This is a genomic window from Bacillus sp. HY001 (assembly GCF_007558965.1).
GTDB lineage: Bacteria > Bacillota > Bacilli > Bacillales > Bacillaceae_G > Bacillus_A > Bacillus_A mobilis.
Map to the genome: position 1 here is coordinate 1 of NZ_VLTE01000068.1, position 55,948 is coordinate 55,948.

Below are 55,948 nucleotides of genomic sequence, written 5' to 3' on the forward strand. Positions count from 1 at the left end.
CACCCGTTCCCATACCGAACACGGAAGTTAAGCTCTCTAGCGCCGATGGTAGTTGGGACCTTGTCCCTGTGAGAGTAGGACGTCGCCAAGCAACTAAACACGAGTCAAATGACTCGTGTTTTTTCGTGTTTTCTTTTATAATCCATAGTAATTAAAAAATGTGTTTAAATAATTATTATTTTGATTAAATACAGGGGAATGTGGCTAGGATAGTGAATAAGCAAAAGAGTTGCAAATTTTATTAATACGTATATAATTAAAGTCAAAGATAGTCAAAGTCAATAAAGGTGGCGGATAAATGAGAAATATATCTGATATCATTGAGCAATATCTAAAGCAAGTTATTGACTTAAGTAATAATAATGTGATTGAAATCAAAAGAAATGAGATTGCGGATCGATTCGAGTGCGTACCATCTCAAATCAATTATGTAATCAATACCCGTTTTACGATAGAAAGAGGATTTGTAGTAGAAAGTAAACGTGGTGGAGGAGGTTACATTCGCATTATAAAAGTCAAACTGCATGACGATATAGACATTATCGATCAAATGCTTCATATGATTGATCATAGCGTTGCGCAAGGGAATGCAGAGAGTATGATTATACGTTTAATAGAAGAGGGAATCATAACAAATCGTGAAGCTAAACTTATGTTAAGTGTACTAGATCGTTCTGTATTATCAATGGATGTTCCTTCTCGAGATGAACTTAGGGCTCGAATATTATGCGCAATGTTAAGAACACTGAAATATAAATAAATACAGCTTTTGTAAAAGAGTAATAACTAAGATATCAGGCAGTTAAATATTGTAGAGGTTTTGAAAAAAGAACACGCACTTTTATTTAAACGAATAAGGGAAAGCGAACAATCTAGTAATGTATGAAAAAGTATTATGAGATAGATCGTTCCTGTTGTAAAGGTGGGGATAGTGATGACTTGTCAAAACTGTAATATAAGACCAGCAACTTTACATTATACAAAAGTAATCAACGAACAGAAGACGGAAGTTCATCTTTGTGAGCAATGTGCAGAACAAAGTGGCTATACGTCTTTCTTTCAATCGCCACAGTCTAACTTTTCATTCCATAATTTATTTGCTGGGTTATTACATGGTGAATCAACAATGTTTGAAGAAGGACAAAACGGGCTTTCGAATACAAGTATATTAAGGTGTCCAGATTGTAAGATGACATATGAGCAATTTACAAAGGTGGGACGTTTTGGATGTGCTTCTTGTTACGATACATTTAAGGAACATTTAAAGCCATTATTAAAACGTCTTCACGGCGGACATACAGATCATTGTGGAAAAATTCCGGAACGTATAGAAGGAAATATTCACTTAAAGAAAGAATTAGATGAACTAAAACTCATTCTGAAACAATACGTACAGAAAGAGGAGTTTGAGAAAGCTGCTGAAGTAAGGGATAAAATTCGAGGTCTTGAAAATCAGCTTAGTGAGCATAGAGAGGGGGAATAGTTCTATGTCACTGGACAAAATCATGAATGAAGCGATTAGTCCATGGATGAAGGGGGATGGCCCTGATTCTGATATTGTTTTAAGTAGTCGAATACGTTTGGCTCGTAATTTTAAAAAATATCAATTCTCTACTATGCAAAACGAAGAAGAAGCTAAACAGATTCATGAATTATTTAAAAAGGAATTTATAAATAAAACGGTAGAACCCTTTGGAGAGTTTGAACTATTAAAAATGAATGAATTAACGCCTCTTCAAAGGAGAGTATTAGTTGAAAAGCATTTAATTAGTCCTAACCTTGCAGGAACAGAATATGGAGCATGTCTATTGTCAGGAAGCGAACATATTAGTGTTATGCTGAATGAAGAAGACCATATTAGGATTCAGTGCTTATTTTCAGGGTTGCAGTTATCAGAGGCCCTTCAAAGTGCCAATCAAATAGATAATTGGATAGAGGAAGAGGTTGAATATGCTTTTGATGAATCACTTGGATATATAACGAGCTGCCCTACTAACGTTGGTACAGGATTGAGGGCTTCCGTAATGATTCACTTACCGGGACTCGTTTTAACGAAAAGAATTAGCCGTATTATACAAGTAATTCAAAAATTAGGGTTAGTAGTAAGAGGAATATACGGTGAAGGTAGCGAAGCGTTAGGTAATATATTTCAAGTGTCAAATCAAATGACGCTAGGAAAATCTGAAGCAGATATTATTGCAGATTTAAAGAGTGTCATTCAACAAATCATACAGCAAGAGAAAATGGCTAGAGAATTAATTGTACAAAATTCAAGTATTGAGCTTGAAGATAAAGTTTATCGCTCTTATGGCATACTAGCAAACAGTCGGTTAATTCAATCTGCGGAAGCGGCCACTTGCTTATCAGATGTACGACTTGGTATTGATTTAGGATATATAAAAGGTGTATCGAGAAATATTTTGACTGAGCTAATGGTTCTTACACAACCAGGTATTTTACAACAATATGCAGGTGGACCTTTAGGACCAGAAGAAAGAGATTATCGAAGAGCAACCTTAATCCGTGAGCGATTACGTATTGAAAAAAACTAAGCGCAAGTAGGAGGCGATTTCTATGATGTTTGGAAGATTTACAGAAAGAGCACAGAAAGTATTAGCTTTATCTCAAGAGGAAGCAATTCGTATTGGGCATAATAATATTGGAACAGAACATATTTTACTTGGGCTTGTACGTGAAGGTGAAGGAATTGCAGCAAAAGCGTTAATTGCTCTTGGATTAAGTCCAGAGAAAGTTCAAAAAGAGGTAGAAGCATTAATTGGACGCGGAACAGAAGCTTCTCAAACTGTACATTATACACCGCGTGCTAAAAAAGTTATTGAGTTGTCAATGGATGAAGCTCGTAAATTAGGTCATTCTTACGTTGGAACAGAACATATCTTACTTGGTTTAATCCGTGAGGGTGAAGGCGTAGCAGCACGTGTTTTAAATAACTTAGGTGTTAGCCTAAATAAGGCAAGGCAACAAGTATTGCAACTTCTTGGAAGTAATGAAGCAAGTTCAGGTCACCAAGGTGGTTCTTCAACAAATGCAAATACACCGACACTGGATAGCTTAGCACGTGATTTAACAGTTGTTGCACGTGAAAATCGTCTAGATCCTGTTATCGGGCGTGGTAAAGAAATTCAACGTGTAATTGAAGTTTTAAGCCGTAGAACAAAAAATAATCCTGTATTAATTGGAGAGCCTGGTGTAGGTAAAACGGCAATTGCAGAAGGATTAGCACAACAAATTGTAAATAATGAAGTTCCTGAAACATTAAGAGATAAGCGTGTTATGACACTAGATATGGGTACAGTTGTAGCTGGAACGAAATATCGTGGTGAATTTGAAGATCGTTTAAAGAAAGTTATGGATGAAATCCGTCAAGCTGGCAACATTATTCTATTTATTGATGAACTTCATACATTAATTGGTGCAGGTGGAGCAGAAGGTGCTATTGATGCATCGAACATCTTAAAACCATCTTTAGCACGCGGAGAGTTACAATGTATTGGGGCGACAACTTTAGATGAATATCGTAAATATATTGAAAAAGACGCGGCTTTAGAGAGACGATTCCAACCGATTCACGTTGATGAGCCAAGTTTAGATGAATCAACTCAAATCTTGAAAGGTTTACGTGATCGTTACGAGGCACATCACCGTGTATCTATTACAGATGATGCAATTGATGCAGCTGTAAAGCTTTCAGACCGTTATATTACAGATCGTTTCTTACCAGATAAGGCAATTGACTTAATTGATGAAGCTGCTTCAAAGGTTCGCTTACGTTCTTATACAACACCACCAAATCTAAAAGAGCTTGAAGTGAAGCTTGAGGAAATTAGAAAAGAAAAAGATGCAGCTGTGCAAAGTCAAGAATTTGAAAAAGCTGCTTCCTTACGTGATATGGAACAACGCTTACGTGAGAAGTTAGAAGATACGAAGCGTCAATGGAAAGAACAACAAGGAAAAGAAAATTCAGAAGTGACAGTAGAAGATATTGCAAATGTCGTTTCTACGTGGACTCGTATCCCGGTTTCTAAACTTGCACAAACAGAGACTGATAAATTATTAAACTTAGAATCCATCCTTCACGATCGTGTTATTGGTCAAGATGAAGCGGTAGTAGCTGTAGCGAAAGCTGTTCGTCGTGCTAGAGCGGGATTGAAAGATCCAAAACGTCCGATTGGTTCATTTATTTTCTTAGGACCAACAGGTGTAGGTAAAACAGAGCTAGCAAGAGCGTTAGCGGAATCTATGTTCGGTGATGAGGATGCAATGATTCGCATCGATATGTCTGAGTACATGGAGAAGCATTCTACTTCTCGTTTAGTTGGATCTCCTCCAGGATATGTTGGATATGAAGAAGGTGGACAATTAACAGAAAAGGTTCGCCGTAAGCCATATTCAGTTGTCCTATTAGATGAAGTAGAGAAAGCTCACCCTGATGTGTTTAACATTTTACTACAAGTATTAGAAGATGGTCGTTTAACGGATTCTAAAGGGCGTACAGTTGATTTCCGTAATACAATTGTTATTATGACATCTAACGTTGGTGCAGACGCGTTAAAACGTAATAAACATCTTGGATTTAACGTACAAGATGAGAGCCGCGATTATTCAGATATGAAAGGTAAAGTAATGGATGAACTGAAAAAGGCATTTCGTCCAGAATTCTTAAACCGTATTGATGAAATTATCGTGTTCCATATGCTTGAGAAAAAACATATTCAAGAGATTGTAACACTTATGGTAAATCAGTTAGTGAATCGCTTAAAAGAGCAAGAAATTGAATTGCATTTAACAGAAGGAGCAATTTCAGCCATTGCTGATAAAGGATTTGACCGAGAATACGGTGCTCGTCCGCTTCGTAGAGCAATTCAGAAACATGTAGAAGATAGACTATCGGAAGAACTTTTAAAAGGTGCTATTGAGAAAGGACAAAAAGTTATCTTTGATGTTGAAGGGGAAACATTTGTCATTCATAGTGCTGAAAAGGTAAAATAAGTATAGACAAACTAAGAGGGCTACGAGATAGCCCTCTTTCTTGTACGAGAAGGATAAACTGTGTATAGATGAAAGTGAAGTGAAATATAAAACGATATGGCTAAAAAGAAAACAAAATTTACATGTCAAGAGTGTGGTTATCAGTCACCAAAATATATGGGTAAATGCCCTGGTTGTGGTCAATGGAATACACTTGTTGAAGAGATGGAACCGGTTGTATCATCAAGACGCCTTAATTATGCCAATGCAATTCAATCGGAAGTAACAAAACCAAGACGCCTAACAGAAGTAGAAACAAAATCTGAGGCACGTATTGAAACGAAATTCCAAGAGTTTAACCGTGTACTTGGTGGTGGGATTGTAGATGGATCATTAGTACTTATTGGTGGAGACCCTGGGATTGGAAAATCAACATTACTATTACAGATTTCATCGCAATTAGCAGATTCTTCATATGATGTACTATATATATCCGGTGAAGAATCGGCAAAACAGATTAAACTTCGTGCAGATCGTTTGCATGTAAATGGTAGTAATCTATTTGTTGTATCAGAGACAGACTTGCAGCGAATTGCAGCACACATTGAAGAGATGAATCCAGCTTTTGTTGTTATTGACTCCATTCAAACGATACATTTACCTGAGGTAACGTCAGCGCCGGGAAGTGTGGCACAAGTACGTGAATGTACAGCAGAATTAATGAAACTTGCAAAAACGAAAGGAATCCCTATTTTTATCGTCGGACATGTAACAAAAGAGGGGGCAATTGCAGGGCCACGTATGTTAGAACATATGGTCGATGCAGTTCTTTACTTTGAAGGAGATCGTCATCATACATACCGTATTTTGCGAGCTGTGAAGAATCGTTTTGGTTCCACGAATGAAATGGGTATTTTTGAAATGAAAGAGCTTGGTCTTGCGGAAGTCTTAAACCCTTCTGAAATCTTTCTTGAGGAAAGACCCGTTGGAGTCGCAGGATCAACAGTAGTTGCCTCAATGGAAGGAACAAGACCGGTTTTAGTAGAAATACAAGCATTAATCTCCCCTACTAGTTTTGGAAACCCTCGAAGAATGGCGACGGGAATTGATCATAACCGTGTATCGCTTATTATGGCAGTGTTAGAAAAAAGAACAGGTTTATTATTGCAAAACCAAGATGCATATTTAAAAGTAGCAGGTGGTTTGAAATTAGATGAACCAGCAATTGATTTAGCTGTGGCTTTAAGTATCGCTTCAAGTTTTAGAGATAAATCTACGGCACCAACCGATGCAGTAATAGGAGAAGTAGGATTAACTGGAGAAATAAGAAGAGTATCGAGAATTGAACAACGTGTACAAGAAGCAGCTAAATTAGGATTTCAACGTGCTATTATTCCTAGAAAAAATTTGGGAGGATGGACAATTCCGGATGGGATTGAGGTAGTAGGTGTATCTAATTTAGGGGAAGCGCTTCGTTTGACATTAGGAGGCTAGGCTATGGAAGAAAACAAGCAACGTGTCAAAAGTATGATTAATATTTTACAACTCGTGGCCCCAGGAACACCACTGCGCGAAGGGATAGATAATGTGCTTCGCGCACAAACAGGGGGACTAATTGTTCTTGGATATAACGAACAAATTAAAAGTATTGTAGATGGAGGATTTCATATTAATTGCGCATTCTCTCCTGCTAGTTTATACGAATTAGCAAAAATGGATGGGGCACTTATTTTAAATGAAACTGGAAGTAAAATTTTAATTGCAAATGCACAGTTAGTTCCAGAGGCATCTATTGATTCTATTGAAACAGGTATGCGCCACCGGACAGCAGAGCGTGTAGCAAAGCAGACAGGTAGTCTCGTTGTGGCTATTTCACAAAGACGTAACGTAATTACACTATATCAAGGGAATTTACGTTATACACTAAAGGATATAGGTGTTATTTTAACAAAGGCAAACCAAGCTATTCAGACGTTAGAAAAATATAAGGCTGTATGGAATGATGGTATTACCAATTTGGGCATTCTAGAATTTGAAGAAGTCGTTACAATGTCCGAGGTGGTTCATGTGCTACATAGTGTTGAAATGGTACTGCGTATTAAAAATGAAATATTGAGCTATATTCATGAGCTAGGAACAGAAGGTAGGTTAATTCGTTTACAACTTACAGAACTACTAGCTGATTTAGAGGCAGAGGCAGCGTTATTAATTAAAGATTATTACCAAGAAAAAACACAAGACCATCATCAAATTTTGAAAAAGTTACAAGATCTTGCGAACACACAACTTTTAGAGGATAGCGATTTAGTTAAATTGCTTGGCTACCCAGGACAAACGAGTTTAGAAGAAAGTGTGACGCCGAGAGGATACCGAATCACAAGCAAAATTTCGCGCGTTCCGCCACTTATCATTGAAAATTTAATTAATCGGTTTAAGACTTTGCAAGGTGTTTGTCGAGCAACTATTAATGAATTGGATGATGTGGAAGGAATTGGAGAAGTCAGGGCGAAGAAAATACGAGAAGGCCTAAAAAGAATCCAAGAGCATCTCTATATGAGTAGACACAATTAAGAATATTACATTGATTCCATAATATAACGACACTAGAACACTTTTGGTATATGATATGATATATTGGTAAATAAAACTATTTATAAAAAAACACGTCCGCTTTTGCATTCGGCGTTTTGATTAGCGAAACAATGGTTAATAATGAGTAGGAGGTGGTTGGATGTTAAAACGGATTGTACAGCTCTTCTTTCTAGTAATTGGGGGAGCGTTAGGGATTTACTTAATCCCAAAAGTTATTAATGTATTAGACATCGGTGCCGTTCCTTTATTGGAAGGATCGTATGCTCGTGCAATTATTGGTGCAATTATTTTATTTTTAACAACATTTTGGCTTGTAGATTATATTGTTCAACTTATTAAGCATATTGAAGAGGCTCTTGTAAAGGCGCCTGTAGCGGATGTTTTATTTGGTACATTAGGTTTAATCTCTGGGCTTATTGTTGCGTATTTAATTTTAATACCAATTCGTGAATTTACAATTCCAGTTATTAGTACAGTGTTGCAAGTGTTCTTTACTCTTTTACTTGGATACTTAGGATTCCAAGTAGGGTTTAAAAAGAGGAATGAATTGCTAGGATTATTTACACTACCACAACGTGGGAAGAAGAAAAATAATAATAGTGATAATGAAGAAACTGAAGCAGAGGTAGAAGAATCTACAACTCATTGGAAAATTCTCGATACGAGTGTAATTATCGACGGACGTATTGCTGATATTTGCCAAACAAAGTTTTTAGAAGGAACAATTGTGATTCCACAATTCGTGTTAGAAGAACTTCAGCACATTGCCGATTCTTCGGATGCTTTAAAACGTAATCGTGGTCGCAGAGGATTAGATATTTTAAATCGTATTCAAAAAGAGATGCCGATTCCGGTAGAAATTTATGAAGGCGATTTCGATGATATTCAAGAAGTGGATAGCAAGCTTGTAAAGTTGGCGAAGATCACTGGTGGAACGGTAGTAACGAATGATTTCAACTTAAATAAAGTTTCTGAACTACAAGGGGTAACGGTGTTAAACATTAACGATTTAGCTAATGCAATTAAACCTGTTGTACTCCCAGGGGAAGAACTAAGTGTTTATGTTGTAAAAGATGGAAAAGAACAAAATCAAGGTGTTGCATATTTAGATGACGGCACGATGATTGTAGTAGAAGATGGTAGAGAATATGTAGGTTCACAACTCGATGTGCTTGTTACGAGTGTGTTACAAACATCGGCTGGTCGTATGATTTTCGCCAAACGTAAATTATTAGAAAAAGCATTATAAGTAGAGGATTATTAATATGTATACATTAATTATTCCAGCAGCTGGTCAAGGTAAGCGGATGGGTGCTGGCAAAAATAAGTTGTTCTTACTTATTAATGAAGTACCGATTATTGTGCATACGTTACGTGCTTTTGAAACAGATAAAGCGTGCAAAAGTATTATTATGGCAATTAATGAAGAAGAACGTCCGTATTTTGAAGAATTAATGCAGGAGTATCCGATTGAAAAGCCAGTACAATTTATTCAGGGTGGAGCTGAAAGACAAGATAGTGTGTACAATGCGATTCAGCATACTAGTGATGTTGAGTATGTTCTTGTACATGACGGTGCGCGTCCATTCGTAACGAATAAAGTGATTCAAGATGTATTAACTGCAGCAGAAAAATATGGGGCTTCTATTTGTGCGGTGCCAGTGAAAGATACCGTTAAGAAGGTAGAGCAGGGTGTTGTTATCGAAACGGTAGAAAGATCTCAGCTTAAAGCTGTACAAACACCGCAAGGGTTCGCTGTTTCTCTTTTGTTAGAAGCTCATAGAAGTGCGAAACAGAGTTGTTTCCTTGGTACAGATGATGCAAGTCTCGTAGAACGTATTGGGAAGCAAGTAGGTGTAGTAGAAGGAAGTTACTATAATATTAAAGTGACGACTCCAGAAGATTTACTAATTGCTGAAAGCTTTCTTCACGTTCAAACGAAATGATAGCAATGAGCATAGCGAAGAAAAGCTCGGCAACAGCCGGGCTTTTCTTTATAAGGATAGCGATATAATATAGAATCATAAAACTCTGTAGTTTAGCTTGAGGAGGATATAAAAAATGTTTCGAATTGGACAAGGTTTTGATGTGCATGAATTCGCGGAAGGTAGACCGTTAATTATTGGTGGAATTACAATTCCCCATGAGAAAGGATTAATTGGTCATTCAGACGCAGACGTATTGTTACATACGATTGCGGACGCATGTTTAGGTGCAATTGCAGCAGGAGATATTGGAAAGCATTTCCCTGATACAGATCCTGCCTTTAAAGATGCTGATTCAGCTGTATTGCTGCAAAAGGTTTGGGGATTTGTACGTGAACAAGGTTACGAGTTAGGAAATCTAGATTGTACAATTATTGCTCAAAAGCCGAAGATGGCACCACATATTGAAAGTATGCGTAAACGCATTAGTGAGCTATTAGAAACGTCTATTGATAATATCAATGTAAAGGCAACAACAACAGAAAAATTAGGATTTACAGGTAGAGAAGAAGGAATTGCTTCTCAAGCAGTTGTTTTATTACAGAAAAAATAAGGGTTTTTAATTCGTAAGATGGATAATCACATTTGTTTGGTGTACAATTATAGAATGTGTTGACATTAAGAATGGAAGGTGTACCAATTATGGAAAAGCAAGTGAGAGTGCGCTATGCGCCAAGTCCAACAGGACACTTACATATCGGAAATGCGCGTACGGCATTATTTAATTATTTATTTGCTCGTCATCAAGATGGTAAGTTTATTATTCGTATTGAAGATACTGATGTAAAACGTAATGTTGCTGGTGGAGAAGAAAGCCAATTAAAATACTTGAAATGGCTCGGTATGGACTGGGATGAAGGTGTTGATGTTGGTGGTGAATTTGGACCATATCGTCAAACAGAGCGTTTAGATATTTATAAAAAATTATATGAAGATTTACTAGAGCGTGGTTTAGCTTACAAATGTTATATGACAGAAGAAGAGCTAGAAGCAGAACGTGAAGGACAAATCTCTCGTGGTGAAACACCTCGTTACGCAGGTAACCACCGTGATTTAACTGAAGCACAAGAGAAAGAATTTGAAGCTGAGGGACGTATTCCAAGTATTCGTTTCCGTGTACCAGCTGACCGTGATTACACATTTAAAGATATCGTAAAAGATGAAGTTGCATTCCATTCAAATGATTTCGGTGATTTCGTTATCGTGAAAAAAGATGGAATTCCAACTTATAACTTTGCGGTAGCAGTAGATGATCACTTAATGGAAATTACACACGTACTTCGTGGTGATGATCATATTTCAAATACGCCAAAACAAATGATGATTTATGAAGCTTTCGGTTGGGATATCCCGCAATTTGGTCATATGACTTTAATTGTAAATGAAAGCCGTAAAAAATTAAGTAAGCGTGATGAATCTATTATTCAATTTATTGAGCAATATAAAGAGCTTGGATATCTTCCAGAAGCAATCTTTAACTTTATTGCACTACTAGGCTGGTCGCCAGTAGGAGAAGAAGAAATCTTCTCTCAAGAAGAGTTTATCAAAATGTTCGATGCAGCTCGTTTATCAAAATCACCTGCATTGTTTGATTCTCAAAAATTAAAATGGATGAACAACCAATATATGAAAAAGCAAGATTTAGATACGGTGGTAGAATTAAGCTTACCGCATTTAGTGAAAGCTGGACGTATAGGTGAGACTTTAAGTGAACAAGAACAAGCTTGGATTCGTGATGTAATTGCGTTATATCATGAACAAATGAGTTTTGGAGCTGAAATTGTAGAGCTTTCTGAAATGTTCTTCAAAGATCATGTTGATCATGAAGAAGAAGGACAAGAAGTATTAAAAGGTGAACAAGTACCAGAAGTACTTCGCGCATTTGCTGGTCAAGTAGAAGCACTAGAAGCGATGGAACCAGCAGCAATTAAGGCTGCTATTAAAGCAGTTCAAAAGGAAACAGGTCATAAAGGTAAAAACTTATTTATGCCAATCCGTGTTGCAACTACTGGTCAAACACATGGTCCAGAGCTTCCTAATGCTATTGCACTTCTTGGAAAAGAAAAAGTTTTAAATCGTCTTCAAAAAGTAATTGGTTAACATTTTCTAGGTTTAGAAATATAATAAGTATACTTAAAACCTAATAAGGAAAAGCGACGAGAAGGAGAAGTAGAAAATCAGGCTTTTTACAGAGAGAACCACCTTTAGGCTGGAAGTGGTTTATAAGCGGATTTTTGAAATGCCCCTTCGAGTCTTCTGCTGAACAGCAAATTGTTTTGCGAAACGTCTTAGGGCGTAAAGTAAGCAGAAGCGGTGTACACCGTTATCAGAGATGAGTTTGAGGCTTTTTTTAGCCTAAACAGAGTGGAACCGCGCTTATAAGGCGTCTCTGTCAATATGACAGAGGCGTCTTTTTTTATACCGTAAAACAGGATATGAGTATAAGTTTTATCTACGTGTATAAAGGTTTAGGGAGATAAGTAGGGAGTTAGTTCGCTCGAAAAAGCAGCCCATAAAGGGGAGGGAACATCGATGTTTAAGAGGCTTCGGGAAGATATTGAAGTCGTTTTTGAACAGGATCCAGCGGCAAGAAGTTATTTCGAAGTCATTTTGACTTACTCTGGATTACATGCAGTTTGGGCACATCGAATTGCACATGCTTTTTATAAAAAGAATTTCTTCTTTATTGCACGTTGGATCTCACAAGTTAGTCGTTTCTTTACTGGCATTGAAATTCATCCAGGAGCAACAATTGGTCGTCGTTTTTTCATAGACCATGGAATGGGGGTTGTAATTGGAGAAACGTGCGAAATTGGTGATAATGTAACGATATATCAAGGGGTTACATTAGGTGGTACGGGTAAAGAAAAGGGAAAGAGGCACCCTACAATTCAGGATAATGTATTAATTGCAACAGGTGCTAAAGTACTAGGTTCTATTACAGTTGGAGAGAATTCTAAAATTGGAGCGGGGTCTGTCGTATTAAAAGAAGTCCCTGCACATTCTACAGTTGTAGGTATACCTGGCCGAGTCGTTATTCAAAATGGAGTAAAGATCGGTCAAGAATTAAATCATTCTGACCTTCCAGACCCAATTTTTGATAAGTTAAAGGTCATGGAAGTAGAACTTGATAAATTGAAAAAACAACTTGAAGTAAAGGTAGAAAGGAAGGATAAAAATGACTATTCACATTTATAATACGTTAACGCGTCAAAAGGAAGAGTTTACTCCATTAGAAGAAAATAAGGTAAAGATGTATGTGTGCGGACCTACAGTGTATAACTATATTCACATTGGGAATGCAAGACCACCTATGGTATTTGATACGGTACGCCGTTATTTAGAATATAAAGGGTATGATGTGCAGTATGTATCTAACTTTACTGACGTAGATGATAAACTAATTAAAGCAGCAAATGAATTAGGTGAAGATGTGCCGACAATTGCTGACCGTTTCGTTGAGGCGTACTTTGAGGATGTAACAGCACTAGGTTGCAAACATGCAACGGTTCATCCGCGTGTAACGGAAAATATGGATATCATTATTGAATTTATTCAAGAACTTGTGAATAAAGGATATGCATATGAATCAGAAGGTGATGTGTACTTTAGAACGAAGGAATTCGAAGGGTACGGTAAATTATCGCATCAACCAATTGCAGACTTACGTCACGGCGCGCGTATTGAAGTAGGAGAAAAGAAACAAGACCCTCTTGATTTTGCTCTATGGAAAGCTGCGAAAGAAGGAGAAATCTTCTGGGAAAGCCCTTGGGGGAAAGGTCGTCCAGGCTGGCATATTGAATGCTCGGCAATGGCGCGTAAATACTTAGGAGATACAATCGATATTCATGCTGGTGGTCAAGACTTAGCATTTCCTCATCATGAGAATGAAATTGCACAGTCTGAGGCGTTAACTGGAAAAACATTTGCACGTTATTGGATGCACAATGGATATATTAATATTAATAATGAGAAGATGTCTAAGTCGCTGGGGAACTTCATTTTAGTTCACGATATCATTAAGCAATATGATCCACAGTTAATCAGATTCTTTATGCTATCGGTGCATTACCGTCACCCAATTAATTTCAGTGAAGAGTTATTACAAAGTACAAATAACGGACTGGAAAGAATTAAAACGGCTTACGGTAACTTAAAACACCGTATGGAAAGTAGTACCGATTTAACAGACCATAATGAGAATTGGTTAGCGGAACTGGAAAAATTCCAGACTGCATTTGAAGAAGCAATGAATGATGACTTCAACACTGCTAATGCAATCACTGAGTTATATAATGTAGCAAATCATGCGAATCAATATTTACTGGAAGAACATACGTCTAAAGTGGTAATTGAGGCATACGTAAAACAACTTGAAACATTATTTGATATTTTGGGGTTAGAATTAGCGCAAGACGAGTTGCTTGATGAAGAAATCGAGGCACTTATTCAAAAACGTATTGAAGCTCGTAAAAATCGTGATTTTGCATTGTCAGATCAAATTCGCGATGATTTAAAAGACCGTAATATTATTTTAGAAGATACCGCTCAAGGTACAAGATGGAAAAGAGGATAAGAATGATTGATGCAAAGCAATTAAACAGCTTAGCGTTAGCATACATGGGTGATGCGGTATATGAACAATATATCCGCTATCACCTACTCCAAAAAGGGAAAGTTCGTCCTAACCAATTACATCGATTAGGGACAAACTTTGTTTCGGCAAAAGCACAGGCGAAAGTTGTTTATCATTTATTAGAGACAGCATTTTTAACTGAGGAAGAAGAAGCAGTACTAAGAAGAGGGCGTAATGCAAATTCAGGTACTGTTCCGAAAAACACGGATGTACAAACATATCGACATAGTACAGCTTTTGAAGCGCTAATTGGCTATCATCACTTATTAAATAATCGCGAAAGATTAGACGAAATTGTATATAAAGCAATTGCTGTTTTAGAAGAAAAGGAAGGGGGCACATCATCATGAGTAGTGAATATATTATCGGACGTAACCCTGTAATTGAAGCGTTACGATCAGGAAGAGATATTAATAAAATTTGGATCGCAGAAGGTGCTGCCAAAGGACAAGTACAAATTGTACTAGCACTAGCGAAAGAAAATAAGGTTATTTTACAACATGCACCAAAGAAGAAGTTAGATCAATTAGTTGAGGGGAACCATCAAGGTGTAATTGCTCAAGTGGCTGCGTATCAATATGCTGAGCTAGAAGATCTATTTAAAGTAGCAGAGAAGCGTAATGAAGATCCGTTCTTCTTAATTTTAGATGAAATTGAAGACCCACATAACCTAGGTTCTATTATGCGTACTGCGGATGCAACAGGAGCTCATGGAATTATTATTCCGAAGAGAAGAGCTGTGGGACTTACAGCATCAGTTGCGAAAGCATCGACTGGAGCAATTGAATATATTCCTGTTGCACGTGTAACGAATTTATCTCGTACAATTGATGAGTTAAAAGAACGTGGACTTTGGATTGCTGGTACAGATGCAAAAGGGAAAACGGATTACCGTAATTTAGATGGTAAAATGCCAATTGGATTAGTAATTGGAAGTGAAGGAAAAGGTATGAGTCGTATTATTGGTGAAAAATGTGATTTCCTAATTACTTTACCGATGGTGGGTAAAGTTACATCCTTAAATGCTTCAGTAGCCGCAAGTTTGTTAATGTATGAGGTATATCGTAAGCGTCACGAAATTGGTAAATAAAAAATGAACGATATTTTAATCGTTGACGGTTACAACATTATCGGAGCTTGGGGAGACTTGAAGAAACTACGGGATGTAGATTTGCAATCATCAAGGGATGCACTGATTGATAAGATGGCGGATTACCAAGGATACACTGGTACAAAGGTAATGATAGTCTTTGATGCTTATACAGTACAAGGCATTGAAAAAAAGATGAAACAATCGCGTGTGGAAGTCATATTCACGAGAAAGAATCAAACTGCAGATGAAAAGATAGAGCAACTAGCGATTGAGCTTAGGAATATAAATACGCAAATATATGTTGCGACTTCTGATTATACGGAACAATGGGTTATATTTGCGCAAGGTGCTCTTCGGAAATCTGCACGTGAATTAGAGCTGGAAGTACAAGCGATGGAGCAACAAGTAAGAAGGCGTACGCAAGACACAAAAGAAAAGCAACCCGCCATGCGAAAGATATTTAGTAAAGATATTACAGAAAAATTAGAAAAATTAAGAAGAGGAGAGCGTTGAAGCATTGACGCTCTTTATCTTTTTACTGTATAATATTGCTAAATAAATAGCGGTCGGAGGGATCAAGGTGGAAGCAGGCTTCGTAAGTGTAGGCGACGTTACATTTCGTGATTTAGAGGATGAGGCAATCGTTGAGTTAGTTCGAAAAGGTAATACTGACGCTCTAGAATATTTGATTCACAAATATAAGAACTTTGTTCGCGCGAAATCAAGATCTTATTTCTTAGTGGGTGCCGATCGAGAAGATATTGTTCAAGAAGGTATGATTGGATTGTTTAAAGCGATTCGTGATTATAAAGAGGACAAGCTGTCTTCATTCAAAGCATTTGCTGAACTGTGTATCACTCGACAAATTATTACCGCTATTAAAACAGCAACAAGGCAAAAACATATCCCGTTAAATTCATATGTTTCTTTAGATAAGCCGATTTATGATGAAGAATCTGATCGGACATTATTAGATGTTATTTCGGAAGCGAAGGTAACGGATCCTGAAGAAATGATTATAAGTCAGGAAGAATATACAGACATAGAATCTAAAATATCTGAATTATTAAGCGATTTAGAAAGAAAAGTTCTTTCTTTATATCTAGATGGTCGTTCTTATCAAGAGATTTCGGAACAGTTAAATAGACATGTGAAATCTATTGATAACGCTTTACAGAGGGTAAAGCGGAAATTGGAACGATATATGGAAATGAGAGAGAGTACTACGTTAAATTCATAATAAATACTACAGGTGTAAAAAATCACCTGTTTTCTTTTTGTAGAGAGTACAAAAGGCATGTCATTGACATTGTCTTTTGTTGTATGATACATTTTTAGGGACATAATGTTACAAGGTTGGTGTAACTAATGAGGAAAAAAGTTGTACTCTCATGTGAAGAGTGTAAAAATCGAAACTACTCTACGATGAAAGATACGAGCTCAGTAGAGCGACTTGAAATAAAGAAGTTTTGTAAAACATGCAATCAGCATACAGTTCACAAGGAAACAAAATAAATAATTGAAATAATACACTGGAGGTCCCGTAGATGCGTTTAACGAACTTTTTCGGCGATGTAGGTCGCGAAATGAAAAAAGTAAGTTGGCCTAAAAAAGATGAATTACTCCGTTCAACAGCGACTGTTATCGCTACAGTTGTCTTCTTTGCGATTTTCTTCGCAGTAGTTGATATGGGCATTTCTTCTTTAATTCGGTTAATTCTTGGTTAATTCTTGAATAAGAAGCACTTATCCATGATATAATGTTATTTATAAGAACTGTGTAAAAGCCCGGTGAACGGGTTTTTTCATTTGCGCAAAAAAATGTACGTCAGGGAGGGAAGGACGCTCGTCCTAAATGAATGGAAAAAAGTTGGTATGTTGTCCATACTTATTCTGGATATGAAAATAAAGTAAAAGCAAACCTGGAGAAACGTGTAGAATCAATGGGTATGCAAGATAAAATTTTCCGTGTTGTTGTCCCGGAAGAAGTAGAAGTAGAAATGAAAAACGGTAAAGAAAAATTAATGAAAAGAAAAGTGTTCCCAGGTTATGTATTAGTAGAATTAATCATGACTGATGACTCTTGGTATGTTGTACGTAATACACCAGGTGTAACTGGGTTCGTTGGTTCTTCTGGTTCTGGATCTAAACCATCACCTCTATTAGAAGAGGAAGTTGTTACCATTATGAAGCATATGGGAATGGACAACGAAGTGGTTGATTTCGACTTTGAACTTCATGAAACAGTGCGTGTAAATGAAGGACCATTCGCAGATTATACAGGTGCTATTGAAGAAATTGATGTGGAGAAGAAAAAGGTTAGCGTGCTTGTGGACATGTTCGGTCGCGAGACTCCAGTTGAACTTGACTTCCATCAAATTGAAAAATTATAAAATGAAACTTGAAATGAATTGTAAAAAGTGATAATATCTTTTAAGTCAGTACGTCTTCGTTATCGGAGACGTTTTTTGAAAGATTTTATCCTTACAGATAAAATATGACGTGGGAGGGCAAATCACTGTCCAATTGACCACATCACGGACTTAAGGAGGTGTGTCTCGTGGCTAAAAAGGTAATTAAAATGGTAAAGCTTCAAATTCCTGCAGGTAAAGCTAACCCAGCTCCACCAGTTGGTCCAGCATTAGGACAAGCAGGTGTTAACATCATGGGCTTCTGTAAAGAGTTTAACGCTCGTACAGCTGATCAAGCTGGTCTTATCATCCCTGTTGAAATTACGGTATTTGAGGACCGTTCATTCACTTTCATTACTAAAACTCCTCCTGCTGCTGTTCTTCTTAAGAAAGTAGCTGGTATTGAGTCTGGTTCTGGTGAACCAAACCGTAATAAAGTGGCAACTGTTAAGCGTGATAAAGTACGCGAAATCGCTGAAACTAAAATGCCTGACCTAAACGCTGCTAGCGTAGAAGCTGCAATGCGTATGGTTGAAGGTACTGCACGCAGTATGGGCATCGTTATCGAAGACTAATTCGATTTGTTTTTTTAAAAAGGTTGCGGGTCTGGAATTCCAATTCGCAACCTTTATTATCGTAAATGATTATCGTTTTTAAATAAATGGATGGCGCGCGTCCTCAGGTTATACCTGAAAATAAGCGTAAACGTGGGAGGTTATTCCGCTAAAACCACATTCGAGGAGGAAATAAAAATGGCTAAAAGAGGTAAAAAGTACGTAGAAGCTGCAAAGCTTGTTGATCGTGCAACTGCTTACTCTGCAACAGAAGCAGTAGAATTAGTAAAGAAAACAAACACAGCTAAATTTGATGCGACTGTAGAAGTTGCATTCCGTTTAGGTGTTGACCCTAAGAAAGCTGACCAACAAATCCGTGGTGCAGTTGTTCTTCCACACGGTACTGGTAAAGTACAACGTGTATTAGTATTCGCTAAAGGCGAAAAAGCTAAAGAAGCTGAAGCTGCTGGAGCTGACTTCGTAGGCGATGCTGATTACATCGGTAAAATCCAACAAGGTTGGTTCGATTTCGATGTAGTAGTAGCAACTCCTGACATGATGGGTGAAGTTGGTAAACTTGGTCGCGTATTAGGACCTAAAGGTTTAATGCCAAACCCTAAAACTGGAACAGTTACTTTCGATGTAACTAAAGCTGTTAACGAAATCAAAGCTGGTAAAGTTGAATACCGCGTTGATAAAGCTGGTAACATCCACGTTCCAATCGGTAAAGTATCTTTCGAAGATGCTAAATTAGTAGAAAACTTCAGCACAATCGCTGACACTTTACAAAAAGTTAAGCCAGCTGCTGCAAAAGGTACTTACATGAAGAACGTAACAGTTGCTTCTACAATGGGACCTGGCGTACGTGTAGACGTTTCTACATTAGCGTAAATTTTGGAAGTTGACTTCATAAAGAAGTTTTTATATAATCATTTATGTTGTGAATTTAATTAGTGTACCGTAGACAGTAGGTGTCAATAGACTTAATTTCCTACCTAGGTGTTAATATACGAAACGGAATTTTTTTCTGTGACTATATGCCTCCATGTCTACAAGTTGGGCATGGAGGTTTTTAGTGCACTTTCGGTACATCTTCTATATAATCTACAGGAGGTGTAATAACATGAGCAAAGTAATCGAAACTAAACAACAAGTTGTAACTGAAATCGCTGAAAAACTTCGCGAAAGTAAATCTACGATCGTTGTTGACTACCGTGGTTTAACAGTTTCTGAAGTAACAGAATTACGTAAAAACTTACGTGAGGCTGGCGTTGAGTTCAAAGTTTACAAAAACTCTTTAACTCGTCGTGCTGCAGAGTCTGCTGAAATGGCTGAGTTAAACGAATTCTTAACAGGACCAAACGCAATCGCGTTCAGTAACGAGGATGTAGTTGCTCCTGCGAAAGTATTAAACGACTTCGCTACAAAACACGAAGCTTTAGAAATTAAAGCTGGTGTAATCGAAGGTAAACTTGTAACACTTGATGAGGTTAAAGCTATCGCTACTCTTCCATCACGTGAAGGCTTACTTTCTATGCTTCTTAGCGTTCTTCAAGCTCCAATCCGTAACCTTGCACTTGCTACTAAAGCAGTTGCAGAACAAAAGGAAGAGCAAGGCGCTTAATTTTTTAAAAGATAATTACTTGTTATCTATAAAACAATACAAACCTATTTAAGGGAGGATATTTACAATGACTAAAGAACAAATCATTGAAGCAGTTAAATCTATGACTGTATTAGAACTTAACGACTTAGTAAAAGCTATCGAGGAAGAATTCGGCGTAACTGCTGCTGCTCCTGTAGCTGTAGCTGGTGGCGCTGGTGAAGCTGCTGCTGAAAAAACTGAATTTGACGTAGTACTTGCAAGTGCTGGCGCTCAAAAAATCAAAGTTATCAAAGCTGTACGTGAAATCACTGGTCTTGGCTTAAAAGAAGCTAAAGAATTAGTTGACAACACTCCAAAAGCAATCAAAGAAGGCGTTTCTAAAGAGGAAGCTGAAGAAATGAAAGCTAAACTTGAAGAAGTTGGCGCTGCTGTAGAAGTTAAGTAATTAACTTTTGATGCTTTAAAAAAAGCTCGCTCTCATGCGAGCTTTTTTTTTAACTGTAAAGAAAAGAGGTGGCCATATGGCAGACCATTATTTTTCTAACGACCCTTCTAGTAAAAGTGATCGTAAGCGATGGGAATTTGCACTTCGTGGATCTCAATTTACTTTCTTATCTGACCGTGGGGTGTTCTCGAAAAACGAAGTGGACTTTGGTTCTCGTCTTTTAATTGAAGCGTTTCAAGTGCCAGATATTAAAGGTGATATATTAGACGTAGGTTGTGGATATGGACCAATTGGTTTATCGTTGGCGAAAGAGTTTCAAGACCGTAAAGTTCACATGGTGGATGTGAATGAAAGGGCGCTTGAGCTTGCAAAAGAAAATGCCGCTAACAATAGAGTTGGAAATGTACACATTTTTCAAAGTAGCGTCTATGAAAATGTAGATGGTATGTATGCTGCTATTCTATCTAATCCTCCAATTCGTGCAGGTAAAGATATCGTGCATGAGATTTTAGAAAAGGCTGTAGATCATTTAGTTTCAGGTGGAGAGTTGTGGATTGTTATTCAAAAGAAGCAAGGTGCACCATCTGCACTGAAGAAACTAGAGGAAGTATTTTCTGAAGTCGAAGTTGTAGAAAAGAAAAAGGGATATTATATCATAAAATCAAAAAAACGTTGACGGTTATTTTTGGCTATGTTAACATTATACAATGCCAATATATGATTTTCTGCGTTGAGAAAGATGTATATTTTTGTTTCTCTTGGAAAAGATAGTAAAATCAGCAGATTATGAAACAGAATGATGGTTTTCTTATAGAAGCCATTTTTCTTTTTTGAGCAGGTAGAAAGACTCAACGTATTTATCTTTAAGAGAAAAAGACTACGCTAATAGCAGTAGTTGTATTTATTTGTGATTTTGCGCAAATTTTTTTGTGCATTTATAATACTCATGATTTGAGGGGTGAAGCAGTTGACAGGTCAACTAGTTCAATACGGACGCCACCGCCAACGAAGAAGTTATGCCCGTATTAGTGAAGTATTAGAGTTACCAAATCTTATCGAAATTCAAACCTCTTCTTATCAGTGGTTTCTTGATGAGGGTTTGCGAGAAATGTTCCAAGACATTTCTCCGATTGAAGACTTTACGGGAAATCTATCGCTTGAATTTATCGACTACAGCTTAGGTGAACCTAAATACTCTGTAGACGAATGCAAAGAGCGTGATGTGACGTATGCAGCACCACTTCGTGTAAAAGTGCGTCTAATCAACAAGGAAACTGGTGAAGTAAAAGAACAAGATGTGTTCATGGGAGATTTCCCACTCATGACAGAGACTGGAACATTCGTAATTAACGGTGCAGAACGTGTTATCGTTTCCCAGTTAGTTCGCTCTCCAAGCGTATACTATAGTGGCAAAGTGGATAAAAACGGAAAACGTGGTTTTACTGCTACTGTAATTCCAAACCGCGGAGCTTGGTTAGAGTATGAGACAGATGCTAAGGATGTTGTATATGTGCGTATTGACCGTACGCGTAAACTTCCTGTAACTGTTTTGTTACGCGCATTAGGGTTTGGCTCTGATCAAGAAATCACCGAGCTTTTAGGTGATAACGAATACTTAAGCAACACATTAGAAAAAGACAACACAGATAGCACAGAAAAAGCATTGCTTGAAATTTATGAGCGTCTACGTCCTGGTGAACCACCAACGGTAGAAAATGCTAAGAGCTTACTTGTGTCTCGTTTCTTCGATCCAAAGCGCTACGATTTAGCAAATGTAGGTCGCTATAAGATCAACAAGAAGTTACACATTAAAAACAGATTGTTTAACCAACGCTTAGCTGAAACATTAGTGGATCCAGAAACTGGTGAAATTTTAGCGGCAGAAGGAACAATCTTAGATCGTCGTACACTTGATCGCATTTTACCTTACTTAGAGAAAAACATTGGATTCAAAACAGCGAAACCAATGGGTGGAGTGGTAGAAGGCGATGTTGAGCTGCAATCTATTAAGATTTATGCTCCTGAGTCAGAAGGCGAACGCGTAATTAATGTAATTGGTAATGCGAATATTACTCGTGATGTAAAACACATTACACCAGGTGATATCCTTGCTTCTATCAGTTACTTCTTCAACCTACTATACAAAGTAGGGGATACAGATGATATCGACCATTTAGGAAACCGTCGTCTGCGTTCAGTTGGAGAACTATTACAAAATCAATTCCGTATCGGTCTTTCTCGTATGGAACGTGTTGTTCGTGAGAGAATGTCGATTCAGGATACAAATGCAATTACACCACAGGCGCTAATTAATATTCGTCCTGTTATTGCATCTATTAAAGAGTTCTTCGGAAGTTCTCAGTTATCTCAGTTCATGGACCAAACAAACCCATTAGCAGAGTTAACTCACAAACGAAGACTATCTGCATTAGGACCCGGTGGTTTAACGCGTGAGCGCGCAGGCTTTGAAGTGCGTGACGTTCACTACTCTCACTATGGTCGTATGTGCCCGATTGAAACACCAGAGGGACCAAACATCGGTTTGATTAACTCATTATCATCGTTCGCGAAAGTAAATGAGTTTGGTTTCATTGAAACACCATACCGTCGTGTTGATCCAGAAACTGGTCTTGTAACAGGGCAGGTTGATTACTTAACTGCAGATGAAGAAGATAATTATGTTGTAGCCCAAGCGAATATGAAATTATCTGAAGAAGGAGAATTCCTTAGTGAAGATATCGTAGCTCGTTTCCGTGGTGAAAACATTGTCACAAATAAAGAACGCATCGACTACATGGATGTATCTCCAAAACAAGTAGTGTCGGCAGCGACAGCTTGTATTCCGTTCTTAGAAAACGATGACTCTAACCGCGCACTTATGGGAGCGAACATGCAACGTCAGGCGGTTCCGTTAATGAATCCGGAATCTCCGATTGTAGGTACAGGTATGGAGTACGTATCAGCAAAAGACTCAGGTGCTGCAGTAATCTGTAAACACCCTGGTGTTGTTGAACGCGTAGAAGCACGTGAAGTTTGGGTACGTCGCTTTGTAGAAGTTGACGGTCAAACAGTAAAAGGCGACTTAGATCGCTACAAAATGCAAAAATTCATTCGTTCTAACCAAGGAACTTGCTACAACCAACGCCCAATCGTAAGTGTTGGAAATGAAGTTGTAAAAGGTGAAATCCTTGCGGATGGTCCTTCTATGGAATTAGGTGAACTAGCACTTGGACGTAACGTGCTTGTTGGCTTCATGACTTGGGACGGTTATAACTACGAGGATGCGATCATTATGAGTGAGCGCCTTGTAAAAGATGATGTGTACACTTCTATTCATATTGAAGAATATGAGTCAGAAGCTCGTGATACGAAGCTTGGACCAGAAGAAATTACACGTGACATTCCAAACGTTGGGGAAGATGCATTACGCAACCTTGACGAGCGCGGTATCATTCGCGTTGGTGCGGAAGTAAAAGATGGAGATTTACTTGTTGGTAAAGTAACACCTAAAGGTGTAACAGAATTAACAGCTGAAGAACGTCTATTACATGCTATCTTTGGAGAAAAAGCACGTGAAGTACGTGATACATCACTACGTGTACCACACGGTGGTGGCGGTATTATCTTAGACGTAAAAGTATTCAACCGTGAAGATGGCGATGAGTTGCCACCAGGCGTGAATCAACTTGTACGTGCATATATCGTTCAAAAACGTAAAATTTCTGAAGGTGACAAGATGGCCGGACGTCACGGTAACAAAGGTGTTATCTCTCGTATTTTACCAGAAGAAGATATGCCTTACTTACCAGACGGTACGCCAATCGATATCATGTTAAACCCATTAGGGGTACCATCTCGTATGAATATCGGTCAGGTATTAGAGCTTCATCTTGGTATGGCAGCAAGATACCTTGGCATTCACATTGCAACACCAGTATTCGATGGTGCTCGTGAGGAAGATGTTTGGGGCACGATTGAAGAAGCTGGTATGGCAAATGACGCGAAAACAATCCTGTATGACGGACGTACTGGTGAACCATTCGATAACCGCGTATCTGTTGGTGTCATGTATATGATCAAACTTGCGCACATGGTTGACGATAAACTTCATGCTCGTTCTACTGGACCATACTCACTTGTAACGCAGCAGCCTCTTGGAGGTAAAGCTCAGTTCGGTGGACAGCGTTTCGGTGAGATGGAGGTTTGGGCACTTGAAGCTTATGGTGCTGCTTATACTCTTCAAGAAATCTTAACAGTGAAGTCTGATGATGTTGTTGGACGTGTTAAGACGTATGAAGCAATTGTTAAAGGCGAAAATGTTCCAGAACCAGGCGTTCCTGAATCATTCAAAGTATTGATTAAAGAGCTGCAAAGTTTAGGTATGGACGTTAAAATGATGTCTAGCGACGATAAAGAAATTGAAATGCGTGATACAGAAGATGACGATGATCATCAATCAGCAGATAAATTGAATGTCGAAGTTGAGACAACTAAGGAATAATTGGGATAACCTGTAGACTAAAAGGGAGGTAGGCCCCTTGATAGATGTAAATAACTTTGAATATATGAAGATTGGACTTGCTTCACCTGACAAGATTCGTTCTTGGTCATACGGTGAAGTTAAGAAACCAGAAACAATTAACTATCGTACGTTAAAGCCTGAAAAAGATGGCTTGTTCTGTGAGCGTATTTTCGGACCACAAAAGGACTGGGAATGTCATTGCGGAAAATACAAACGTGTACGTTATAAAGGTGTAGTTTGTGATCGATGTGGCGTTGAAGTAACGCGTGCAAAAGTTCGTCGTGAACGTATGGGTCATATCGAATTAGCTGCTCCTGTATCTCATATTTGGTATTTCAAAGGTATCCCGAGCCGCATGGGACTTGTCTTAGACATGTCCCCTCGCGCGCTTGAAGAAGTAATTTATTTCGCTTCTTATGTTGTAACAGAAAGTGGAGATACACCACTTGATAAGAAGCAATTACTTTCTGAAAAAGAATACCGTGCATATCGTGATCGATATGGTAGCACATTCCAAGCTGCTATGGGTGCAGAAGCGATTAAAAAGCTACTACAAGACATCGATTTAGATAAAGAAGTAGACTTCTTAAAAGAAGAATTAAAAACAGCACAAGGACAACGCCGTACTCGTGCTATTAAACGTCTAGAAGTATTAGAAGCATTCCGTAACTCTGGAAATCACCCATCTTGGATGATCCTAGATGTTCTTCCAGTTATCCCACCAGAACTACGCCCAATGGTACAGTTGGATGGTGGACGTTTTGCTACTTCTGACTTAAACGACTTATACCGTCGTGTAATTAACCGTAACAATCGTTTAAAACGTCTATTGGACTTAGGTGCACCAAGCATCATCGTTCAAAACGAAAAACGTATGTTACAAGAAGCTGTAGACGCATTAATCGATAATGGTCGCCGTGGCCGTCCAGTTACTGGACCGGGTAACCGTCCATTAAAATCACTATCTCACATGCTTAAAGGTAAACAAGGACGTTTCCGTCAAAACTTATTAGGTAAACGTGTTGACTACTCTGGCCGTTCTGTAATCGTTGTAGGACCGAACTTAAAGATGTACCAATGTGGATTACCGAAAGAAATGGCGCTTGAATTGTTTAAGCCTTTCGTTATGAAAGAGTTAGTTGGAAAAGGTTTAGCACACAACATTAAGAGTGCTAAACGTAAAATCGAGCGTGTACAACCTGAAGTTTGGGACGTTTTAGAATCTGTGATCAAAGAGCATCCAGTACTTCTAAACCGCGCACCAACACTTCACCGTCTTGGTATCCAGGCGTTTGAACCTACATTAGTAGAAGGTCGTGCAATTCGTCTTCACCCACTTGTATGTACTGCATACAACGCGGACTTTGACGGTGACCAAATGGCGGTTCACGTTCCGTTATCATCAGAGGCACAAGCAGAAGCTCGTATTCTTATGTTAGCGGCGCAAAACATCTTGAATCCAAAAGACGGAAAACCAGTTGTTACTCCATCTCAGGATATGGTATTAGGTAACTACTACTTAACTCTTGAGCGTGAAGGCGCAATCGGTGAAGGTATGGTCTTCAAAGATGCAAACGAAGCAATACTTGCATACCAAAATGGATATGTACATCTGCACACACGTGTTGCAGTTGCTGCAAGTTCAGTAAATAACGTAACATTTACTGAAGAGCAAAAAGGTAAGCTTCTATTAACAACAGTTGGTAAATTAATATTTAACGAAATCTTACCAGAGTCGTTCCCTTATATTAATGAACCGACAAACTCAAACCTTGAAAAAGAAACACCAGCGGAGTATTTCGTTGAAAAAGGTGCGAACATTAAAGAAATTATTGCTAGTCGCGAAGAAGTGGCGCCATTTAGCAAGAAGATCCTTGGTAACATCATTGCGGAAGTATTCAAACGTTTCCAAATTACGGAAACATCTCGTATGCTTGACCGCATGAAAAACTTAGGATTTAAGTACTCTACAAAAGCTGGTATTACAGTTGGGGTATCTGACATTCTTGTATTAGGCGAAAAAGATGAAATTCTCCATGAAGCACAAGCAAAAGTAGATAATGTAATTAAACAATTCCGTCGCGGTTTGATCACAGAAGAAGAACGTTACGATCGCGTTATCTCTATTTGGAGTAATGCAAAAGATGTTATCCAAGGAAAACTGATGAAATCCTTGAATAAACGCAATCCAATCTTCATGATGAGTGATTCCGGTGCCCGTGGTAACGCATCGAACTTTACTCAGCTTGCTGGTATGCGTGGTCTGATGGCCAATCCATCTGGTCGTATTATCGAACTTCCAATTAAATCAAGTTTCCGTGAAGGTTTAACAGTACTTGAGTACTTCATCTCTACGCATGGTGCGCGTAAAGGTCTTGCCGATACAGCACTTAAAACTGCCGATTCTGGTTACTTAACACGTCGTCTTGTAGACGTTGCGCAAGATGTAATTGTCCGTGAAGATGATTGTGGAACAGATCGTGGTCTATTAATTGGTGCGATTAAAGAGGGTAATGAAGTAATTGAGTCATTATATGATCGTCTTGTTGGACGTTTTGCAAGAAAAACTGTAAAACATCCTGAAACAGGTGAAGTATTAGTTAGTGAAAACCAACTAATCACTGAAGATATCGCTCATATCGTTGAAAATTCGGGTGTTGAAACTGTAAACATTCGTTCAGCGTTCACGTGTAACACTCGCCACGGTGTATGTAAGAAGTGTTACGGTCGTAACTTAGCAACTGGTACAGACGTAGAAGTAGGAGAAGCGGTAGGTATTATCGCAGCTCAATCTATCGGTGAGCCAGGTACACAGTTAACGATGCGTACGTTCCATACAGGTGGGGTTGCCGGAGATGATATCACTCAAGGTTTACCTCGTATCCAAGAGATCTTCGAAGCTCGTAATCCGAAAGGTCAGGCAGTTATCAGTGAAATCGATGGTGTTATCGCAGCGATCAACGATGTTAAAGATCGCCAAGAAGTAGTTGTACAGGGTGAAGTTGAAGCTCGTACGTATGCTATTCCTTACGGTGCGCGTCTGAAAGTAACTCCAGGACAGCCAATTAGCCACGGTAAAGAGTTAACAGAAGGTTCTATTGATCCGAAAGAATTACTAAAAGTAACGGACATTACGGCGGTTCAAGAATACTTATTACGTGAAGTTCAAAAAGTATACCGTATGCAAGGGGTAGAAATTGGCGACAAACACGTAGAAGTAATGGTACGTCAAATGTTACGTAAAGTTCGTGTAAGTGATGCGGGTGAAACAGATGTATTACCAGGAACATTACTAGATATCCATCAGTTTACTGATGCGAATGCGAAGGTGTTACTGAAAGGTAAACAACCAGCAACAGCTAGACCTGTTCTACTTGGTATTACAAAAGCTTCGCTTGAAACTGATTCATTCTTATCTGCAGCATCGTTCCAAGAAACGACACGTGTCTTAACTGATGCAGCAATTAAGGGTAAACGCGATGAACTTCTAGGATTGAAAGAAAATGTTATTATCGGTAAACTTGTTCCTGCTGGAACAGGTATGAATCGTTATCGCAAAGTGGACCTTGTAAAAACAACTCAAGGTGACATGAATGTAGAAAACGATGAAGTTTATGTGGAACAGTAAAATTTTCCGTCGTAAATTTTGTATAAAAACAGCTAATCCTAGTTGACATTGTATGAAGCAAAATGTTACTATAATCAAGGTTGCTCCTGAACGATGCTTTGGAGGATATTTATATGTCTTATCAAAAAGTGTCAAATGCTGAAAATGTAGTCGTTGGTCATAAACGCACATTGGAGGCAATCAAAAATGGTATAGTTAAAGAAGTTGTTATTGCGGAAGATGCTGATATGCGGTTAACCCATATGATCATTCGTACTGCCTTGCAACATAACATACCCATAAACAAAGTTGAATCAGTTCGTAAGCTTGGAAAAGTTTCGGGGATTCAAGTGGGAGCTTCAGCAATAGGAATAATAAGTTAAAACTGTTTTTGTGAGGAGAGAGCATTTGCTCTCCCTTGCAAAAACTTTGTTTTCAACTAATAATGAACCACCTGGATATGTGGTCATACAAACATGCGAAGGGAGGATAATCAAATGCCTACTATTAACCAATTAGTGAGAAATGGTCGTACTGATAAAGTATGGAAGTCTAAATCACCTGCGTTAAACAAAGGTTTTAACTCTTTAAAGAAAAAATCAACTGATATCTCTGCACCTCAAAAACGTGGTGTATGTACTCGTGTTGGTACAATGACTCCGAAGAAACCGAACTCAGCGTTACGTAAATACGCTCGTGTACGTTTAACAAATGGTATTGAAGTTACAGCTTACATCCCAGGTATCGGTCATAACCTACAAGAGCATAGCGTAGTATTAATTCGCGGTGGTCGAGTAAAGGATTTACCAGGGGTACGTTACCACATCGTTCGTGGTGCGCTTGATACTGCTGGTGTTGACAAACGTATGCAAGGACGTTCTAAATATGGTACTAAGCGACCAAAACCTGCTAAAAAATAATAACTTTAAAATGAAAGGAGGAACTCAATATGCCTCGTAAAGGACCTGTTGCGAAACGTGACGTGTTACCAGATCCAATGTACAAATCTAAGCTAGTAACACGCCTTATCAACAAAATGATGGTTGACGGTAAAAAAGGTAAATCTCAAACAATTCTTTATAACGCTTTCGATATCGTTCGTGAACGTTCAGAGAAAGACCCTATGGAAGTATTCGAGCAAGCTCTTAAGAACATCATGCCTGTTCTTGAAGTACGTGCTCGTCGTGTTGGTGGTGCTAACTACCAAGTTCCAGTTGAGGTTCGTCCAGAACGCCGTACAACTTTAGGTCTTCGCTGGTTAGTAAACTATGCTCGTCTTCGTGGTGAAAAAACTATGGAAGAGCGTCTAGCTTACGAAATCTTAGATGCAGCTAACAACGCTGGTGCATCTGTTAAGAAACGTGAAGACACTCATAAAATGGCAGAAGCTAACAAAGCATTTGCTCATTACCGTTGGTAGGATTCAACGTAAAATAAATGTAAGCATAAACCGCTTTATTTGTCGCTTATGGAAGTGTGGAGAGGGAGAATGCCTCTCCCTTTCGTTGGGCGCTCGTTTTACATAATGAGGGTACTGGACATACTGACATGTGTAACAATATAAAGTGGCTTTTTTGCTACTTAAAATAAAAAAATCCAATCCATATATGGAAGGAGCAAGACACCAAATGACAAGAGAGTTCTCTTTAGAAAACACTCGTAATATTGGTATCATGGCTCACATCGATGCTGGTAAAACAACAGCAACTGAGCGTATTCTGTATTACACAGGACGTATTCATAAAATCGGTGAAACTCATGAAGGTGCATCTCAGATGGACTGGATGGAGCAAGAGCAAGAGCGTGGTATCACAATTACTTCTGCTGCAACTACAGCTCAATGGAAAGGTCACCGTGTAAACATCATTGACACTCCAGGACACGTAGACTTCACAGTAGAAGTAGAACGTTCTTTACGCGTACTTGATGGTGCGGTAGCAGTACTTGATGCACAATCTGGTGTAGAACCACAAACAGAAACTGTTTGGCGTCAGGCTACTACTTACGGCGTACCTCGTATCGTATTCGTTAACAAAATGGATAAAATCGGTGCGGATTTCTTATACTCTGTAGGAACAATCCACGATCGTTTACAAGCAAACGCACACCCAATTCAGTTACCAATCGGTGCTGAAGATGAGTTCAATGGTATCATTGACCTTGTTGAAGAATGTGCTTACATGTACGGTAACGATTTAGGAACAGACATTCAACGTGTTGAAATTCCTGAAGAGCACAAAGAATTAGCTGAAGAATACCGTGGAAAACTTATTGAAGCGGTAGCTGAGCTTGATGAAGAAATGATGATGAAGTACCTAGAAGGTGAAGAAATCACTGTAGAAGAGCTTAAAGCTGGTATCCGTAAGGCTACAACTTCTGTAGAATTCTTCCCAGTAATCTGTGGTTCTGCATTCAAAAACAAAGGTGTTCAAATTCTGTTAGACGCAGTTATCGACTACCTACCATCTCCATTAGATGTACCTGCTATTAAAGGTACTCTTCCGGATACAGATGAAGAAATCGAACGTAAGTCTAGCGATGAAGAACCATTCGCAGCTTTAGCATTCAAAATCATGACTGACCCTTATGTTGGTAAGTTAACGTTCTTCCGTGTGTACTCTGGTGTGTTAAACTCTGGATCATACGTGAAAAACTCAACTAAAGGTAAGCGTGAGCGTGTAGGTCGTATCCTACAAATGCACGCTAACAGCCGTGAAGAGATTTCAACAGTTTACGCTGGTGATATCGCTGCTGCTGTAGGTTTAAAAGATACTACTACTGGTGATACTCTTTGTGACGAGAAGAGCCTTGTTATCCTTGAGTCTATGGAATTCCCAGAGCCAGTTATCTCTGTAGCTATCGAACCAAAATCTAAAGCTGACCAAGATAAAATGGGTACAGCATTATCTAAGCTTTCTGAAGAAGATCCAACATTCCGTGCTCACACTGACCAAGAAACTGGCCAAACTATCATCGCTGGTATGGGTGAACTTCACCTTGATATCATCGTTGACCGTATGCGTCGTGAATTCAAAGTCGAAGCAAACGTTGGTGCTCCTCAGGTAGCATACCGTGAAACTTTCCGCGCTGCTGCGAAAGTTGAAGGTAAGTTCGCTCGTCAATCTGGTGGACGTGGACAATTCGGTCACGTTTGGATTGAGTTTGCGCCTAACGAAGAAGGTAAAGGATTTGAATTCGAAAACAAAATCGTCGGCGGTGTAGTTCCACGTGAATACATCCCAGCTGTTGGAGCGGGTCTTGAAGACTCACTTAAAAATGGTGTACTAGCTGGTTACCCACTAGTTGACATTAAAGCAGCATTAGTTGACGGTTCTTACCATGATGTCGATTCATCTGAGATGGCGTTCAAAATCGCTGCATCTATGGCACTTAAAGCTGCGGTTTCTAAATGTAACCCAGTAATTCTTGAGCCAATGATGAAAGTTGAAGTTGTAATTCCTGAAGAATACATGGGAGACATCATGGGTGACGTAACGTCTCGTCGTGGACGTGTAGAAGGTATGGAAGCTCGCGGTAACGCACAAGTTGTTCGCGCTATGGTTCCACTTTCTGAAATGTTCGGTTATGCGACAGCATTACGTTCTAACACTCAAGGACGCGGAACATTCTCAATGACATTTGATCATTATGAAGAAGTACCGAAGTCTGTTTCTGAAGAAATTATCAAAAAAAATAAAGGTGAATAATTGATTTTTATCGATTCTTCACGTATAACTACTTATGTAAGCTTAGAAAGTGGGACGCAAGTTTCACTTTCTAGCCTAAATATAAAATAACCTATATAAACTAAGGAGGAATTTAGAATGGCTAAAGCTAAATTCGAACGTTCTAAACCCCATGTTAACATCGGTACAATCGGCCACGTTGACCATGGTAAAACTACATTAACTGCTGCGATCACTACAGTTCTTGCAAAAGCTGGTGGTGCTGAAGCACGCGGATACGATCAAATCGACGCTGCTCCAGAAGAAAGAGAGCGCGGAATCACAATCTCAACTGCACACGTTGAGTACGAAACTGAAACTCGTCACTATGCACACGTTGACTGCCCAGGTCACGCTGACTATGTTAAAAACATGATCACTGGTGCTGCTCAAATGGACGGCGGTATCTTAGTAGTATCTGCTGCTGATGGCCCAATGCCTCAAACACGTGAGCACATCCTTCTTTCTCGTCAAGTAGGTGTTCCTTACATCGTTGTATTCTTAAACAAATGCGACATGGTAGACGACGAAGAATTATTAGAATTAGTAGAAATGGAAGTTCGCGACCTATTATCTGAATACGGATTCCCAGGCGACGACATTCCTGTAATCAAAGGTTCTGCTCTTAAAGCTCTTCAAGGAGAAGCTGATTGGGAAGCAAAAATCATTGAATTAATGACTGAAGTTGATGCTTACATCCCAACTCCAGAACGTGAAACTGACAAACCATTCTTAATGCCTATCGAGGATGTATTCTCTATCACAGGTCGTGGTACAGTTGCAACTGGTCGTGTAGAGCGCGGAATCGTTAAAGTTGGTGACGTAGTAGAAATCATCGGTCTTGCTGAAGAAAATGCTTCTACAACTGTAACTGGTGTAGAGATGTTCCGTAAACTTCTTGACCAAGCTCAAGCTGGAGACAACATCGGTGCTTTACTTCGTGGGGTTGCTCGTGAAGATATCCAACGTGGACAAGTTCTTGCTAAAACTGGCTCTGTAAAAGCTCACGCTAAATTCAAAGCTGAAGTTTTCGTATTATCTAAAGAAGAAGGTGGACGTCACACTCCATTCTTCGCTAACTACCGTCCTCAGTTCTACTTCCGTACAACTGACGTAACTGGTATCATCCAATTACCAGAAGGTACTGAAATGGTAATGCCTGGTGACAACATCGAAATGACTATCGAACTTATCGCTCCAATCGCTATCGAAGAGGGAACTAAATTCTCTATTCGTGAAGGTGGACGTACAGTAGGTTACGGTGTAGTTGCAACTATCGTTGAGTAATCTTAACTGATATAAAAAAACCCAAGGGATCTTCCCTTGGGTTTTTTGTTTGTAGTTATATAATGAATGAAATTTTATTTTTATGTTTTGACGAGTTTCTTCTATAGTAATATGAAATCAATAAAACTAAAATCCAGAAACTGTAAAATGAATTCTGTTAGATGAAAACTTGAAATTCTTTAAAGTGCCATGTATAATAGCAAAAGTAGAGAAAAGCAGATGCAAACAAAAAGATGCTTGCATCTAGACGAATAACATTGTATAATAGACAATGTTGGTCTTTGACTGCGATGAAGTGGAAGGTTGCTGACACACCCGGCCGCTTTGCCATGGCATGGTGTGGGGAAATTTCCATGGAGAAGGTCTATTTTAGAAATAGGCGAACGAAGGAGGGAAAATAATGGCAAAAGAAAAAATTCGTATCCGTTTAAAAGCTTATGATCACCGTATTCTTGATCAATCAGCTGAGAAAATTGTAGAAACAGCTAAGCGTTCTGGGGCAACAGTTTCTGGTCCGATCCCATTACCAACTGAGAAGACTATTTACACAATTCTTCGTGCTGTTCATAAGTACAAAGATTCTCGTGAGCAATTCGAAATGCGCACACACAAACGTTTAATCGATATCGTGAGTCCTACTCCACAAACAGTAGATTCATTAATGCGTTTAGACTTACCGTCTGGTGTAGATATCGAAATCAAACTATAATTCATATAACTTAAAAATGTAGGAGGTGTAACTCATGACCAAAGGAATCTTAGGAAGAAAGATCGGTATGACTCAAGTATTTGCTGAGAACGGTGAGTTAATCCCAGTAACAGTTATCGCTGCTAATCCAAACGTTGTTCTTCAAAAGAAAACAACTGAAACTGATGGCTACAATGCAATCCAGTTAGGATTTGAAGATAAACGTGAAAAGTTAACTAACAAACCTGAACAAGGCCACACTGCTAAAGCATCTACAACTCCTAAGCGCTTCATTCGCGAAATCCGCGATGCAGACGTGGACGGATTAGAGGTTGGTCAAGAGGTAAAAGTTGAAGTTTTCGCTGCAGGTGAAATCGTTGACGTAACAGGAATTTCTAAAGGTAAAGGTTTCCAAGGTGTTATCAAACGCCACGGACAATCTCGCGGACCTATGTCTCATGGTTCTCGCTATCACCGTCGTCCAGGTTCAATGGGCCCAGTTGCTCCGAACCGTGTATTCAAAGGTAAAAAACTTGCTGGACGTATGGGTGGAGACCAAGTTACTATCCAAAACTTAGAAATCGTTCAAGTTGACACTGAGCGCAACTTATTACTAGTAAAAGGTAACGTTCCAGGTGCTAAGAAATCTCTTGTAGTTGTTCAAGGCGCTGTGAAGGTTAGCAAATAATTCACATAGGAAGGAGGAATTCCAATGCCAAAAGTTACTGTATATAACCAAACTGGTTCACAGGTTGGTGAAATCGAATTAGCTGAAGCTATTTTCGGTATCGAACCAAATGAAGCTGTACTTTTCGAAGCTGTAATGATGCAACGTGCATCTTTACGTCAAGGTACACACAAAGTAAAAACTCGTTCTGAAGTTCGTGGTGGTGGTCGTAAACCATGGCGTCAAAAAGGAACTGGACGTGCTCGTCAAGGGTCTATCCGCTCTCCTCAATGGCGTGGTGGTGGTACGGTATTCGGACCTACACCAAGAAGCTATGCGTACAAACTTCCTAAGAAGGTTCGTCGTTTAGCAATCAAATCTGCATTAGCTACTAAAGTAGTTGAGAACAACATTGTAGTTCTTGAAGACCTAGTGTTAAATGCACCAAAAACAAAAGACATGCTAGCAGTACTTAAAGGATTAACTGTTGAGAAGAAAGCTCTTATCGTAACTGCTGATGCAAACGAATCTGTAGAGTTATCTGCTCGCAATATCCCTGGAGTAACAGTAATCACTGCTGATGGCGTAAACGTTTTAGACGTGCTTCATCATGATAAGCTAATCATGACAAAAGCGGCAGTGGAAAAAGTAGAGGAGGTGCTTGCATAATGAGAGATCCTCGTGATATCATTAAGCGCCCAGTTATCACTGAACGTTCTATGGAAATGATGGCTGAAAAAAAATACACGTTCGATGTGGACGTTAAATCTAATAAAACAGAAGTTAAAGATGCTCTTGAAGCGATCTTTGGTGTTAAAGTAGAAAAAGTGAACATCATGAACTACAAGCCGAAAGCAAAACGCGTTGGTCGTCACGCTGGTTTTACTAGCCGTCGTCGTAAAGCAATCGTTAAGCTAACTGCTGACAGCAAAGAAATCGAAATCTTCCAAGGCGTTTAATTCTTACTAAAGAAGGAGGGAAATTGAGATGGGAATTAAAAAGTATAATCCAACTACTAACGGTCGTCGTAATATGACTACGAATGATTTCGCTGAAATCACGACTGACAGACCAGAAAAGTCATTACTTGCTCCTTTAAGCAAGAAGGCTGGTCGTAATAACCAAGGTAAAATTACTGTACGTCATCAAGGTGGCGGACATAAGCGTCAATACCGTATCATCGACTTTAAGCGTAACAAAGATGGAATTCCAGGACGCGTTGCTACGATCGAATACGATCCAAACCGCTCTGCGAATATCGCATTAATTAACTACGTTGACGGTGAAAAACGTTACATTCTTGCTCCTAAGAACTTAGAAGTAGGTATGGAAGTTATGTCTGGCCCAGAAGCTGACATCAAAATCGGTAACGCATTACCATTAATCAACATTCCAGTAGGTACTGTTGTTCATAACATCGAGCTTAAGCCTGGTCGTGGCGGACAATTAGTTCGTTCTGCTGGTACATCTGCTCAAGTACTTGGTAAAGAAGGTAAATACGTACTTGTACGTTTAACTTCTGGTGAAGTACGTCTTGTATTATCTGCTTGTCGCGCTTCAATCGGTCAAGTAGGTAACGAACAACACGAACTTATCAAGATCGGTAAAGCAGGTCGCTCTCGCTGGTTAGGTAAACGCCCAACAGTTCGTGGTTCTGTAATGAACCCAGTTGATCACCCACACGGTGGTGGTGAAGGACGTTCTCCAATCGGACGTAAGTCTCCAATGTCTCCATGGGGTAAACCAACTCTTGGATTCAAGACTCGTAAGAAAAACAAAGCGTCTGACAAATTCATCGTTCGTCGTCGTAAAAAATAATGGGATTGTAGTACGGTTCATTTCTAGAACCGTACGCCAATCACGAAGGGAGGCACCAAAATGGCTCGTAGCTTAAAAAAAGGACCATTTGTCGATGATCACTTAATGAGCAAAATGGAAAAATTAGTTGCATCTGAGCAAAAACAAGTTGTTAAAACTTGGTCTCGCCGTTCAACAATCTTCCCTCAGTTCATCGGACACACAATCGCTGTATATGATGGTCGTAAACACGTACCTGTGTACATCACTGAGGATATGGTTGGCCATAAGTTAGGTGAATTCGCACCAACTCGTACGTATAAAGGTCACCTTGCTGACGATAAGAAAACTAGAAGATAATGAGAGGAGGCACTTCAATGCAAGCTAAAGCAGTAGCGAGAACAGTTCGTATTGCTCCTCGTAAAGTTCGTTTAGTAGTAGACTTAATCCGAGGTAAGCAAGTGGGTGAAGCGATTGCTATCCTTAACCACACACCAAAAACTGCTTCTCCAGTTGTAGAGAAAGTTTTAAAATCTGCAATCGCAAATGCAGAGCACAATTATGAGATGGATATTAACAACCTAGTTGTTGAAAAAGTTTTCGTTGACGAAGGTCCAACGTTGAAACGTTTCCGTCCACGTGCAATGGGTCGTGCAAGCCAAATTAACAAACGCACAAGCCACATCACAGTTGTGGTATCAGAAAAGAAGGAGGGATAATCGATGGGTCAAAAGGTTAATCCAATTGGTCTTCGTGTCGGCGTTATCCGTGACTGGGAATCTCGTTGGTTCGCAGAGAAAGATTATGCTACATTATTACATGAAGACATCAAAATCCGTGAGTACATTACTGTACGCTTAAAAGATTCTGCTGTTGCTAAAGTAGAAATCGAACGTGCAGCAAATCGTGTAAATGTTACAATTCACACTGCAAAACCTGGTATGGTAATTGGTAAAGGTGGTACTGAAGTTGAAGCACTTCGTAAAGCTCTTAACCAATTAACAGGCAAGCGTGTACACATCAACATTTTAGAAGTTAAGAGAGCTGATCTTAACGCTAAATTAGTAGGCGAAAACATTGCTCGTCAATTAGAAAACCGTGTATCATTCCGTCGTGCACAAAAGCAAGTTATTCAACGTGCTATGCGTGCAGGTGCTAAAGGTATTAAAACACAGGTTTCTGGTCGTCTTGGCGGAGCTGATATCGCTCGTGCAGAATCTTACAGTGAAGGAACTGTTCCACTTCATACACTTCGCGCTGATATTGACTATGCAGCAGTTGAAGCTGATACAACATACGGTAAATTAGGCGTAAAAGTATGGATCTACCGTGGAGAAGTCCTTCCTACAAAAAAGAAAGCTTCTGAGGAAGGAGGAAAATAATATGTTAATGCCAAAACGCGTAAAATATCGTAGAGAGCATCGTGGTAAAATGCGTGGTCGTGCAAAAGGTGGAACTGAAATTGCTTTCGGTGAATTCGGTCTACAAGCACAAGCTGCTTCATGGATTACAAACCGTCAAATCGAAGCTGCTCGTCGTGCAATGACTCGTTACATGAAACGTGGCGGTAAAGTATGGATTAAAATTTTCCCTTCTAAACCTTACACTGCAAAACCTCTAGAAGTACGTATGGGTTCCGGTAAAGGGGCACCAGAAGGCTGGGTAGCAGTAGTAAAACCTGGGAAAATTATGTTCGAAATCGCGGGTGTATCTGAAGAGGTAGCACGCGAAGCATTACGTCTTGCAGCTCACAAGTTACCTGTGAAATGTAAATTCGTAAAACGTGAAGAAAATGGTGGTGAATCTAATGAAAACTAATGATATTCGTGAATTAACCACTGCCGAAATCGAAACAAAAGTTAAAGCTTTAAAGGAAGAATTGTTCAATCTTCGCTTCCAACTTGCTACAGGACAATTAGAGAATCCAACTCGCATTCGTGAAGTGCGTAAAGCAATTGCTCGTATGAAAACTGTAGTTCGTGAAAGAGAGATCGGAATTAATCGATAAATTGAGGGGAGGTTTGCATAGTGAGCGAACGTAACCAACGCAAAGTTTATACTGGTCGTGTTGTGTCTGACAAAATGGACAAAACGATTACAGTTTTAGTTGAAACTTACAAAACTCATTCCTTGTACGGAAAGCGTGTTAAGTATTCTAAGAAGTACAAAGCCCATGATGAGCAAAACCAAGCGAAACTTGGCGATATCGTTAAAATCATGGAAACTCGCCCGCTTTCTGCTACTAAGCGTTTCCGTTTAGTTGAAATCGTTGAAGAAGCGGTTATTATCTAAATAGATGAATCGGAATTTTTAGTCCGAAGGGAGGTTTCATAAGATGATCCAACAAGAATCTCGTTTGAAAGTTGCTGACAACTCTGGTGCACGTGAACTTTTAACAATTAAAGTATTAGGCGGCTCTGGTCGTAAATATGCTAACATCGGTGATATTATCGTTGCTACGGTAAAACAAGCAACACCAGGTGGCGTTGTTAAAAAAGGTGACGTTGTTAAAGCAGTAGTAGTACGTACGAAGAGCGGAGCTCGTCGTCCGGACGGTTCTTACATCAAATTTGATGAAAACGCAGCGGTTATCATTAAAGACGATAAGAGCCCACGTGGTACTCGTATCTTCGGACCAGTAGCTCGTGAATTACGTGATAGCAACTTCATGAAGATCGTTTCTTTAGCTCCAGAAGTTCTATAATTTAAGGTATTGCCTTGCTAAGGAGGTGCAGAATTAAGATGCATGTAAAAAAAGGTGATAAAGTACAGGTAATCACTGGTAAAGACAAAGGAAAACAAGGCGTTATCCTTGTGGCTTTCCCAAAGCAAAACCGTGTTATCGTTGAGGGTGTTAACATCGTTAAAAAACACTCTAAGCCATCTCAATTAAATCCACAAGGTGGAATTATTACTAAAGAAGCACCTATTCACGTTTCTAACGTTATGGTTTTAGATCCTAAAACAGGTGAACCTACTCGCGTAGGCTTCAAAGTAGAAGATGGTAAAAAAGTTCGTATTGCAAAAAAATCTGGTGAATTATTAGATAAATAATTTTCTTAAGAAAGGAGGTCACTTCATTGAATCGCCTTAAAGAGAAGTTCCAAAAGGAAATTACTCCTGCTCTAGTGAGCAAGTTTAACTATAAATCTGTGATGGAAGTACCGAAAATCGAAAAGATCGTAATCAACACTGGTGTTGGTGACGCGGTATCTAACTCAAAAGCTTTAGACAATGCAGTAGAAGAATTAACACAAATCGCAGGTCAAAAGCCTGTTGTAACTCGTGCTAAAAAATCAATCGCTGGTTTCCGTCTTCGTGAAGGTATGCCAATCGGTGCGAAAGTAACTTTACGCGGCGAGCAAATGTATGAGTTCTTCGATAAATTAGTATCAGTTTCTTTACCACGTGTACGTGATTTCCGTGGTGTTTCTAAGAAATCATTCGATGGTCGTGGGAACTACACATTAGGTGTTAAAGAGCAACTTATCTTCCCTGAGATCGATTATGATAAAGTAAGCAAAGTCCGCGGTATGGACATCGTAATCGTTACTACAGCGAAAACTGATGAAGAAGCTCGTGAACTTTTAACACAATTCGGTATGCCATTCCAAAAATAATGGAAGCCAACGCTAAGTAGAGGAGGCGAAAACGTGGCTAAAAAATCTATGATAGCGAAACAAAAGCGTACTCCTAAGTTTAAAGTACAAGAGTATACACGTTGCGAACGCTGCGGTCGTCCGCATTCTGTATACCGCAAATTTAAGCTTTGCCGTATTTGTTTCCGTGAACTTGCATATAAAGGTCAAATTCCTGGTGTTAAAAAAGCTAGTTGGTAAAACCCACAAATGGGAAGGAGGTAAAACACATGGTGATGACAGATCCAATTGCAGACATGCTTACTCGCATCCGTAATGCGAACATGGTACGTCATGAGAAATTAGAGGTTCCTGCTTCTAAAATCAAAAAAGAGATCGCTGAACTTTTAAAACGTGAAGGTTTCATTCGTGATGTAGAATACATCGAGGATAACAAACAAGGTATCCTTCGTATTTTCCTGAAATATGGTGCAAACAATGAACGTGTAATCACTGGATTAAAACGTATCAGTAAACCTGGCTTACGCGTTTACGCTAAAGCTGATGAAGTACCACGTGTACTTAACGGATTAGGTATCGCTCTTGTTTCTACATCTAAGGGAGTAATGACAGACAAAGACGCTCGTCAATTACAAACTGGTGGAGAAGTAGTAGCATACGTTTGGTAATATATATTTAAAACGAACGGAGGTGTGACCACATGTCTCGTATTGGTAAAAAGATTCTTGAAATCCCTGCAGGTGTTACTATCACAGTTGCAGAAGACAATACTGTAACAGTAAAAGGCCCTAAAGGTGAATTAACTCGTACTTTCAATGCTGATATGCTTATCAAAATTGAAGAGAATACATTAACAGTTGAACGTCCATCTGAACAGAAGGACCACCGTGCATTACACGGTACAACTCGTGCTTTAATCGGAAACATGGTTGAAGGTGTAACTGCAGGTTTCGCACGCGGACTTGAATTAGTCGGTGTAGGTTACCGTGCTCAAAAACAAGGTGATAAACTTGTATTAAGCGTAGGTTATTCTCATCCAGTAGAAATGACTCCGGAAGCAGGTATTGAAGTTGAAGTACCTGCACCAACTAAAATCGTAATCAAAGGTATCGACAAGCAACGTGTTGGCGAATTTGCTGCTAACATCCGTGCTGTACGTGCTCCTGAGCCATATAAAGGTAAAGGTATTCGTTACGAAGGCGAAGTTGTTCGTCGTAAAGAAGGTAAAACTGCTAAGTAAACCCGTTAGGTGAGAGAAAGGAGTGACAAGAAAATGATCACTAAAGCTGATAAAAATGCGACTCGTAAGAAAAGACATGCACGTGTACGTGCTAAACTTACTGGTACTGCAGAGCGTCCACGTTTAAACGTGTTCCGTTCTAACCAACATATTTACGCTCAAGTTATTGATGATGTGAATGGTGTAACGTTAGTAAGTGCATCTACTCTTGATAAAGACCTTGCTCTTAACGGTACTAGCAATACTGAAGCTGCTACGAAAGTAGGAGAATCAGTTGCTAAGCGTGCTGTAGAGAAAGGCGTTAAAGAAGTAGTATTCGATCGCGGTGGTTACTTATACCATGGCCGTGTTAAAGCTCTAGCTGAAGCTGCTCGTGAGGCTGGATTACAATTTTAATGGTCAAAGGAGGGAAAATTGATGCATCGCATTGACCCAAGTAAATTAGAACTTGAAGAACGTGTAGTTACGATAAATCGTGTCGCGAAAGTTGTTAAGGGTGGTCGTCGTTTCCGCTTTGCTGCACTAGTTGTAGTTGGCGATAAAAACGGTCATGTTGGATTCGGTACTGGTAAAGCACAAGAGGTACCAGACGCAATCCGCAAAGCTATCGAAGACGCTAAGAAAAACTTAATCGCTGTACCATTAGTTGGTACAACAATTCCACACACAATCAACGGTCACTTTGGAGCTGGTGAAGTATTCTTAAAACCTGCTGCTGAAGGTACTGGTGTTATTGCTGGTGGACCTGTTCGTGCGGTACTTGAATTAGCTGGTGTACAAGATATTCTTTCGAAATCTCTTGGTTCTAACACACCAATCAACATGATTCGCGCTACTGTGAACGGATTAAGCGAACTTAAGCGCGCTGAAGATGTTGCAAAATTACGCGGTAAATCTGTAGAAGAGCTACTAGGTTAAGGAGGGAAAACAAATGGCGAAAAAGTTAGAAATTACCCTCACTCGTAGTGTAATTGGTCGTCCACAAGATCAACGTGCGACGGTAGAAGCTTTAGGTCTTAAAAAGTTGAATTCAACTGTAGTTAAGGAAGAAACTCCTGCTATTCTTGGTATGATCAACAAAGTTTCTCACCTTATAACTGTAAAAGAAGCTTAAGGATAACTCATTAATATAAGGAGGTGCCTGGGAATGAAACTTCATGAATTAAAACCTGCAGAAGGTTCTCGTAAAGTACGTAACCGTGTCGGTCGTGGTATCGGTTCTGGTAACGGTAAAACTGCTGGTAAAGGTCATAAAGGACAAAACGCACGTTCTGGTGGCGGTGTTCGTCTTGGCTTCGAAGGTGGTCAAACTCCATTATTCCGTCGTTTACCAAAACGCGGCTTCACAAACATTAACCGTAAAGAGTTTGCTATTGTAAACTTAACAACGTTAAATCGTTTTGAAGATGGTACAGAAGTAACACCTGAATTATTGCTGGAAACTGGCGTTATCAGCAAGTTAAACGACGGTGTTAAAATTCTTGCAAGCGGCGCAGTAGAGAAAAAACTAACTGTTAAAGCGCACAAGTTCTCTTCAAGTGCTAAAGAAGCAATTGAAGCAGCTGGCGGATCAGTTGAGGTGATCTAATGTTTCGTACAATCTCCAACTTTATGCGCGTTGCTGAGATAAGACGTAAAATATTATTCACTTTAGCGATGTTAATCGTATTCAGGATTGGCACGTTTATCCCAGTGCCATTTACAAATGGAGACGTACTGAAAGCACAAGATCAATTAAATGCCTTAGGTATTCTAAATACATTTGGCGGTGGCGCCTTGAAAAACTTCTCCATCTTCGCGATGGGAATCATGCCGTATATTACAGCATCCATCATCGTGCAATTATTGCAGATGGATGTTGTTCCTAAATTTTCGGAATGGTCGAAGCAAGGTGAAATGGGCCGTCGTAAACTAACGCAATTTACGCGTTACTTTACAATTGTTCTTGCGTTTATTCAGGGGTTTGGTATGTCAATCGGTTTTAACGGTATGGTAGGTGGGCAATTAATTTTGAATCCTGGTTGGAGCACTTATTTATACATTGCTACGGTACTGACTGCTGGTACTGCATTTTTAATGTGGTTAGGCGAACAGATTACATCTAAAGGTGTAGGTAATGGTATTTCCATCCTTATCTTTGGAGGTATTGCCGCAGCGATCCCAAGTGTTATATCTCAAGTGTATCAACAACAGTTTCAAAATATCGGAGATCAATTGTTCATGAGTATCGTTAAAGTTGCATTGATCTTACTAGCTGTGCTAGCGGTTATTGTTGGTGTTATTTTCATTCAACAGGCTGTTAGAAAGATCCCAATTCAATATGCGAAGCGTGTAACAGGAGGGAATGGGAATCATGCTGGAGCACAAAACACACATTTACCGCTTAAGGTAAATAGTGCGGGTGTTATTCCAGTCATTTTTGCTGTTTCATTCTTAATTACGCCTCCAACTATTGCACAGTTCTTCCCGAATCATGATGTATCGCAGTGGATCATTGCAAACTTTAACTATTCTCACCCAGTGGGAATGATCATATATGTTGCGCTCATTGTAGCCTTCACATATTTCTATGCGTTTGTTCAGGTTAATCCAGAGCAAATGTCAGAGAATCTAAACAAACAAGGTGGATATGTTCCAGGTATTCGTCCGGGTAAGAATACGGAACAATATCTAACAAAAATCTTGTATCGTTTGACCTTTGTAGGATCAATTTTCCTAGCAGCGATTGCAATCTTACCAGTTATCTTTACGAAACTGGGAAATCTTCCTCCATCTGCACAGATTGGTGGAACGAGTATGTTAATCGTTGTCGGCGTTGCTTTAGAAACAATGAAGCAGCTAGAAAGCCAACTGGTAAAACGCCATTACAAAGGGTTTATCAAGCAGTGAGTAAGTGGGAAGAATTGTCTTCCCTACATGCTCATGTACTCTGAGGGGGAACAAGGATGAACTTAATTTTAATGGGGCTTCCTGGTGCTGGTAAAGGTACACAAGCCGAACAGATTGTTGCCAAGTATAACATCCCTCACATTTCAACAGGAGATATGTTCCGTGCAGCTATGAAGGCTGAAACTGAAATGGGTTTACAAGCAAAATCTTTTATTGATAAAGGTGCACTTGTTCCAGATGAAGTTACAATCGGAATCGTTCGTGAACGTTTAAGTCAAGAAGACTGCGTAAGAGGTTTCTTACTAGACGGTTTCCCACGAACTGTTGCACAAGCATCAGCTCTTGAAGAGATTATGAAAGATCTTGGCAAAAAAATCGACTATGTTTTAAACATTAATGTGGATTCAGGGTTGTTATTAAAACGCCTTACAGGCCGTCGCATTTGTAAAGAGTGCGGTGCGACTTACCACTTAGAATTCAATGCGCCAGCAAAAGCTGACGTGTGTGATAAATGTGGTGGCGAATTATATCAACGCTCTGATGACAATGAAGAAACTGTAGCAAATCGTTTAGATGTAAATATTAAGCAAACAAAACCTTTGCTTGATTTCTACGAGGAGCTTGGTTACCTACAAAGCATTAATGGTGAGCAAGATATCAATAAAGTATTTGCTGATATCGATGTTCTCATCGGAGGCTTAGCGTAATGATAATCTGCAAAACTCCTCGCGAGATAGAAATCATGCGAGAAGCTGGCAGGATCGTTGCTTTAACTCATCAAGAGTTAAAACAGCACATTACTCCAGGAATTACAACGAAAGAGCTCGATCAAATAGCGGAAAAGACGATTCAAAAATATGGTGCTACGCCATCTTTTAAAGGATACAACGGATTTCCGGGGAGCATTTGTGCTTCTGTAAATGAAGAGCTTGTACACGGAATTCCAGGGAAGCGCAAGCTCAAAGAGGGCGATATCATCAGTATCGATATTGGTGCGAAATACAATGGGTACCATGGCGATTCTGCATGGACGTATCCAGTTGGAAGCATTTCTGAATCTGTTCAAAAGCTACTTGATGTCACAGAAAAATCGTTGTATCTTGGTCTAGAACAAGTAAAACCAGGCGAAAGATTATCAAATATCTCACATGCGGTTCAAACCCATGCTGAAGAGAATGGGTTCTCGATCGTTAGGGAGTATGTTGGTCACGGAATCGGGCAAGACTTACATGAGGACCCTCAAATCCCGCACTATGGTCCACCAAATAGAGGCCCTAGATTAAAGCCGGGAATGGTCATCTGTGTTGAGCCGATGGTGAATCAAGGAAGACGATATGTAAAAACACTATCTGATGACTGGACAGTGGTAACGGTAGATGGTAAATGGTGTGCCCATTTTGAGCACACGATTGCTCTTACAGAAGCAGGATACGAAATCCTTACCACTTTATAAGTAGCTGGCTCTCCGGGATTTCAGAGCAGTGTAAAATGTTACTGATTTGAAGAAGGGAGAACTATTGAATGGCTAAAGATGATGTAATTGAAGTCGAAGGTACCGTTCTTGAAACGTTGCCAAATGCTATGTTCAAAGTAGAATTAGAGAATGGGCATGTCGTATTGGCTCACGTTTCTGGTAAAATCCGTATGAATTTCATTCGTATTTTACCAGGAGACAAAGTTACGGTAGAATTATCTCCGTACGATTTAAATCGTGGTCGTATTACGTACCGTTTTAAATAATATAGCACTCCGTAATCTTTAAGGAGGTTCGAGACATGAAAGTAAGACCGTCAGTTAAACCAATCTGCGAAAAATGTAAAGTTATTCGTAGACGTGGAAAAGTAATGGTTATTTGTGAAAACCCTAAACATAAACAAAAACAAGGTTAATCAGAAGGAGGTGCATTCAGAATGGCACGTATCGCAGGTGTAGATATTCCTCGAGACAAACGCGTTGTTATTTCTTTAACTTACGTATTCGGCATTGGTCGCACAACTGCTGAAAAAATTCTTACTGAAGCTGGTATTTCTTCAGAAACACGAGTTCGTGATTTAACGGAAGACGAACTAGGACGTATCCGTGATATCATCGATCGTATTAAAGTTGAGGGAGACCTTCGTCGTGAAGTATCTCTTAACATTAAACGTCTAATGGAGATCGGTTCTTACCGTGGTCTTCGTCACCGTCGTGGTTTACCAGTTCGTGGTCAAAACTCTAAAAACAATGCTCGTACACGTAAAGGTCCACGTCGTACAGTAGCAAATAAAAAGAAATAATAAGTAAAGGAGGTTGAACTAACAATGGCACGTAAAACAAACACTCGTAAAAAACGTGTGAAAAAGAATATTGAAGCTGGTATAGCTCATATTCGTTCTACTTTCAACAACACAATCGTAACACTTACAGATACTCATGGTAACGCACTTTCTTGGTCTAGTGCTGGTGCACTTGGTTTCCGTGGATCTCGTAAGTCTACTCCATTCGCTGCGCAAATGGCTGCTGAAGCTGCTGCTAAAGTTGCAATGGAACACGGTTTAAAAACTTTAGAGGTTACTGTTAAAGGTCCTGGTGCTGGTCGTGAAGCTGCAATTCGTGCTCTTCAAGCTGCAGGTCTAGAAGTAACAGCAATTAGAGATGTTACTCCAGTTCCTCATAATGGATGTCGTCCACCAAAACGTCGTCGTGTGTAATTTTTCTGTATAGAATTTTCCCTTTTGTCTATAATGGATATGATGCATTATCGAGAAATTTCGTACAGAAACATCGCTTGTTGTGCACAATCGGGAACTGCCTAAGGGGGACTTTCGGTTAGACAGGGGGTATCCCTTTGTTTAACCGGGGTTTCGACGTTTTGAAGGAGGGTTTAGTTAATGATTGAAATCGAAAAGCCGAAAATCGAAACGGTTGAACTTAACGAAGATGCTAAATATGGTAAATTCGTAATTGAACCGCTTGAGCGTGGATATGGTACTACTTTGGGTAACTCCTTACGTCGTATTCTTTTATCCTCACTCCCTGGTGCCGCTGTTACTGCTATCCAAATCGATGGCGTATTACATGAATTTTCAACAGTTGAGGGCGTAGTAGAAGACGTTACGACGATCATCTTAAACTTGAAAAAGTTAGCTCTTAAAATCTACTCTGAAGAAGAGAAGACGTTGGAAATTGATGTGCAGGGCGAAGGTATTGTCACAGCTGCTGATATTACTCACGATAGTGATGTAGAAATCTTAAATCCAGATTTACACATTGCAACGTTAGCAAAAAATGCGCATTTCCGCATGCGTTTAACTGCAAAGCGTGGCCGTGGGTATACGCCAGCTGATGCAAATAAAAGCGAAGATCAACCAATAGGAGTAATTCCTATTGATTCTATTTATACTCCAGTATCACGTGTGACTTACCAAGTGGAAAAGACACGTGTCGGACAAGTGGCTAATTATGATAAGCTTACGCTTGATGTATGGACGGATGGAAGCATCGGGCCAAAAGAAGCTATCTCTTTAGGTGCCAAAATCTTAACTGAGCATTTAAATATCTTTGTTGGTTTAACTGATGAAGCACAAAATGCTGAGATTATGGTCGAGAAGGAAGAAGATCAAAAAGAGAAAGTTCTTGAGATGACTATCGAGGAACTAGATCTTTCTGTTCGTTCTTATAATTGCCTTAAACGTGCAGGAATTAATACTGTACAAGAGCTTGCGAACAAAACAGAAGAAGATATGATGAAAGTTCGTAACTTAGGACGTAAATCCTTAGAAGAAGTTAAACATAAACTTGAGGAATTAGGTTTAGGTTTACGTAAAGACGACTGAGGATTTAAACCCATCAACAAAGGAGGGAACTACGAATGGCATACAGAAAATTAGGCCGTACAAGTGCGCAACGTAAAGCTATGTTACGTGATTTAGCTACTGATTTAATTATCAACGAGCGCATCCAAACGACAGAAACTCGTGCAAAAGAACTTCGTTCTGTAGTGGAAAAAATGATCACTTTAGGTAAACGCGGAGATCTTCACGCTCGTCGTCAAGCAGCAGCTTTCATTCGCAATGAAGTAGCTAACGCTGAGACTGGTCAAGATGCACTTCAAAAATTATTCGCTGATGTAGCTCCACGCTATGCTGAGCGCCAAGGCGGATACACTCGTATTGCAAAAATTGGTCCACGTCGCGGAGACGCAGCACCAATGGTAATTATCGAGTTAGTATAATGATAATTAAAAGGGCAGGACAGTTCTTTTCAAGAAACTGGTCATGGCCCTTTTTTTTAAATATAAAAATAGGCTAACTTGGCGAAGGAAAGGGTGCCTTGTATTGAAAAAAGAGAAACTTCGGACAGAAAATATATCATTTCAATATCCTGGGGCAGCCACTTATGCATTAAAAGATGTTTCATTTTCTTTGTATGAGGGAGAATGGGTATCTATTATTGGACAAAACGGTTCAGGGAAGTCTACACTTGCAAAATTATTGAATGGTTTGTTTTTGCCGGAAGCAGGGACTATTACAGTAAATGATACAATGGTTTTATCAGAGGAAACGGTATGGGATGTTCGAAAACAAATTGGGATGGTATTTCAAAATCCAGACAATCAATTTGTTGGTACGACAGTGCAAGACGATGTTGTTTTTGGCCTAGAGAATATCGGAATGCCAAGAGAGCAAATGGTAGAAAGATTAGATCAGGCCCTCAAACTTGTCCGTATGGAAGATTTTCTTAATGATGAACCTCATTCGTTATCTGGTGGGCAAAAGCAGCGAGTGGCAATAGCAGGCGTTTTAGCACTTCAGCCATCTATCTTGATATTAGATGAAGCAACGTCAATGCTAGATCCTCAAGGAAGACGTGAAGTAGTAGAAACGGTTAGACAACTTGTTAATCAAAAAGGTATTACCGTGTTATCAATTACGCACGATTTAGAAGAAGCAGCACAATCAGACCGTGTTATTATTTTAAATAAGGGAGAAATATTAGAGGAAGGGACTCCAGAGCAAATTTTCAAATCCTCTCATATGCTCCAGGAAATTGGATTAGATGTACCATTTTCAGTGAAAATAGCAGAATTATTAAAAAGAAATGAAATTCTCTTGCAAAATACGCATCTTACAATGGAAAGCTTGGTGAACGAACTTTGGAGATTACATTCCAAAAAGTAGAACATCGTTATCAATATAAAACTCCATTTGAAAGACGCGCACTTTATGATGTAGACGTGTCGTTTCCAAGTGGGGGCTATTATGCCATTATCGGTCATACTGGTTCAGGTAAGTCGACGATGATTCAACATTTAAATGGTTTATTGCAGCCGACAAATGGCACAGTTCAAATTGGTGAACATTTCATTTCGGCAGGAAAGAAAGAAAAAAAGCTAAAGCCACTACGTAAAAAGGTAGGGGTTGTCTTTCAATTCCCAGAACATCAGTTGTTTGAAGAGACTGTGGAGAAAGATATTTGTTTCGGCCCTACTAATTTTGGGGTATCTGTAGAAGAAGCGAAGCAAAAGGCAAGAGAGGCAATTGAACTTGTAGGGTTAGAACCAGAACTGTTAACACGTTCACCGTTTGAGCTAAGTGGTGGACAGATGAGGCGTGTTGCGATAGCGGGCGTATTGGCGATGGAACCCGAAGTGCTTGTATTAGATGAACCTACAGCAGGACTAGATCCAAAAGGGCAGAATGAACTTATGGAGATGTTTTATAAGCTACATAAGGAAAAAGGTCTTACAGTTATCCTAGTAACACATAATATGGAGGATGCTGCTAAGTATGCCGAGCAGATTGTAGTCATGCATAAAGGAACGGTCTTTTTGCAAGGAAGTGCAGAGGAAGTATTTTCACATGCTGATGAGCTAGAGAAAATTGGCGTGGATCTTCCTATGTCTTTAAAGTATAAACGTGCAATTGAAGAGAAGTTTGGCATTTCAATCCCAAAGGCTACCTTATCTTTAGAGGATCTTACTCATGAAGTTGTGCAGGTGTTACGAAAAGGTGGTCATGAATCATGCAGCAGTTGATTATTGGAAGGTATATTCCAGGGGATTCTCTTATTCATCAACTTGATCCACGTACGAAGCTGCTGATTGTCTTTTTATATGTATTTGTTGTTTTCTTAGCAAATAATGCGATTTCATATGGATTTTTATTTTTATATGCACTCATTGCTTTATTTTTTGCAAAAGTGCCGATTCGTTATGTACTTTCGGGCTTAAAACCAATTCTATGGATTTTTCTTTTTACATTTTTCCTGCATATTTTTACAAATAAAGAAGGGGAAGTACTATTCCAGCTTGGTTGGTTTTCAATACATGAAAAAGGATTAGAGCAAGGAATATACATTTCTATACGATTCTTCGTTATTATTTTAATGACGACATTATTAACGTTAACGACGACACCTATTGAGATTACAGATGGTTTGGAGACGTTATTAAAGCCGTTGAAGCGTATAAAAGTTCCTGTTCATGAAATCGCATTAATGATGTCAATTTCTCTTCGTTTTATTCCGACATTAATGGATGAAACGAGTAAAATAATGAAAGCACAATCGTCACGTGGTATTGATTTCGCAGGAGGACCGATAAAAGATAGGATGAAAGCTATTATCTCACTACTGGTTCCTCTATTTATCAGTGCTTTTAAGCGTGCTGAGGACTTAGCAATTGCTATGGAGGCTCGTGGATATCAAAGTGGCGAAGGACGTACTAAATTTAGGCAACTACGCTGGAAAACAAGCGATACAGTAACGATTATAAGCTTACTTTGCTTAGCTTGTATTTTGGCATGGGTGCGATCGTAATGGAGAATGGAGAAATGGATAGAATAAAATGTACGGTTGCATATGATGGCATGCATTTTTGTGGTTATCAAATTCAGCCGCAGCATCGTACTGTTCAACAAGAGATTGAAAAAGCTTTGCAGAAATTGCATAAAGGAGAACTTGTTCGTGTTCAGGCATCGGGCAGAACGGATTCTACCGTTCACGCCAAAGGACAAGTCATACACTTTGATACACCTTTGTCTCTTGAAGAGTGGCAATGGAGTAATGCATTAAACACAATGTTGCCAGATGATATTGTTATCAGACAGGTAGAGAAAAAAACAGAAGAATTTCATGCGCGTTACGGTGTTGAGAGAAAAGAATATCGTTATCGTGTGTTATTATCAAAGACTGCGGATGTATTCCGTAGAAATTACGTATATCAATATCCATATCCGCTCGAAATAAACTCTATAAGAAAAGCGATTCCTTATTTTATTGGAACGCATGACTTCACTTCTTTTTGTTCGGCAAAAACTGACAAAAAAGATAAAGTGAGAACAATTTATGAAATTGAGCTAATCGAGCAAGACGATGAATTAATTTTTCGTTTTGTAGGTAATGGATTTTTATATAATATGGTCAGAATTATTGTTGGTACGTTACTGAACGTAGGGCAAGGAAAGCTTGATCCAGATAGCATTCCAGAGATTCTAGCGAAACAAAATCGTCAGTTTGCTGGAAAGATGGCTCCTGGTCATGGGCTTTACTTATGGCAGGTAAACTATAACAACTAATCCTGGTGTAACATTTGCTTGACATTAGAAACTCAAAAGTATATCATAACATATGGTATTGTTTCTAAAACCACGATTAGCCCCGGAAGGAAATCGTGTTTAAGATAAACAATAGATTTTTTCTATGGAAAAGATAACGAGGAGGGAAACACATGCGTACGACTTTTATGGCAAAAGCTAACGAAGTTGAGCGTAAATGGTATGTGGTTGATGCTGAAGGTCAAACTTTAGGTCGCCTATCTACAGAAGTAGCATCTATTTTACGCGGTAAAAACAAACCTACATTTACACCACACGTTGACACGGGTGATCATGTAATTATTATTAACGCTGAGAAAATTCATTTAACAGGTAATAAATTAAACGATAAAATTTACTACCGTCACACTAACCACCCAGGTGGACTTAAACAAAGAACAGCTCTAGAAATGCGTACAAACTACCCTGTACAAATGTTAGAGCTTGCAATTAAAGGCATGCTTCCAAAAGGACGCTTAGGCCGTCAAGTTTCTAAGAAACTAAACGTGTATGCTGGAGCAGAGCATCCACACCAAGCACAAAAACCAGAAGTTTACGAACTTCGCGGATAATTAATTAAAGGAGGGCTTACTTTGGCACAGGTTCAATACTATGGCACTGGACGTCGTAAGAGTTCAGTAGCGCGCGTACGCCTAGTTCCAGGCGAAGGACGCGTTATCATTAACGGTCGTGATTTTGAAAACTATATCCCATTTGCTGCATTACGTGAAGTAGTGAAACAACCTCTAGTTGCAACAGAAACTTTAGGTAACTACGATGTACTTGTAAACGTAAATGGTGGTGGATACACTGGTCAAGCTGGTGCTATTCGTCACGGTATTTCTCGCGCTTTATTAAAAGCTGATCCAGAATACCGTCTAACACTAAAACGTGCAGGTCTATTAACTCGTGACGCACGTATGAAAGAGCGTAAAAAATACGGTCTTAAAGGCGCACGTCGTGCACCTCAGTTCTCAAAACGTTAATTTTTGCGAACTACAAACCCCAACCATTTTGGTTGGGGTTTTTTATGTTTCATTCCTCTTTTGGAATTTTTGTAGTTTGGAATATTTTAGTGCTATCCTCTCGCGTATGCTTCTTCTTTAGAAGTTTAGACTAATACGTATTAGGGAGGTTTATAAGTACTATGAATGTCATTGTCAGCTTACAAGAAAAACAAAAAGAAAAGCAGCTGAAATATGAACGGAAGATGCTGCGAGAATTATCATTAAAAACATTACGTTCAAATATTAGAGATGCCTTTCAGATGCAGGAACTTCATCGTCAGTATGAAGATTACTGTATTGAATTAGGGATAGAATCGTATTTATTAGGAGCGAGATACAGTAAGTTTGGTTATTATGGTGAATCATTCTTTGATGTGAAATATAGAGCGTTAGAAGAAGAGCAACAATTAACGGAAACATTATTTCAATTTTTAACGAGCATGACTATGAGGGAAATTAAGTTACAAGATGAGGAATTACTTTTTGAATCTTGTCAGCAGTTTATTGGTTTATGGTGGCAGGAAGGATATGAAAAAGGTGAAAGAAGATATCGATTAAAGCTTCATTAAGACAAGCATAAACTTTCCTCTTGTCCCATATAAGTAATTAGAGGGACTAGCTGGAGGAGGAAAGGTATGAAGAGAATTCGAATTATCTCTTTTGCACTCGCTGCGGTTGTTTTGTTTTTTTTAGTCAAACAAGAATTTCAAATTACAAAATCGTGGCGAGCGTGGAATTTACCCTTATCAGGGAAAGTGATTGTATTAGATGCTGGGCATGGTGGGCCAGACGGAGGGGCTGTTGGTGGAAAAGATATTATAGAAAAAGATATTACGCTTGAGATTACAAAGAAGGTACAAGATTATTTACAGGAACAAGGTGCGCTAGTTATTTTAACACGTGAGGGAGATTATGATTTAGCTCAGAAAGATACAAAATCATATAGTAGACGTAAAGCAGAGGATTTAAAAAAGCGTGTAGAGATTATTAATAAACCTGATGTAGACTTTTTTGCGAGTATTCATTTAAATGCTTTAACTAGTAGTGGATCGAAAGGCGCACAAACGTTCTATTACCGTTCTTCGATTGAAAATGAACGTGCTGCGAAATTTATACAAGCTGAATTGAGGACGAGTTTAGAGAATACGAATCGTTCTGCTAAAACAATCTCTCATGTGTATTTATTAAAGTATGCGAAAACACCAGGTGCTTTAATTGAAGCTGGCTTTTTATCGAATGTAAACGAAAGGTATATGTTAAATTCGGAGAAATATCAGCAAAAGGTAGCGGCTGCAGTATATCGTGGTATATTACGCTATTTCACGGAAAAAGGAAATCCTCCAGAATAAGGAGGATTTTTTGAGTTTCTCTCGTTAACGAAGTTTTCCGAAAATATGTTATACTGGAAATGTAAACGCATTTATTTAAAAAATAAAGAGAGATAAATTTAATTAACATTACGTTATTTTTCATACAGGGGGCTGGGCTAATCATGGTAACGAAAGAGCAAGTAGTGGAAACGTTAGAAGGGGTTGTAGATCCATTTTTACATAAAACGTTAAAAGAAACAGGGGCAATTAAAGAGGTAACAGTTAAGCCTGAGAAGGAACATGTAAGTGTTAAAATTGCAATCGTAAAAACCGGTACAGCGGAACAAATGCAATTGCAATCTGGAATTGTAAAGTTAGTAAAAGAATTAGGAGCGGCAACAGTAGGGCTTCGCTTTGCAGAATTTACAGAAGAGGAATTAGCTCAGTTTGCACCAGAACAAGAAGAAGAGCAAACTGAATCTTTATTGTCACCAAATTCAAAAACAACATTTTTAGCAGTTGCGAGTGGAAAAGGTGGGGTAGGGAAATCAACAGTTTCTGTTAACCTTGCTATTGCTCTAGCTCGTCTAGGGAAAAAGGTTGGTATCATTGATGCCGATATTTATGGTTTTAGTGTACCGGATATGATGGGGATAGAAAAACGTCCTGTTGTAAGAGGGGATAAAATTATTCCAGTGGAGCGTCTAGGTGTAAAGGTAATCTCAATGGGATTCTTTGTAGAAGATAATGCACCGGTTATTTGGAGAGGGCCTATGCTTGGGAAAATGTTAAATCACTTCTTCACAGAAGTAGAATGGGGCGATTTAGACTATTTAGTTTTAGATTTACCACCGGGTACAGGTGATGTTGCGCTAGACTTACATTCGATGTTGCCGGCTTGTAAAGAGATTATTGTAACAACGCCACATCCAACAGCGGCATTTGTAGCAGCGCGTGCTGGAGCCATGGCTTTACGTACAGAACATAGTATTCTTGGTGTTGTTGAAAATATGGCGTATTTTGAAAGTAAAACAACTGGTGAAAAAGAATATGTGTTCGGAAGAGGTGGAGGAGATAAATTAGCTACAGAACTTCAAACAGAAGTACTTGGCCGAATCCCACTTCAACAACCTGATTGGAATAAAGAAGACTTTGCGCCGTCAGTATATGAAGATACACATACGACAGGTCTTATTTATCGCACGATAGCTGAGACAGTAATTGATAAAATAGCTGTCGCGCAAAAATAAAATAATAATGAGTGGACGATACATATATTGTCCACTCATTATTATCGTTATCATTTTACTGCTGTTCCTTTTTACCGTCTTGGGAACCACCTTCACCGCCTGCTTCTTTTTTATCAGATCCACTTTTTTCAGCCTTTTGTACACCTTTACTAATAATATCAATCATCTTAGCTTGGAAGAGTGGGCTTTCAGCAGTTTCGGTTAGTACTTGTTGTAAATATTGACGGTATTCTTTGCTCTTCATCGTTTGTAACATCATTTTTTCTACTTCAGGGTTTTTCATAATTTCTATAACGCCTGCTTGGTATTCAGGGTCTTTTAGTAATGTTTTCATTAAGGTTGTTTGTTCTTTCCCCATACTTTTAGCGAATTTCGATGAGAACTCAGGGTCTTTAAAGAGCTTTTCCCAGAATTGTTGCCCTTTGTCTGATACCATCGCATCTTCAATCGTTTTCTTTACTACTGTTTCATCTAGT

General features: G+C 39.1%; 71 protein-coding genes, 1 rRNA gene and 2 other annotated features (1 of these 74 cut by a window edge). Of the genes, 71 read left to right on the plus strand and 1 reads right to left on the minus strand.

Features of this window, described 5'->3' with window-relative positions; all coding sequences use genetic code 11:
* The 71 genes from rrf to FOT98_RS25755 form a co-directional block, all read left to right on the plus strand.
* Nucleotides 1–91, plus strand: a 5S ribosomal RNA gene (gene rrf / locus FOT98_RS25400); the annotation flags it as partial.
* A gap of 207 nt (nt 92–298) precedes the next feature.
* Nucleotides 299–760: a transcriptional regulator CtsR gene (ctsR, locus tag FOT98_RS25405; RefSeq protein WP_061678384.1), complete on the plus strand. Its 462-nt coding sequence runs from the start codon at nt 299–301 to the stop codon at nt 758–760.
* Between the two features lie 174 nt (nt 761–934).
* Nucleotides 935–1,483, plus strand: coding sequence for a protein-arginine kinase activator protein McsA (gene mcsA, locus FOT98_RS25410; protein WP_063260917.1), 549 nt, complete (start codon nt 935–937; stop codon nt 1,481–1,483).
* Nucleotides 1,484–1,487: 4 nt separating this feature from the next.
* Nucleotides 1,488–2,552 (plus strand): protein-arginine kinase McsB, encoded by a 1,065-nt coding sequence (mcsB, locus tag FOT98_RS25415; protein WP_063260918.1) that lies wholly within the window; start codon nt 1,488–1,490, stop codon nt 2,550–2,552.
* Nucleotides 2,553–2,574: 22 nt separating this feature from the next.
* Nucleotides 2,575–5,010, plus strand: coding sequence for an ATP-dependent protease ATP-binding subunit ClpC (clpC, locus tag FOT98_RS25420; RefSeq protein ID WP_061678382.1), 2,436 nt, complete (start codon nt 2,575–2,577; stop codon nt 5,008–5,010).
* A gap of 96 nt (nt 5,011–5,106) precedes the next feature.
* A complete protein-coding gene (radA, locus tag FOT98_RS25425; RefSeq protein ID WP_061678381.1) occupies nt 5,107–6,483 on the plus strand; it encodes a DNA repair protein RadA in 1,377 nt (458 codons plus the stop codon).
* A gap of 3 nt (nt 6,484–6,486) precedes the next feature.
* Entirely contained in the window at nt 6,487–7,560 is a 1,074-nt protein-coding gene (disA, locus tag FOT98_RS25430; protein WP_061678380.1) for a DNA integrity scanning diadenylate cyclase DisA, read from the plus strand.
* A gap of 160 nt (nt 7,561–7,720) precedes the next feature.
* On the plus strand, nt 7,721–8,830 hold the full coding sequence (locus tag FOT98_RS25435; RefSeq protein WP_061678379.1) for a PIN/TRAM domain-containing protein: 1,110 nt from the start codon (nt 7,721–7,723) through the stop codon (nt 8,828–8,830).
* 16 nt (nt 8,831–8,846) lie between these two features.
* Nucleotides 8,847–9,527: a 2-C-methyl-D-erythritol 4-phosphate cytidylyltransferase gene (gene ispD, locus FOT98_RS25440; protein WP_063260919.1), complete on the plus strand. Its 681-nt coding sequence runs from the start codon at nt 8,847–8,849 to the stop codon at nt 9,525–9,527.
* A gap of 115 nt (nt 9,528–9,642) precedes the next feature.
* Nucleotides 9,643–10,119 (plus strand): 2-C-methyl-D-erythritol 2,4-cyclodiphosphate synthase, encoded by a 477-nt coding sequence (ispF, locus tag FOT98_RS25445; protein WP_000488392.1) that lies wholly within the window; start codon nt 9,643–9,645, stop codon nt 10,117–10,119.
* 89 nt (nt 10,120–10,208) lie between these two features.
* Nucleotides 10,209–11,666, plus strand: a complete 1,458-nt coding sequence (gene gltX, locus FOT98_RS25450; protein ID WP_061678376.1) for a glutamate--tRNA ligase — start codon at nt 10,209–10,211, stop codon at nt 11,664–11,666.
* A gap of 47 nt (nt 11,667–11,713) precedes the next feature.
* Nucleotides 11,714–11,960 (plus strand) — a binding site (T-box leader).
* Between the two features lie 138 nt (nt 11,961–12,098).
* Nucleotides 12,099–12,764 carry a serine O-acetyltransferase gene (gene cysE / locus FOT98_RS25455; protein ID WP_000476500.1) on the plus strand — a complete coding sequence of 222 codons (666 nt, stop codon included), beginning with the start codon at nt 12,099–12,101 and terminating at the stop codon, nt 12,762–12,764.
* Nucleotides 12,745–14,142: a cysteine--tRNA ligase gene (gene cysS / locus FOT98_RS25460; protein WP_061678375.1), complete on the plus strand. Its 1,398-nt coding sequence runs from the start codon at nt 12,745–12,747 to the stop codon at nt 14,140–14,142. The genes cysE and cysS overlap by 20 nt, the downstream gene beginning before the upstream one ends.
* Nucleotides 14,143–14,144: 2 nt before the next feature.
* Complete coding sequence (locus tag FOT98_RS25465; protein WP_063260920.1) at nt 14,145–14,552, plus strand: Mini-ribonuclease 3; 408 nt, start codon at nt 14,145–14,147, stop codon at nt 14,550–14,552.
* Nucleotides 14,549–15,292 (plus strand): 23S rRNA (guanosine(2251)-2'-O)-methyltransferase RlmB, encoded by a 744-nt coding sequence (rlmB, locus tag FOT98_RS25470; RefSeq protein ID WP_000093762.1) that lies wholly within the window; start codon nt 14,549–14,551, stop codon nt 15,290–15,292. The genes FOT98_RS25465 and rlmB overlap by 4 nt, the downstream gene beginning before the upstream one ends.
* 3 nt (nt 15,293–15,295) lie before the next feature.
* Nucleotides 15,296–15,808 carry an NYN domain-containing protein gene (locus tag FOT98_RS25475; protein ID WP_000997888.1) on the plus strand — a complete coding sequence of 171 codons (513 nt, stop codon included), beginning with the start codon at nt 15,296–15,298 and terminating at the stop codon, nt 15,806–15,808.
* Between the two features lie 67 nt (nt 15,809–15,875).
* Complete coding sequence (locus FOT98_RS25480; RefSeq protein ID WP_000387198.1) at nt 15,876–16,535, plus strand: RNA polymerase factor sigma-70; 660 nt, start codon at nt 15,876–15,878, stop codon at nt 16,533–16,535.
* 128 nt (nt 16,536–16,663) lie between these two features.
* The gene (gene rpmG / locus FOT98_RS25485) at nt 16,664–16,810 is read left to right on the plus strand and encodes a 50S ribosomal protein L33 (RefSeq protein WP_002070160.1); all 147 of its coding nucleotides are present in this window, start codon (nt 16,664–16,666) and stop codon (nt 16,808–16,810) included.
* Nucleotides 16,811–16,842: 32 nt separating this feature from the next.
* Nucleotides 16,843–17,022 (plus strand): preprotein translocase subunit SecE, encoded by a 180-nt coding sequence (gene secE, locus FOT98_RS25490; protein ID WP_001241321.1) that lies wholly within the window; start codon nt 16,843–16,845, stop codon nt 17,020–17,022.
* 131 nt (nt 17,023–17,153) lie between these two features.
* Nucleotides 17,154–17,687 (plus strand): transcription termination/antitermination protein NusG, encoded by a 534-nt coding sequence (nusG, locus tag FOT98_RS25495; protein ID WP_000415794.1) that lies wholly within the window; start codon nt 17,154–17,156, stop codon nt 17,685–17,687.
* A 167-nt stretch (nt 17,688–17,854) separates the two neighbouring features.
* The gene (rplK, locus tag FOT98_RS25500) at nt 17,855–18,280 is read left to right on the plus strand and encodes a 50S ribosomal protein L11 (protein ID WP_001085872.1); all 426 of its coding nucleotides are present in this window, start codon (nt 17,855–17,857) and stop codon (nt 18,278–18,280) included.
* 177 nt (nt 18,281–18,457) lie between these two features.
* Entirely contained in the window at nt 18,458–19,150 is a 693-nt protein-coding gene (rplA, locus tag FOT98_RS25505) for a 50S ribosomal protein L1 (RefSeq protein ID WP_002070162.1), read from the plus strand.
* Between the two features lie 49 nt (nt 19,151–19,199).
* Nucleotides 19,200–19,343: a sequence feature (ribosomal protein L10 leader region), on the plus strand.
* A gap of 39 nt (nt 19,344–19,382) precedes the next feature.
* Nucleotides 19,383–19,883 carry a 50S ribosomal protein L10 gene (rplJ, locus tag FOT98_RS25510; protein WP_000048724.1) on the plus strand — a complete coding sequence of 167 codons (501 nt, stop codon included), beginning with the start codon at nt 19,383–19,385 and terminating at the stop codon, nt 19,881–19,883.
* A gap of 67 nt (nt 19,884–19,950) precedes the next feature.
* A complete protein-coding gene (gene rplL / locus FOT98_RS25515; protein ID WP_000159737.1) occupies nt 19,951–20,310 on the plus strand; it encodes a 50S ribosomal protein L7/L12 in 360 nt (119 codons plus the stop codon).
* Between the two features lie 76 nt (nt 20,311–20,386).
* Nucleotides 20,387–20,986, plus strand: a complete 600-nt coding sequence (locus FOT98_RS25520; RefSeq protein WP_063260921.1) for a class I SAM-dependent methyltransferase — start codon at nt 20,387–20,389, stop codon at nt 20,984–20,986.
* Between the two features lie 291 nt (nt 20,987–21,277).
* Nucleotides 21,278–24,811 carry a DNA-directed RNA polymerase subunit beta gene (gene rpoB / locus FOT98_RS25525; RefSeq protein ID WP_061678374.1) on the plus strand — a complete coding sequence of 1,178 codons (3,534 nt, stop codon included), beginning with the start codon at nt 21,278–21,280 and terminating at the stop codon, nt 24,809–24,811.
* 37 nt (nt 24,812–24,848) lie between these two features.
* On the plus strand, nt 24,849–28,460 hold the full coding sequence (gene rpoC / locus FOT98_RS25530) for a DNA-directed RNA polymerase subunit beta' (protein WP_000567949.1): 3,612 nt from the start codon (nt 24,849–24,851) through the stop codon (nt 28,458–28,460).
* A gap of 113 nt (nt 28,461–28,573) precedes the next feature.
* Nucleotides 28,574–28,822 (plus strand): ribosomal L7Ae/L30e/S12e/Gadd45 family protein, encoded by a 249-nt coding sequence (locus FOT98_RS25535; protein ID WP_061678373.1) that lies wholly within the window; start codon nt 28,574–28,576, stop codon nt 28,820–28,822.
* Nucleotides 28,823–28,936: 114 nt separating this feature from the next.
* Nucleotides 28,937–29,359 carry a 30S ribosomal protein S12 gene (gene rpsL, locus FOT98_RS25540; RefSeq protein WP_001142341.1) on the plus strand — a complete coding sequence of 141 codons (423 nt, stop codon included), beginning with the start codon at nt 28,937–28,939 and terminating at the stop codon, nt 29,357–29,359.
* A gap of 29 nt (nt 29,360–29,388) precedes the next feature.
* Nucleotides 29,389–29,859 carry a 30S ribosomal protein S7 gene (gene rpsG, locus FOT98_RS25545; protein ID WP_001137490.1) on the plus strand — a complete coding sequence of 157 codons (471 nt, stop codon included), beginning with the start codon at nt 29,389–29,391 and terminating at the stop codon, nt 29,857–29,859.
* Nucleotides 29,860–30,067: 208 nt separating this feature from the next.
* Nucleotides 30,068–32,146 (plus strand): elongation factor G, encoded by a 2,079-nt coding sequence (fusA, locus tag FOT98_RS25550; RefSeq protein ID WP_061678372.1) that lies wholly within the window; start codon nt 30,068–30,070, stop codon nt 32,144–32,146.
* Between the two features lie 117 nt (nt 32,147–32,263).
* Complete coding sequence (tuf, locus tag FOT98_RS25555; RefSeq protein ID WP_001029617.1) at nt 32,264–33,451, plus strand: elongation factor Tu; 1,188 nt, start codon at nt 32,264–32,266, stop codon at nt 33,449–33,451.
* A 400-nt stretch (nt 33,452–33,851) separates the two neighbouring features.
* Nucleotides 33,852–34,160 (plus strand): 30S ribosomal protein S10, encoded by a 309-nt coding sequence (gene rpsJ, locus FOT98_RS25565; RefSeq protein WP_001040595.1) that lies wholly within the window; start codon nt 33,852–33,854, stop codon nt 34,158–34,160.
* A gap of 34 nt (nt 34,161–34,194) precedes the next feature.
* Nucleotides 34,195–34,827 carry a 50S ribosomal protein L3 gene (gene rplC, locus FOT98_RS25570; RefSeq protein ID WP_000160209.1) on the plus strand — a complete coding sequence of 211 codons (633 nt, stop codon included), beginning with the start codon at nt 34,195–34,197 and terminating at the stop codon, nt 34,825–34,827.
* Between the two features lie 24 nt (nt 34,828–34,851).
* Nucleotides 34,852–35,475 carry a 50S ribosomal protein L4 gene (gene rplD / locus FOT98_RS25575; RefSeq protein ID WP_001127258.1) on the plus strand — a complete coding sequence of 208 codons (624 nt, stop codon included), beginning with the start codon at nt 34,852–34,854 and terminating at the stop codon, nt 35,473–35,475.
* Nucleotides 35,475–35,765 (plus strand): 50S ribosomal protein L23, encoded by a 291-nt coding sequence (gene rplW / locus FOT98_RS25580; protein WP_001205558.1) that lies wholly within the window; start codon nt 35,475–35,477, stop codon nt 35,763–35,765. Before rplD ends, rplW begins: the two co-directional genes overlap by 1 nt.
* A gap of 28 nt (nt 35,766–35,793) precedes the next feature.
* A complete protein-coding gene (gene rplB, locus FOT98_RS25585) occupies nt 35,794–36,624 on the plus strand; it encodes a 50S ribosomal protein L2 (RefSeq protein WP_000511582.1) in 831 nt (276 codons plus the stop codon).
* 60 nt (nt 36,625–36,684) lie between these two features.
* Entirely contained in the window at nt 36,685–36,963 is a 279-nt protein-coding gene (gene rpsS, locus FOT98_RS25590) for a 30S ribosomal protein S19 (protein WP_000124454.1), read from the plus strand.
* 17 nt (nt 36,964–36,980) lie between these two features.
* Nucleotides 36,981–37,322 (plus strand): 50S ribosomal protein L22, encoded by a 342-nt coding sequence (gene rplV / locus FOT98_RS25595; protein ID WP_001148024.1) that lies wholly within the window; start codon nt 36,981–36,983, stop codon nt 37,320–37,322.
* Between the two features lie 3 nt (nt 37,323–37,325).
* Complete coding sequence (rpsC, locus tag FOT98_RS25600) at nt 37,326–37,985, plus strand: 30S ribosomal protein S3 (RefSeq protein ID WP_000529958.1); 660 nt, start codon at nt 37,326–37,328, stop codon at nt 37,983–37,985.
* 1 nt (nt 37,986) lies between these two features.
* Nucleotides 37,987–38,421 (plus strand): 50S ribosomal protein L16, encoded by a 435-nt coding sequence (gene rplP / locus FOT98_RS25605; RefSeq protein WP_000928969.1) that lies wholly within the window; start codon nt 37,987–37,989, stop codon nt 38,419–38,421.
* Nucleotides 38,411–38,611: a 50S ribosomal protein L29 gene (gene rpmC, locus FOT98_RS25610; protein ID WP_000855718.1), complete on the plus strand. Its 201-nt coding sequence runs from the start codon at nt 38,411–38,413 to the stop codon at nt 38,609–38,611. Before rplP ends, rpmC begins: the two co-directional genes overlap by 11 nt.
* 20 nt (nt 38,612–38,631) lie before the next feature.
* Complete coding sequence (rpsQ, locus tag FOT98_RS25615; protein ID WP_000004106.1) at nt 38,632–38,895, plus strand: 30S ribosomal protein S17; 264 nt, start codon at nt 38,632–38,634, stop codon at nt 38,893–38,895.
* A 43-nt stretch (nt 38,896–38,938) separates the two neighbouring features.
* Nucleotides 38,939–39,307, plus strand: coding sequence for a 50S ribosomal protein L14 (gene rplN, locus FOT98_RS25620; RefSeq protein ID WP_000615912.1), 369 nt, complete (start codon nt 38,939–38,941; stop codon nt 39,305–39,307).
* Between the two features lie 38 nt (nt 39,308–39,345).
* Complete coding sequence (gene rplX / locus FOT98_RS25625) at nt 39,346–39,657, plus strand: 50S ribosomal protein L24 (RefSeq protein ID WP_000558201.1); 312 nt, start codon at nt 39,346–39,348, stop codon at nt 39,655–39,657.
* Nucleotides 39,658–39,683: 26 nt separating this feature from the next.
* A complete protein-coding gene (rplE, locus tag FOT98_RS25630; RefSeq protein WP_001080829.1) occupies nt 39,684–40,223 on the plus strand; it encodes a 50S ribosomal protein L5 in 540 nt (179 codons plus the stop codon).
* 33 nt (nt 40,224–40,256) lie between these two features.
* Nucleotides 40,257–40,442 (plus strand): 30S ribosomal protein S14, encoded by a 186-nt coding sequence (rpsN, locus tag FOT98_RS25635; RefSeq protein WP_001085700.1) that lies wholly within the window; start codon nt 40,257–40,259, stop codon nt 40,440–40,442.
* 29 nt (nt 40,443–40,471) lie between these two features.
* Entirely contained in the window at nt 40,472–40,870 is a 399-nt protein-coding gene (rpsH, locus tag FOT98_RS25640) for a 30S ribosomal protein S8 (protein ID WP_000245511.1), read from the plus strand.
* A gap of 32 nt (nt 40,871–40,902) precedes the next feature.
* Complete coding sequence (gene rplF, locus FOT98_RS25645) at nt 40,903–41,442, plus strand: 50S ribosomal protein L6 (RefSeq protein ID WP_061678371.1); 540 nt, start codon at nt 40,903–40,905, stop codon at nt 41,440–41,442.
* Nucleotides 41,443–41,475: 33 nt separating this feature from the next.
* Nucleotides 41,476–41,838, plus strand: a complete 363-nt coding sequence (gene rplR, locus FOT98_RS25650; protein ID WP_000628818.1) for a 50S ribosomal protein L18 — start codon at nt 41,476–41,478, stop codon at nt 41,836–41,838.
* A 21-nt stretch (nt 41,839–41,859) separates the two neighbouring features.
* Entirely contained in the window at nt 41,860–42,360 is a 501-nt protein-coding gene (rpsE, locus tag FOT98_RS25655; RefSeq protein WP_000554646.1) for a 30S ribosomal protein S5, read from the plus strand.
* A 13-nt stretch (nt 42,361–42,373) separates the two neighbouring features.
* Entirely contained in the window at nt 42,374–42,556 is a 183-nt protein-coding gene (gene rpmD, locus FOT98_RS25660) for a 50S ribosomal protein L30 (RefSeq protein ID WP_001085231.1), read from the plus strand.
* 33 nt (nt 42,557–42,589) lie between these two features.
* Nucleotides 42,590–43,030, plus strand: a complete 441-nt coding sequence (gene rplO, locus FOT98_RS25665) for a 50S ribosomal protein L15 (RefSeq protein ID WP_000766082.1) — start codon at nt 42,590–42,592, stop codon at nt 43,028–43,030.
* On the plus strand, nt 43,030–44,331 hold the full coding sequence (secY, locus tag FOT98_RS25670) for a preprotein translocase subunit SecY (protein ID WP_000490122.1): 1,302 nt from the start codon (nt 43,030–43,032) through the stop codon (nt 44,329–44,331). Before rplO ends, secY begins: the two co-directional genes overlap by 1 nt.
* A gap of 56 nt (nt 44,332–44,387) precedes the next feature.
* Nucleotides 44,388–45,038: an adenylate kinase gene (locus tag FOT98_RS25675; RefSeq protein ID WP_001048992.1), complete on the plus strand. Its 651-nt coding sequence runs from the start codon at nt 44,388–44,390 to the stop codon at nt 45,036–45,038.
* Nucleotides 45,038–45,784: a type I methionyl aminopeptidase gene (gene map / locus FOT98_RS25680; RefSeq protein ID WP_000582541.1), complete on the plus strand. Its 747-nt coding sequence runs from the start codon at nt 45,038–45,040 to the stop codon at nt 45,782–45,784. The genes FOT98_RS25675 and map overlap by 1 nt, the downstream gene beginning before the upstream one ends.
* A 68-nt stretch (nt 45,785–45,852) precedes the next feature.
* Nucleotides 45,853–46,071 (plus strand): translation initiation factor IF-1, encoded by a 219-nt coding sequence (gene infA / locus FOT98_RS25685; protein WP_001029884.1) that lies wholly within the window; start codon nt 45,853–45,855, stop codon nt 46,069–46,071.
* Between the two features lie 35 nt (nt 46,072–46,106).
* Nucleotides 46,107–46,220 carry a 50S ribosomal protein L36 gene (gene rpmJ / locus FOT98_RS25690; protein ID WP_000868344.1) on the plus strand — a complete coding sequence of 38 codons (114 nt, stop codon included), beginning with the start codon at nt 46,107–46,109 and terminating at the stop codon, nt 46,218–46,220.
* A 21-nt stretch (nt 46,221–46,241) separates the two neighbouring features.
* On the plus strand, nt 46,242–46,607 hold the full coding sequence (rpsM, locus tag FOT98_RS25695; RefSeq protein WP_000090790.1) for a 30S ribosomal protein S13: 366 nt from the start codon (nt 46,242–46,244) through the stop codon (nt 46,605–46,607).
* Between the two features lie 24 nt (nt 46,608–46,631).
* A complete protein-coding gene (rpsK, locus tag FOT98_RS25700; RefSeq protein ID WP_000101797.1) occupies nt 46,632–47,021 on the plus strand; it encodes a 30S ribosomal protein S11 in 390 nt (129 codons plus the stop codon).
* A 180-nt stretch (nt 47,022–47,201) separates the two neighbouring features.
* Complete coding sequence (locus FOT98_RS25705) at nt 47,202–48,146, plus strand: DNA-directed RNA polymerase subunit alpha (RefSeq protein ID WP_000569644.1); 945 nt, start codon at nt 47,202–47,204, stop codon at nt 48,144–48,146.
* 35 nt (nt 48,147–48,181) lie between these two features.
* Entirely contained in the window at nt 48,182–48,544 is a 363-nt protein-coding gene (gene rplQ / locus FOT98_RS25710; RefSeq protein ID WP_000331490.1) for a 50S ribosomal protein L17, read from the plus strand.
* Nucleotides 48,545–48,647: 103 nt separating this feature from the next.
* The gene (locus FOT98_RS25715) at nt 48,648–49,490 is read left to right on the plus strand and encodes an energy-coupling factor ABC transporter ATP-binding protein (protein WP_063260922.1); all 843 of its coding nucleotides are present in this window, start codon (nt 48,648–48,650) and stop codon (nt 49,488–49,490) included.
* A complete protein-coding gene (locus tag FOT98_RS25720) occupies nt 49,466–50,347 on the plus strand; it encodes an energy-coupling factor ABC transporter ATP-binding protein (protein ID WP_000406519.1) in 882 nt (293 codons plus the stop codon). The genes FOT98_RS25715 and FOT98_RS25720 overlap by 25 nt, the downstream gene beginning before the upstream one ends.
* Nucleotides 50,335–51,129 carry an energy-coupling factor transporter transmembrane component T family protein gene (locus FOT98_RS25725; RefSeq protein ID WP_061678369.1) on the plus strand — a complete coding sequence of 265 codons (795 nt, stop codon included), beginning with the start codon at nt 50,335–50,337 and terminating at the stop codon, nt 51,127–51,129. Before FOT98_RS25720 ends, FOT98_RS25725 begins: the two co-directional genes overlap by 13 nt.
* 14 nt (nt 51,130–51,143) lie before the next feature.
* Nucleotides 51,144–51,887 carry a tRNA pseudouridine(38-40) synthase TruA gene (gene truA, locus FOT98_RS25730; RefSeq protein ID WP_033656275.1) on the plus strand — a complete coding sequence of 248 codons (744 nt, stop codon included), beginning with the start codon at nt 51,144–51,146 and terminating at the stop codon, nt 51,885–51,887.
* 152 nt (nt 51,888–52,039) lie between these two features.
* A complete protein-coding gene (rplM, locus tag FOT98_RS25735; protein ID WP_001260795.1) occupies nt 52,040–52,477 on the plus strand; it encodes a 50S ribosomal protein L13 in 438 nt (145 codons plus the stop codon).
* Nucleotides 52,478–52,498: 21 nt separating this feature from the next.
* On the plus strand, nt 52,499–52,891 hold the full coding sequence (rpsI, locus tag FOT98_RS25740; protein WP_000079986.1) for a 30S ribosomal protein S9: 393 nt from the start codon (nt 52,499–52,501) through the stop codon (nt 52,889–52,891).
* Between the two features lie 161 nt (nt 52,892–53,052).
* On the plus strand, nt 53,053–53,481 hold the full coding sequence (locus tag FOT98_RS25745) for a YbaK family protein (protein ID WP_001101006.1): 429 nt from the start codon (nt 53,053–53,055) through the stop codon (nt 53,479–53,481).
* Nucleotides 53,482–53,547: 66 nt separating this feature from the next.
* Nucleotides 53,548–54,261, plus strand: coding sequence for an N-acetylmuramoyl-L-alanine amidase CwlD (gene cwlD / locus FOT98_RS25750; protein WP_000822445.1), 714 nt, complete (start codon nt 53,548–53,550; stop codon nt 54,259–54,261).
* Nucleotides 54,262–54,404: 143 nt separating this feature from the next.
* Entirely contained in the window at nt 54,405–55,472 is a 1,068-nt protein-coding gene (locus tag FOT98_RS25755) for an Mrp/NBP35 family ATP-binding protein (RefSeq protein WP_063260923.1), read from the plus strand.
* A 55-nt stretch (nt 55,473–55,527) separates the two neighbouring features.
* On the opposite strand, the gene gerD is transcribed toward FOT98_RS25755, so the two are convergent.
* Nucleotides 55,528–55,948, minus strand: partial view of a spore germination protein GerD gene (gerD, locus tag FOT98_RS25760; protein WP_063260924.1) — the 3' portion only. The gene runs 197 nt beyond the window's last position; only the last 421 of its 618 coding nucleotides appear in the window; its start codon lies beyond the right edge, outside the window; its stop codon occupies nt 55,528–55,530.

Excerpts from the sequence above, each read along its gene's own strand:
- rplC (WP_000160209.1), top strand. The coding sequence starts at position 34,195 with ATGACCAAAGGAATCTTAGGAAGAAAGATCGGTATGACTCAAGTATTT.
- mcsA (WP_063260917.1), top strand. The coding sequence starts at position 935 with ATGACTTGTCAAAACTGTAATATAAGACCAGCAACTTTACATTATACA.
- rpmC (WP_000855718.1), top strand. The coding sequence starts at position 38,411 with ATGAAAACTAATGATATTCGTGAATTAACCACTGCCGAAATCGAAACA.
- FOT98_RS25435 (WP_061678379.1), top strand. The coding sequence starts at position 7,721 with ATGTTAAAACGGATTGTACAGCTCTTCTTTCTAGTAATTGGGGGAGCG.
- rplX (WP_000558201.1), top strand. The coding sequence starts at position 39,346 with ATGCATGTAAAAAAAGGTGATAAAGTACAGGTAATCACTGGTAAAGAC.
- FOT98_RS25675 (WP_001048992.1), top strand. The coding sequence starts at position 44,388 with ATGAACTTAATTTTAATGGGGCTTCCTGGTGCTGGTAAAGGTACACAA.
- truA (WP_033656275.1), top strand. The coding sequence starts at position 51,144 with ATGGATAGAATAAAATGTACGGTTGCATATGATGGCATGCATTTTTGT.
- rplM (WP_001260795.1), top strand. The coding sequence starts at position 52,040 with ATGCGTACGACTTTTATGGCAAAAGCTAACGAAGTTGAGCGTAAATGG.
- nusG (WP_000415794.1), top strand. The coding sequence starts at position 17,154 with ATGGAAAAAAGTTGGTATGTTGTCCATACTTATTCTGGATATGAAAAT.
- cysS (WP_061678375.1), top strand. The coding sequence starts at position 12,745 with ATGACTATTCACATTTATAATACGTTAACGCGTCAAAAGGAAGAGTTT.
- FOT98_RS25465 (WP_063260920.1), top strand. The coding sequence starts at position 14,145 with ATGATTGATGCAAAGCAATTAAACAGCTTAGCGTTAGCATACATGGGT.
- rplW (WP_001205558.1), top strand. The coding sequence starts at position 35,475 with ATGAGAGATCCTCGTGATATCATTAAGCGCCCAGTTATCACTGAACGT.
- rpsS (WP_000124454.1), top strand. The coding sequence starts at position 36,685 with ATGGCTCGTAGCTTAAAAAAAGGACCATTTGTCGATGATCACTTAATG.
- FOT98_RS25755 (WP_063260923.1), top strand. The coding sequence starts at position 54,405 with ATGGTAACGAAAGAGCAAGTAGTGGAAACGTTAGAAGGGGTTGTAGAT.
- rplF (WP_061678371.1), top strand. The coding sequence starts at position 40,903 with ATGTCTCGTATTGGTAAAAAGATTCTTGAAATCCCTGCAGGTGTTACT.
- rpmD (WP_001085231.1), top strand. The coding sequence starts at position 42,374 with ATGGCGAAAAAGTTAGAAATTACCCTCACTCGTAGTGTAATTGGTCGT.
- rpmJ (WP_000868344.1), top strand. The coding sequence starts at position 46,107 with ATGAAAGTAAGACCGTCAGTTAAACCAATCTGCGAAAAATGTAAAGTT.
- rplP (WP_000928969.1), top strand. The coding sequence starts at position 37,987 with ATGTTAATGCCAAAACGCGTAAAATATCGTAGAGAGCATCGTGGTAAA.
- rpsK (WP_000101797.1), top strand. The coding sequence starts at position 46,632 with ATGGCACGTAAAACAAACACTCGTAAAAAACGTGTGAAAAAGAATATT.
- rplQ (WP_000331490.1), top strand. The coding sequence starts at position 48,182 with ATGGCATACAGAAAATTAGGCCGTACAAGTGCGCAACGTAAAGCTATG.
- rplV (WP_001148024.1), top strand. The coding sequence starts at position 36,981 with ATGCAAGCTAAAGCAGTAGCGAGAACAGTTCGTATTGCTCCTCGTAAA.
- map (WP_000582541.1), top strand. The coding sequence starts at position 45,038 with ATGATAATCTGCAAAACTCCTCGCGAGATAGAAATCATGCGAGAAGCT.
- cysE (WP_000476500.1), top strand. The coding sequence starts at position 12,099 with ATGTTTAAGAGGCTTCGGGAAGATATTGAAGTCGTTTTTGAACAGGAT.
- rpsH (WP_000245511.1), top strand. The coding sequence starts at position 40,472 with ATGGTGATGACAGATCCAATTGCAGACATGCTTACTCGCATCCGTAAT.
- cwlD (WP_000822445.1), top strand. The coding sequence starts at position 53,548 with ATGAAGAGAATTCGAATTATCTCTTTTGCACTCGCTGCGGTTGTTTTG.
- gltX (WP_061678376.1), top strand. The coding sequence starts at position 10,209 with ATGGAAAAGCAAGTGAGAGTGCGCTATGCGCCAAGTCCAACAGGACAC.
- rpsL (WP_001142341.1), top strand. The coding sequence starts at position 28,937 with ATGCCTACTATTAACCAATTAGTGAGAAATGGTCGTACTGATAAAGTA.
- rpsJ (WP_001040595.1), top strand. The coding sequence starts at position 33,852 with ATGGCAAAAGAAAAAATTCGTATCCGTTTAAAAGCTTATGATCACCGT.
- rplA (WP_002070162.1), top strand. The coding sequence starts at position 18,458 with ATGGCTAAAAGAGGTAAAAAGTACGTAGAAGCTGCAAAGCTTGTTGAT.
- FOT98_RS25535 (WP_061678373.1), top strand. The coding sequence starts at position 28,574 with ATGTCTTATCAAAAAGTGTCAAATGCTGAAAATGTAGTCGTTGGTCAT.
- FOT98_RS25705 (WP_000569644.1), top strand. The coding sequence starts at position 47,202 with ATGATTGAAATCGAAAAGCCGAAAATCGAAACGGTTGAACTTAACGAA.
- ispF (WP_000488392.1), top strand. The coding sequence starts at position 9,643 with ATGTTTCGAATTGGACAAGGTTTTGATGTGCATGAATTCGCGGAAGGT.
- rplR (WP_000628818.1), top strand. The coding sequence starts at position 41,476 with ATGATCACTAAAGCTGATAAAAATGCGACTCGTAAGAAAAGACATGCA.
- disA (WP_061678380.1), top strand. The coding sequence starts at position 6,487 with ATGGAAGAAAACAAGCAACGTGTCAAAAGTATGATTAATATTTTACAA.
- rplN (WP_000615912.1), top strand. The coding sequence starts at position 38,939 with ATGATCCAACAAGAATCTCGTTTGAAAGTTGCTGACAACTCTGGTGCA.
- rplO (WP_000766082.1), top strand. The coding sequence starts at position 42,590 with ATGAAACTTCATGAATTAAAACCTGCAGAAGGTTCTCGTAAAGTACGT.
- FOT98_RS25475 (WP_000997888.1), top strand. The coding sequence starts at position 15,296 with ATGAACGATATTTTAATCGTTGACGGTTACAACATTATCGGAGCTTGG.
- rplB (WP_000511582.1), top strand. The coding sequence starts at position 35,794 with ATGGGAATTAAAAAGTATAATCCAACTACTAACGGTCGTCGTAATATG.
- rpsC (WP_000529958.1), top strand. The coding sequence starts at position 37,326 with ATGGGTCAAAAGGTTAATCCAATTGGTCTTCGTGTCGGCGTTATCCGT.
- rpsE (WP_000554646.1), top strand. The coding sequence starts at position 41,860 with ATGCATCGCATTGACCCAAGTAAATTAGAACTTGAAGAACGTGTAGTT.
- FOT98_RS25520 (WP_063260921.1), top strand. The coding sequence starts at position 20,387 with ATGGCAGACCATTATTTTTCTAACGACCCTTCTAGTAAAAGTGATCGT.
- secE (WP_001241321.1), top strand. The coding sequence starts at position 16,843 with ATGCGTTTAACGAACTTTTTCGGCGATGTAGGTCGCGAAATGAAAAAA.
- ctsR (WP_061678384.1), top strand. The coding sequence starts at position 299 with ATGAGAAATATATCTGATATCATTGAGCAATATCTAAAGCAAGTTATT.
- rplJ (WP_000048724.1), top strand. The coding sequence starts at position 19,383 with ATGAGCAAAGTAATCGAAACTAAACAACAAGTTGTAACTGAAATCGCT.
- fusA (WP_061678372.1), top strand. The coding sequence starts at position 30,068 with ATGACAAGAGAGTTCTCTTTAGAAAACACTCGTAATATTGGTATCATG.
- ispD (WP_063260919.1), top strand. The coding sequence starts at position 8,847 with ATGTATACATTAATTATTCCAGCAGCTGGTCAAGGTAAGCGGATGGGT.
- rpsG (WP_001137490.1), top strand. The coding sequence starts at position 29,389 with ATGCCTCGTAAAGGACCTGTTGCGAAACGTGACGTGTTACCAGATCCA.
- mcsB (WP_063260918.1), top strand. The coding sequence starts at position 1,488 with ATGTCACTGGACAAAATCATGAATGAAGCGATTAGTCCATGGATGAAG.
- radA (WP_061678381.1), top strand. The coding sequence starts at position 5,107 with ATGGCTAAAAAGAAAACAAAATTTACATGTCAAGAGTGTGGTTATCAG.
- rplL (WP_000159737.1), top strand. The coding sequence starts at position 19,951 with ATGACTAAAGAACAAATCATTGAAGCAGTTAAATCTATGACTGTATTA.
- clpC (WP_061678382.1), top strand. The coding sequence starts at position 2,575 with ATGATGTTTGGAAGATTTACAGAAAGAGCACAGAAAGTATTAGCTTTA.
- secY (WP_000490122.1), top strand. The coding sequence starts at position 43,030 with ATGTTTCGTACAATCTCCAACTTTATGCGCGTTGCTGAGATAAGACGT.
- rpmG (WP_002070160.1), top strand. The coding sequence starts at position 16,664 with ATGAGGAAAAAAGTTGTACTCTCATGTGAAGAGTGTAAAAATCGAAAC.
- FOT98_RS25725 (WP_061678369.1), top strand. The coding sequence starts at position 50,335 with ATGCAGCAGTTGATTATTGGAAGGTATATTCCAGGGGATTCTCTTATT.
- infA (WP_001029884.1), top strand. The coding sequence starts at position 45,853 with ATGGCTAAAGATGATGTAATTGAAGTCGAAGGTACCGTTCTTGAAACG.
- rlmB (WP_000093762.1), top strand. The coding sequence starts at position 14,549 with ATGAGTAGTGAATATATTATCGGACGTAACCCTGTAATTGAAGCGTTA.
- FOT98_RS25745 (WP_001101006.1), top strand. The coding sequence starts at position 53,053 with ATGAATGTCATTGTCAGCTTACAAGAAAAACAAAAAGAAAAGCAGCTG.
- rplD (WP_001127258.1), top strand. The coding sequence starts at position 34,852 with ATGCCAAAAGTTACTGTATATAACCAAACTGGTTCACAGGTTGGTGAA.
- tuf (WP_001029617.1), top strand. The coding sequence starts at position 32,264 with ATGGCTAAAGCTAAATTCGAACGTTCTAAACCCCATGTTAACATCGGT.
- rpsM (WP_000090790.1), top strand. The coding sequence starts at position 46,242 with ATGGCACGTATCGCAGGTGTAGATATTCCTCGAGACAAACGCGTTGTT.